General features: G+C 69.8%; 52 protein-coding genes (2 of these 52 only partly in view). 27 read left to right on the forward strand and 25 right to left on the reverse strand.

The features are described 5' to 3' along the window. Positions 1-683, forward strand: the 3' portion of a protein-coding gene (locus tag OHA61_RS07085; protein WP_406307297.1) for a chitosanase. It extends 139 nt beyond the left edge of the window; only the last 683 of its 822 coding nucleotides appear in the window; its start codon lies off the left edge, out of view; it ends in the stop codon at positions 681-683. Between the two features lie 196 nt (positions 684-879). Beyond that, positions 880-1737 carry a chitosanase gene (locus OHA61_RS07090; protein ID WP_406302278.1) on the forward strand — a complete coding sequence of 286 codons (858 nt, stop codon included), beginning with the start codon at positions 880-882 and terminating at the stop codon, positions 1735-1737. Between the two features lie 68 nt (positions 1738-1805). Here the strand turns inward: OHA61_RS07090 and OHA61_RS07095 are convergent, their stop codons facing one another. From OHA61_RS07095 to OHA61_RS07125, 7 genes are all read right to left on the reverse strand, one after another. Further along, positions 1806-3254: a nucleobase:cation symporter-2 family protein gene (locus OHA61_RS07095; RefSeq protein WP_406302279.1), complete on the reverse strand. Its 1449-nt coding sequence runs from the start codon at positions 3252-3254 to the stop codon at positions 1806-1808. Positions 3255-3486: 232 nt separating this feature from the next. Beyond that, positions 3487-4863, reverse strand: a complete 1377-nt coding sequence (locus tag OHA61_RS07100) for an 8-oxoguanine deaminase (protein ID WP_406302280.1) — start codon at positions 4861-4863, stop codon at positions 3487-3489. Between the two features lie 146 nt (positions 4864-5009). Then, complete coding sequence (gene pucL / locus OHA61_RS07105; RefSeq protein WP_324979775.1) at positions 5010-5933, reverse strand: factor-independent urate hydroxylase; 924 nt, start codon at positions 5931-5933, stop codon at positions 5010-5012. Positions 5934-5938: 5 nt separating this feature from the next. After that, positions 5939-6328 (reverse strand): hydroxyisourate hydrolase, encoded by a 390-nt coding sequence (gene uraH / locus OHA61_RS07110; RefSeq protein ID WP_406302281.1) that lies wholly within the window; start codon positions 6326-6328, stop codon positions 5939-5941. Continuing rightward, a complete protein-coding gene (gene uraD, locus OHA61_RS07115; protein ID WP_406302282.1) occupies positions 6325-6867 on the reverse strand; it encodes a 2-oxo-4-hydroxy-4-carboxy-5-ureidoimidazoline decarboxylase in 543 nt (180 codons plus the stop codon). The genes uraH and uraD overlap by 4 nt, the downstream gene beginning before the upstream one ends. Positions 6868-7636: 769 nt before the next feature. Further along, positions 7637-8020 (reverse strand): helix-turn-helix domain-containing protein, encoded by a 384-nt coding sequence (locus OHA61_RS07120; RefSeq protein ID WP_361909475.1) that lies wholly within the window; start codon positions 8018-8020, stop codon positions 7637-7639. Further along, the gene (locus OHA61_RS07125; protein WP_324979903.1) at positions 8017-8265 is read right to left on the reverse strand and encodes a hypothetical protein; all 249 of its coding nucleotides are present in this window, start codon (positions 8263-8265) and stop codon (positions 8017-8019) included. The genes OHA61_RS07120 and OHA61_RS07125 overlap by 4 nt, the downstream gene beginning before the upstream one ends. A gap of 170 nt (positions 8266-8435) precedes the next feature. On the opposite strand from OHA61_RS07125, the gene OHA61_RS07130 reads away from it, so the two are divergent. Continuing rightward, complete coding sequence (locus tag OHA61_RS07130) at positions 8436-9488, forward strand: lytic transglycosylase domain-containing protein (RefSeq protein ID WP_406302283.1); 1053 nt, start codon at positions 8436-8438, stop codon at positions 9486-9488. A gap of 57 nt (positions 9489-9545) precedes the next feature. Continuing rightward, positions 9546-10613: an RNA polymerase sigma factor gene (locus OHA61_RS07135; protein WP_406302284.1), complete on the forward strand. Its 1068-nt coding sequence runs from the start codon at positions 9546-9548 to the stop codon at positions 10611-10613. 18 nt (positions 10614-10631) lie between these two features. Here OHA61_RS07135 and OHA61_RS07140 read toward each other — a convergent pair whose 3' ends face one another. From OHA61_RS07140 to OHA61_RS07165, 6 genes are read right to left on the reverse strand one after another with little or no spacing between them, the layout of a single operon-like run. Continuing rightward, on the reverse strand, positions 10632-11780 hold the full coding sequence (locus OHA61_RS07140) for a vWA domain-containing protein (protein WP_406302285.1): 1149 nt from the start codon (positions 11778-11780) through the stop codon (positions 10632-10634). Next, positions 11773-12681 (reverse strand): AAA family ATPase, encoded by a 909-nt coding sequence (locus OHA61_RS07145; protein WP_406302286.1) that lies wholly within the window; start codon positions 12679-12681, stop codon positions 11773-11775. The genes OHA61_RS07140 and OHA61_RS07145 overlap by 8 nt, the downstream gene beginning before the upstream one ends. Continuing rightward, positions 12674-13600: an XdhC family protein gene (locus tag OHA61_RS07150; RefSeq protein WP_406302287.1), complete on the reverse strand. Its 927-nt coding sequence runs from the start codon at positions 13598-13600 to the stop codon at positions 12674-12676. The genes OHA61_RS07145 and OHA61_RS07150 overlap by 8 nt, the downstream gene beginning before the upstream one ends. A gap of 10 nt (positions 13601-13610) precedes the next feature. After that, positions 13611-15983 (reverse strand): aerobic carbon-monoxide dehydrogenase large subunit, encoded by a 2373-nt coding sequence (locus tag OHA61_RS07155; protein WP_406302288.1) that lies wholly within the window; start codon positions 15981-15983, stop codon positions 13611-13613. Next, positions 15980-16501, reverse strand: a complete 522-nt coding sequence (locus tag OHA61_RS07160; RefSeq protein WP_406302289.1) for a (2Fe-2S)-binding protein — start codon at positions 16499-16501, stop codon at positions 15980-15982. Before OHA61_RS07160 ends, OHA61_RS07155 begins: the two co-directional genes overlap by 4 nt. A 1-nt stretch (position 16502) precedes the next feature. Then, positions 16503-17375 carry an FAD binding domain-containing protein gene (locus OHA61_RS07165; protein ID WP_406302290.1) on the reverse strand — a complete coding sequence of 291 codons (873 nt, stop codon included), beginning with the start codon at positions 17373-17375 and terminating at the stop codon, positions 16503-16505. A gap of 111 nt (positions 17376-17486) precedes the next feature. Between OHA61_RS07165 and OHA61_RS07170 the strand changes: the two genes are divergently transcribed. From OHA61_RS07170 to OHA61_RS07240, 15 genes are all read left to right on the forward strand, one after another. After that, positions 17487-18446 (forward strand): LysR family transcriptional regulator, encoded by a 960-nt coding sequence (locus tag OHA61_RS07170; RefSeq protein WP_361909450.1) that lies wholly within the window; start codon positions 17487-17489, stop codon positions 18444-18446. Between the two features lie 166 nt (positions 18447-18612). After that, a complete protein-coding gene (locus OHA61_RS07175) occupies positions 18613-19572 on the forward strand; it encodes an ABC transporter ATP-binding protein (protein WP_266482690.1) in 960 nt (319 codons plus the stop codon). Then, positions 19569-20339 (forward strand): ABC transporter permease, encoded by a 771-nt coding sequence (locus OHA61_RS07180; RefSeq protein WP_328667147.1) that lies wholly within the window; start codon positions 19569-19571, stop codon positions 20337-20339. Before OHA61_RS07175 ends, OHA61_RS07180 begins: the two co-directional genes overlap by 4 nt. A 2-nt stretch (positions 20340-20341) precedes the next feature. Continuing rightward, positions 20342-21145, forward strand: a complete 804-nt coding sequence (locus OHA61_RS07185) for an MlaE family ABC transporter permease (protein ID WP_389374012.1) — start codon at positions 20342-20344, stop codon at positions 21143-21145. A 5-nt stretch (positions 21146-21150) separates the two neighbouring features. Further along, a complete protein-coding gene (locus OHA61_RS07190; protein WP_406302291.1) occupies positions 21151-22395 on the forward strand; it encodes an MCE family protein in 1245 nt (414 codons plus the stop codon). Further along, positions 22392-23426 (forward strand): MCE family protein, encoded by a 1035-nt coding sequence (locus OHA61_RS07195; protein ID WP_406302292.1) that lies wholly within the window; start codon positions 22392-22394, stop codon positions 23424-23426. Before OHA61_RS07190 ends, OHA61_RS07195 begins: the two co-directional genes overlap by 4 nt. Further along, on the forward strand, positions 23423-24403 hold the full coding sequence (locus OHA61_RS07200) for an MCE family protein (protein ID WP_406302293.1): 981 nt from the start codon (positions 23423-23425) through the stop codon (positions 24401-24403). Before OHA61_RS07195 ends, OHA61_RS07200 begins: the two co-directional genes overlap by 4 nt. Continuing rightward, positions 24400-25554: an MCE family protein gene (locus OHA61_RS07205; RefSeq protein WP_406302294.1), complete on the forward strand. Its 1155-nt coding sequence runs from the start codon at positions 24400-24402 to the stop codon at positions 25552-25554. Before OHA61_RS07200 ends, OHA61_RS07205 begins: the two co-directional genes overlap by 4 nt. Continuing rightward, entirely contained in the window at positions 25551-26825 is a 1275-nt protein-coding gene (locus OHA61_RS07210; protein ID WP_406302295.1) for an MCE family protein, read from the forward strand. The genes OHA61_RS07205 and OHA61_RS07210 overlap by 4 nt, the downstream gene beginning before the upstream one ends. Next, positions 26822-28093, forward strand: coding sequence for an MCE family protein (locus tag OHA61_RS07215; protein WP_406302296.1), 1272 nt, complete (start codon positions 26822-26824; stop codon positions 28091-28093). The genes OHA61_RS07210 and OHA61_RS07215 overlap by 4 nt, the downstream gene beginning before the upstream one ends. Next, positions 28066-28641: a hypothetical protein gene (locus OHA61_RS07220; protein ID WP_406302297.1), complete on the forward strand. Its 576-nt coding sequence runs from the start codon at positions 28066-28068 to the stop codon at positions 28639-28641. The genes OHA61_RS07215 and OHA61_RS07220 overlap by 28 nt, the downstream gene beginning before the upstream one ends. 49 nt (positions 28642-28690) lie before the next feature. Continuing rightward, complete coding sequence (locus OHA61_RS07225) at positions 28691-29479, forward strand: hypothetical protein (protein WP_406302298.1); 789 nt, start codon at positions 28691-28693, stop codon at positions 29477-29479. A gap of 195 nt (positions 29480-29674) precedes the next feature. Beyond that, entirely contained in the window at positions 29675-30514 is an 840-nt protein-coding gene (locus tag OHA61_RS07230; protein ID WP_406302299.1) for a TIM barrel protein, read from the forward strand. 38 nt (positions 30515-30552) lie between these two features. Beyond that, entirely contained in the window at positions 30553-31440 is an 888-nt protein-coding gene (locus tag OHA61_RS07235; protein ID WP_406302300.1) for a 2-hydroxy-3-oxopropionate reductase, read from the forward strand. 191 nt (positions 31441-31631) lie between these two features. Beyond that, positions 31632-33098 (forward strand): catalase, encoded by a 1467-nt coding sequence (locus OHA61_RS07240; protein WP_406302301.1) that lies wholly within the window; start codon positions 31632-31634, stop codon positions 33096-33098. 428 nt (positions 33099-33526) lie between these two features. On the opposite strand, the gene OHA61_RS07245 is transcribed toward OHA61_RS07240, so the two are convergent. From OHA61_RS07245 to OHA61_RS07280, 8 genes are all read right to left on the reverse strand, one after another. Further along, positions 33527-35914 carry a nitrate- and nitrite sensing domain-containing protein gene (locus OHA61_RS07245; RefSeq protein ID WP_406302302.1) on the reverse strand — a complete coding sequence of 796 codons (2388 nt, stop codon included), beginning with the start codon at positions 35912-35914 and terminating at the stop codon, positions 33527-33529. A 406-nt stretch (positions 35915-36320) separates the two neighbouring features. Then, a complete protein-coding gene (gene dhaL / locus OHA61_RS07250) occupies positions 36321-36989 on the reverse strand; it encodes a dihydroxyacetone kinase subunit DhaL (protein WP_406302303.1) in 669 nt (222 codons plus the stop codon). Positions 36990-37035: 46 nt separating this feature from the next. After that, a complete protein-coding gene (dhaK, locus tag OHA61_RS07255) occupies positions 37036-38028 on the reverse strand; it encodes a dihydroxyacetone kinase subunit DhaK (RefSeq protein WP_406302304.1) in 993 nt (330 codons plus the stop codon). Positions 38029-38194: 166 nt separating this feature from the next. Beyond that, the gene (locus tag OHA61_RS07260) at positions 38195-39877 is read right to left on the reverse strand and encodes a putative PEP-binding protein (RefSeq protein WP_406302305.1); all 1683 of its coding nucleotides are present in this window, start codon (positions 39875-39877) and stop codon (positions 38195-38197) included. Further along, complete coding sequence (gene dhaL, locus OHA61_RS07265; RefSeq protein WP_406302306.1) at positions 39874-40515, reverse strand: dihydroxyacetone kinase subunit DhaL; 642 nt, start codon at positions 40513-40515, stop codon at positions 39874-39876. Before dhaL (OHA61_RS07265) ends, OHA61_RS07260 begins: the two co-directional genes overlap by 4 nt. 165 nt (positions 40516-40680) lie before the next feature. After that, positions 40681-41679, reverse strand: a complete 999-nt coding sequence (dhaK, locus tag OHA61_RS07270) for a dihydroxyacetone kinase subunit DhaK (protein ID WP_406302307.1) — start codon at positions 41677-41679, stop codon at positions 40681-40683. Then, positions 41676-42452 carry an MIP/aquaporin family protein gene (locus OHA61_RS07275; RefSeq protein ID WP_406302308.1) on the reverse strand — a complete coding sequence of 259 codons (777 nt, stop codon included), beginning with the start codon at positions 42450-42452 and terminating at the stop codon, positions 41676-41678. The genes dhaK (OHA61_RS07270) and OHA61_RS07275 overlap by 4 nt, the downstream gene beginning before the upstream one ends. Before the next feature lie 379 nt (positions 42453-42831). After that, positions 42832-43608: an IclR family transcriptional regulator gene (locus OHA61_RS07280; RefSeq protein WP_406302309.1), complete on the reverse strand. Its 777-nt coding sequence runs from the start codon at positions 43606-43608 to the stop codon at positions 42832-42834. A gap of 60 nt (positions 43609-43668) precedes the next feature. Here OHA61_RS07280 and dhaM point away from each other — a divergent pair, with 60 nt between their 5' ends. The 3 genes from dhaM (at position 43669) to OHA61_RS07295 (ending at position 44909) form a co-directional block, all read left to right on the forward strand. Continuing rightward, on the forward strand, positions 43669-44061 hold the full coding sequence (gene dhaM, locus OHA61_RS07285) for a dihydroxyacetone kinase phosphoryl donor subunit DhaM (RefSeq protein WP_406302310.1): 393 nt from the start codon (positions 43669-43671) through the stop codon (positions 44059-44061). After that, a complete protein-coding gene (locus OHA61_RS07290) occupies positions 44045-44344 on the forward strand; it encodes an HPr family phosphocarrier protein (protein WP_406302311.1) in 300 nt (99 codons plus the stop codon). Before dhaM ends, OHA61_RS07290 begins: the two co-directional genes overlap by 17 nt. 91 nt (positions 44345-44435) lie before the next feature. Then, positions 44436-44909 carry an ATP-binding protein gene (locus OHA61_RS07295; protein WP_406302312.1) on the forward strand — a complete coding sequence of 158 codons (474 nt, stop codon included), beginning with the start codon at positions 44436-44438 and terminating at the stop codon, positions 44907-44909. 281 nt (positions 44910-45190) lie between these two features. On the opposite strand, the gene gcl is transcribed toward OHA61_RS07295, so the two are convergent. Next, positions 45191-46969 (reverse strand): glyoxylate carboligase, encoded by a 1779-nt coding sequence (gcl, locus tag OHA61_RS07300; protein ID WP_406307298.1) that lies wholly within the window; start codon positions 46967-46969, stop codon positions 45191-45193. 216 nt (positions 46970-47185) lie between these two features. Here gcl and OHA61_RS07305 point away from each other — a divergent pair, with 216 nt between their 5' ends. Next, positions 47186-47911 carry a hypothetical protein gene (locus OHA61_RS07305; protein ID WP_406302313.1) on the forward strand — a complete coding sequence of 242 codons (726 nt, stop codon included), beginning with the start codon at positions 47186-47188 and terminating at the stop codon, positions 47909-47911. 307 nt (positions 47912-48218) lie between these two features. Here the strand turns inward: OHA61_RS07305 and OHA61_RS07310 are convergent, their stop codons facing one another. After that, the gene (locus OHA61_RS07310; RefSeq protein WP_406302314.1) at positions 48219-49835 is read right to left on the reverse strand and encodes an AMP-binding protein; all 1617 of its coding nucleotides are present in this window, start codon (positions 49833-49835) and stop codon (positions 48219-48221) included. Then, positions 49832-51520: an AMP-binding protein gene (locus OHA61_RS07315; RefSeq protein ID WP_406302315.1), complete on the reverse strand. Its 1689-nt coding sequence runs from the start codon at positions 51518-51520 to the stop codon at positions 49832-49834. The genes OHA61_RS07310 and OHA61_RS07315 overlap by 4 nt, the downstream gene beginning before the upstream one ends. A 123-nt stretch (positions 51521-51643) precedes the next feature. Between OHA61_RS07315 and OHA61_RS07320 the strand changes: the two genes are divergently transcribed. Both OHA61_RS07320 and OHA61_RS07325 read left to right on the forward strand, forming a co-directional pair. Beyond that, complete coding sequence (locus tag OHA61_RS07320) at positions 51644-52471, forward strand: response regulator transcription factor (protein WP_406302316.1); 828 nt, start codon at positions 51644-51646, stop codon at positions 52469-52471. Between the two features lie 80 nt (positions 52472-52551). Then, entirely contained in the window at positions 52552-53196 is a 645-nt protein-coding gene (locus OHA61_RS07325) for a LysE family translocator (protein WP_406302317.1), read from the forward strand. A gap of 44 nt (positions 53197-53240) precedes the next feature. Here the strand turns inward: OHA61_RS07325 and OHA61_RS07330 are convergent, their stop codons facing one another. After that, positions 53241-54362: a winged helix DNA-binding domain-containing protein gene (locus OHA61_RS07330; RefSeq protein WP_406302318.1), complete on the reverse strand. Its 1122-nt coding sequence runs from the start codon at positions 54360-54362 to the stop codon at positions 53241-53243. 162 nt (positions 54363-54524) lie between these two features. On the opposite strand from OHA61_RS07330, the gene OHA61_RS07335 reads away from it, so the two are divergent. Further along, on the forward strand, positions 54525-55664 hold the full coding sequence (locus tag OHA61_RS07335; RefSeq protein WP_406302319.1) for a magnesium and cobalt transport protein CorA: 1140 nt from the start codon (positions 54525-54527) through the stop codon (positions 55662-55664). Positions 55665-55932: 268 nt separating this feature from the next. Beyond that, on the forward strand, positions 55933-56530 hold the 5' end (the start) of the coding sequence (locus OHA61_RS07340; RefSeq protein WP_406302320.1) for a hypothetical protein. Its footprint extends 1106 nt past the window's final position; only the first 598 of its 1704 coding nucleotides appear in the window; it begins with the start codon at positions 55933-55935; its stop codon lies beyond the right edge, outside the window.

A 56530-nucleotide genomic window follows, 5' to 3' on the forward strand; every position in this document is an offset into this window, starting at 1 on the left:
CCAGCGCGGAGAACTCCTCGCTGGACTGGAAGGCCCAGTACAAGTACATCGAGGACATCGACGACGGCCGCGGCTACACCGCCGGAATCATCGGCTTCTGCTCCGGCACGGGCGACATGCTCGCCGTCGTCGAGCGCTATACGAAGGTCAGGCCCGGCAACGTCCTTGCGCCGTTCCTGCCTGCGCTGCGCTCGGTCAAGGGCAGCGACTCCCACGAGGGCCTCGGGCAGCCCTTCGCCGACGCATGGGCGCGCGCCGCCGTCTCGGACCCGGCGTTCCGTGCCGCGCAGGACGCCGAGCGGGACCGGCTGTACTTCTCGCCCGCGGTGCACCAGGCGGAGCTCGACGGGCTGGGCGCGCTGGGGCAGTTCATCTACTTCGACGCCTATGTGATGCACGGGTCGGGCGACAGCGAGGGGTCGGTCGGCTTCCGCACCATGCGCGAGCAGGCCGTGCGGACCGCGAAGCCGCCAGCGAGCGGCGGCGACGAGAAGGCGTACCTGAACGCCTTCCTGGACGCGCGCGTCGAGGCGATCGGGCGCGAGCCCTCGCACACGGACACCAGCCGCATCGAGACGGCCCAGCGCGTCTTCGTCGACAAGAACAACTTCGGCCTCGACACGCCGCTGGCGTGGAAGGTCTACGGCGACAGCTACCGGATCGACCGCGTCGAAGCGGAGTAGGAATACGACTCGCCGTGGGGGACGGTCGCGACGATCACCATCCCGCGGCAGGACATCGACGGCGTCCTCGACCAGGCTCCCGGGCCTTGCTTCGGCCCAACTTCCGTACGGCGAAAGGGGTGTACGACAGTTCCGCACTCTGATAGGAAAGCTTCCTAACAGAACACCGGAACGACGAACTCCCTATGGAGGCAAGGTGCCCACCCCCCACGTACGCGCCCCACGTCCGCTCAGGTTCCTCCCCCGTATCGCGCTCGGCGTGGCACTTCTCGCCGTGCCGGCCACCGCCGTCGCGGCCACGTCCGACGACCACACCGAGGTGTCAGCGGCCCCCGCCCCGGCCGCCATCGGCCTCGACGACCCGGCGAAGAAGGAGATCGCCATGCAGATCGTCTCCAGCGCGGAGAACTCCTCGCTGGACTGGAAGGCCCAGTACAAGTACATCGAGGACATCGACGACGGCCGCGGCTACACCGCCGGAATCATCGGCTTCTGCTCCGGCACCGGCGACATGCTGGATCTGGTCGAGCTCTACACCGACCGCAAGCCCGGGAACGTACTGGCCAAGTACCTGCCCGCGCTGCGCGAAGTCGACGGCAGCGACTCGCACGAAGGACTCGACCCGAACTTCACCAAGGACTGGAAGAAGGCTGCCCAGGACTCGGAGTTCAAGAAGGCCCAGAACGACGAGCGCGACCGGGTCTACTTCAACCCCTCGGTCAAGCGCGGCAAGCAGGACGGCATCGGCGTCCTCGGCCAGTTCATCTACTACGACGCCATCGTGATGCACGGCGACGGCGGCGACTCCACCAGCTTCAGCAGTATCCGCAAGAGGGCCCTCGCCAAGGCCAAGCCGCCGGCCCAGGGCGGCGACGAGAAGACGTATCTGAATGCCTTCCTCGACGCCCGGGTCTGGGCGATGAAGCAGGAGGAGGCGCACGAGGACACCAGCCGGGTCGACACGGCCCAGCGCGTCTTCGTCAGGAAGAACAACTTCAACCTCAACACGCCGCTCGACTGGAAGGTGTACGGAGAGAGCTTCCACATCGACTGACGCATCGAGTGCGTACGGCAAGGCAGGAGGGCCGGGTGTCCACGCGGACACCCGGCCCTCCGTCCGCGTCAGTGGACCGCGACCGCCTCGTGGCCGGTCGGCGTGGTCACCGAGCTCTGCGAACTCCTCTTCCTCCCCAGGTGGTTGAAGGCGAGGTTGAGGACGATCGCCACGATGCACCCGGTGGAGATTCCCGAGTCGAGGACGACGAGCGCGTCCTTGGGGAAGGCGTGGTAGAACTCCGGCGCCGCGATCGGGATCAGTCCGACGCCGACGGAGGCCGCGACGATCAGCGCGTTCTCGCCCTTCTCCAGGGCGGCCGAGGACAGTGTCTGGATGCCGCTGGCGGCGACCGAGCCGAAGAGCACGATGCCCGCGCCGCCGAGGACCGGCAGCGGGACCAGCGCGATCACCGATGCGGCAACCGGGCACAGCCCCAGCAGGATCAGGATGCCGCCGCCCGCCGCTACGACGAACCGGCTGCGGACCTTCGTCATCGCGACCAGGCCGATGTTCTGCGCGAAGGCACTGCACATGAAGCCGTTGAACAGGGGGCTGATCGCGCTGCCGAGGGTGTCGGCGCGCAGACCGCCCTCGATGGTCCGCTCGTCCGCCGGCCGGTCGACGATCTTGCCGAGGGCGAGCATGTCCGCGGTGGACTCGGTCATGCAGACGAGCATCACGATGCACATCGAGACGATCGCGGCGATCTCGAACTGCGGGGCGCCGAAGTGGAACGGCGTCGGGAAGCCGACCACGTCGGCGTTCTTGATGGCGTCGAAGCTGGTCATCCGCATCGGGACGGCGACGAGCGTGCCGACGACAAGACCGAGCAGGATGGCGATCTGCTGCAGGAACCCGCGCAGGAATTTGCGCAGGGCGAGCACGATGACCAGGGTGAGCGCTGCCATCCCGATGTTCTTCATCGAACCGTAGTCGGACGCTGCGGAGTTGCCGCCCTGGGACCAGCGGAAGGCGACCGGCAGCAGCGAGAGGCCGATCAGGGTGATGACGGTGCCCGTGACGACGGGCGGGAAGAAACGTACGAGCTTCGAGAAGTACGGAGTGAGGACGAAGCCAAGCAGGCTGGCGACGATGATCGCGCCGAAGATGACGGTGATGCCGTCGGCTCCCCGGTCCTTGCCGATGGCGATCATCGGCGTCACACCGGCGAAGGAGACTCCATTGACGAACGGGAGCCTGGCGCCGACCTTCCAGAAGCCGAGGGTCTGAAGGAGGGTGGCTATACCGGCCGTGAAGAGGCTCGCCCCCATGAGGAAGGCGGTCTCCTTGGTGCTTAGGCCCACGGCGGGCCCGACGATCATGGGTGGGGCCACCACGCCCGCATACATCGCGGCCACATGCTGCAGTCCGCTGGTGAACATTCTCAGAGGGGGCAGGGTCTCATCGACCGGATGCTTTCCCTCCCGTGCTGCGACTGCATCTTCTTCAACTGACTCTTCTGCGACTACTTCTTCTGCGACTGCATCTTTCGGAAACCTGGGCTGTGCGGCCACGGGTGATTCCTCCGGTCGGTGGCGCGTCTGGCGGTGACGCGGGTGCAGGGAGGTGGTGCGAATGGTGCAGCGGTGAGCCCGGTGCTTCCGGGGTGTGAAGACACGAGTCACCGTCCCGGGTGGTGCGGCACCGATACGCGGTGCCGCACCACCCGGTCACGGCTGCCATGGACCCCGCTCGGGTCCACGGCCTCCGGTCGAGGGCCGTCCCCCTCGACCGGACTTCTTCTGGTCAGTCCTGCGCGGCGATGCGCGCGAGGCGCTGTGCCTCGTCCCGCGCGGAGCGGGCGATGGCGTCCTCGTCCACCGTGGTCAGGTGGTTGTCCTCGACGACGGTCTTGCCGTTGACGAGGGAGAGCGTCACCGGGGCGGCCGCGCCGAAGACGAGCGCGATCACCGGGTCGGCGATGGAGGAGTGGGCGAGCGTGTCCAGCTTCCACAGCACCAGGTCGGCGAGCTTGCCGGCCTCGATGGAGCCGATCGCATCGGCGCGGCCGAGGACCTGGGCGCCGCCGTACGTACCGAGGCGCAGGGCCTGGCGGGCGTTCAGCGCGGCCTCGCGGTGGGGGCCGAGCCGGTTGATGAGGAGCGCGTTGCGCAGCTCGGTGTGCAGTTCGCCCGACTCGTTGGACGCGGTGCCGTCGACGCCGAGGCCGACCGGGACGCCCGCCTTCAGCATGTCGGGGACGCGGGCGATGCCCGCGGCGAGGCGTGCGTTGGAGGACGGGCAGTGTGCGACACCCGTGCCGGTACGGGCGAAGGCGGCGATGTCGGAGTCGTTCATGTGGACGCAGTGGGCCATCCACACGTCCGTGCCGAGCCAGCCGGTCGACTCGAAGTAGTCGGTCGGGCCCATCCCGAAGAGCTCCTTGCAGAACTCCTCCTCCTCGACCGTCTCCGAGCCGTGCGTGTGCAGCCGTACGCCCTTGCGGCGGGCCAGCTCGGCGCCCTGGCGCATCAGTTCGGTGGAGACGGAGAAGGGGGAGCAGGGCGCGACGGCGATCTGCGTCATCGCGTCGAAGGAGGCGTCGTGGTGCTTGTCGATGGTCTCCTCGGTGGCGGCGAGCGCGCCGTCGAGGGTCTCGACGGCGAAGTCGGGCGGCAGTCCGCCGTCCGAGGTGCCGCGGTCCATGGAGCCGCGGGCGAGGGTGAAGCGGACACCCATCTCGCTCGCCGCGCCGATGATCGCGCCGGAGAGGTCGCCGGCGCCCTGTGGGTAGACGTAGTGGTGGTCCATGGCGGTGGTGACACCGCCGCGGGCCATCATCGCGAGGGAGCCCTGGGCCGCCGCGCGCGCCATCGGCTCGTCGATCCGCGCCCAGGTCGGGTACAGGGCGACCAGCCAGTTGAACAGGTTGTGGTCGGTGGCCAGACCCCGGGTGATCCACTGGTAGAAGTGGTGGTGCGTGTTGATCAGGCCGGGGGTGATGAGATGGCCGGTGCCGTCGATGCGGCGGACCACGTTCTCCAGGCCTTCGGGGGCCTTGCCCGCTCCCACGGACTCGATCCGGTTGTCCGCGACGACGACATAACCCGAGGCGTACTCGGTGTCGTTCGCGTCCACGGTCGCGATGGCACAGTTCTCGATGACGATGCGCGAAGCCGCCATGGCGGGTCCTCGTTCTTCCCATTGGTGGAACGGACCCGGGGGTCGAGCGGGGTGACGACCGGATCCGCGGTGCTGTTGTTGCGCAGATGCCCCCGCTCTCCCCCCTGTACCTGACGCCGGCGCACGCGTCGGGGGCTGAGCAGGTGCTACAGGTTGGTCATGTCGAGGGGAATCTGCGGCTCGACTCCGTCCCGCAGGACCGTGGCCTCGATCAGACCGTAGGGGCGGTCCGCCGCGAAGTAGACCTCGTTGTCGTTCTTGAGCCCGAACGGCTGGAGGTCCACCAGGAAGTGGTGCTTGTTCGGCAGCGAGAAGCGGATCTCGTCGATCTCGCTGCGGCTGTTGATGATCCGCGAACCCATTTGGTACAGGGTCTGCTGGAGCGAGAGGGAGTACGTCTCCGCGAAGGCCTGGAGCATGTGCTTCCTGGCCTGCTCGTAGGACTTCTCCCAGTTGGGCATGCGCTCCTCGTCCGAGGACCAGTTGTAGCGCCACCTGGCGGACACCTGGGTCGCGAGGATGCGGTCGTGCGCCTCCTTCAGCGTCGTGTACTTGTCCTTGACGTAGCCCCAGAACTCGGAGTTCGTCGAGTTCATCACGACGAGGTCCTTCAGACCGGAGATGACCTGCCACTTCTCACCGTCGAAGGTGATCTGGGTGACGCGGGTCTCCTGGCCCTTGCGGACGAAGGAGTGCTTGACCTCGTCGGCTCCGATGAACTTGGAGTTGTTGTCCGAGGTCTCGATGCGCTCCCAGGCGTACTCCTCGATACGGATGCGCGCCTGGTGGATCGGCTCCTGACTGGTCACGAAGTGACGGGCCAGGTGGATGCCGAACTGCTCGGCCGACTCGATGCCGTGCTCCTTGGCGAACGCGTACACCGTGTTCTTGGTGGTGTCGGTCGGCAGGACGTTGGCGTTGGAGCCGGAGTAGTGGACGTCGTCCATGTCGCCGGAGAGGGCGACGGAGACGTTCAGGTCCTTGATGTGGTGCGTGTCGCCGTCCCGCGTGATCTTGACGACGCGGTTCTCTGCTTTGCCGTACTGGTTCTGGCCGAGAATCGTGGGCATGTCTGCTAGCTCCCTCGGTAAACGGAGTAGCCGAACGGGTTGAGCAGCAGCGGTACGTGATAGTGCTCGCCCGGCGTGACGGCGAAAGTGATCGTCACCTCGGGGAAGAACGCACCGCTGTCCCTTACGCGGGGGGCGTCCTGCTGCGCCTCGGCTTGCTTCTTGGAGAAGTACTCCTCGACCTCGAAGTCGAGACGTACATGGGTGGTGCCCTCCGGCAGCGCCGGCAGGTCCTTGCAGCGCCCGTCCTCATCGGTCGCGGATCCGCCGAGCGCCACCCACCCCGCGTCCCGGCCGCTGCGGGCCGCGAGCGAGATGGCGACGCCCTCGGCGGGGCGTCCGACGCTGGTGTCCAGGATGTGAGTGGACACCGAGGCGGTGGTTTCCGTGCTCATGCGCTCTCTTCCTCTACGAGACGGCTCAGCCGGATACGGTTGATCTTGCCCAGTTCGGTGCGGACGATTTCCCGCTCCTGCTCGGGCGAGTTCCCGATCCGCTCACGGACCGCGTCGCGCATCTGCTCACCGGTCCGGCCGGTGGCACAGATCAGAAAGACGTGCCCGAACGTGTCCTGGTAGGACAGGTTCAGTTCGAGCATTTCGGCCTTGAGCTCCTCGGAGGCCCCGGACATCCCGCTCTGCTCGCGGGAGGAGGTCGGGTCCCCGGGCTTCGGGCGGCCGATCGGCGGGTGCCCCGCCATCGCCTCGGCCAGATCCTCGGCGGACAGTTCGGCCATGGCGGCGTCACTGACGTCGAAGAGGGCCTCCACGGTGGCGTACGGACGCTGGGCGAGCAGCTTGCTCGCCCATGCCGAACTGGCGCACACCTCGTGCAGTGCGGCCAGGGCCGCGCTGTCCTGTGAGGCGTTGAACCGGGCGAGGCCCGCTGGGGGTTCGGGGGCCGCCCCCGACAAGGGGTGTGTGCCTGAAGTCACGGGAGCCTCCGTGGCTGCTTTTCGCTGGTTCGTTGGACGGGCTGCGAGTAGCTAACGCCCTCCGGCAACACGACGTCAACACTTTGTTGAAAACTCGGCAACGCGCAAGCCGCCGTCCGGGCATCCAGAAGGTCCACGGTGGCACAGAACCGCGGGGCGGGCAGGATTGGCATGTCCAGGTCACAGCGAGGCGCCGGATGCCGCGCCGGGCGCCGTGCGGACGGACATTAATAAATGCCGCTCAATGGACCATAAATAGGAACTACCCCTAACGGCCCACATCGCACAGCCCTCACGTAACTTGGCATAGACCAAGACGTTATGTGGATGTCATCGCAAACCGGCGCCCAGAAGACGCCGAGCAGGCGGCCGATGCCCGCCCCTGCCACCCCCGTAAAGGCAATTCGCCTCTCAGCATGCCCTCACATGGGAGAGAACTGTTGTGAAAGACATCCTGCTGTGGACCGCTCTGATCTTCGGTGCGGCGTGCACCGTACTGGCGGCCATGTCTCCGCCTCCGGCCGGCCGGATGTGGCGCACGGACCTGCAAGAGCTGGAACGCCGCCGACGTCTCAGGGCGGTTCTCGCAGCGCAGACCACGTTCCCTGTGCAACCACTGCCCTCGCCGCCGCCGGCCGAGAACATTCCGTCGCCGGACCAGGGGAATGAAGCTCCGTCATGGAGTGCGTGCAAATGCCTTGAATGGAAGCCGGAAGAGATGCACGCGAATTTGTAGGGCGGTCGGCTCCCGGGGGAAACCAACGGCCGCCTACGGACTCTCCGTCCGCGTCTTTGTTTCCCGGTTCAGGTAGTTGTAGACGGTGAATCGGCTGACGCCGAGCGCACCGGCCACCGTCTCCACACCGTGCCGTACCGAGAACGCGCCGCGCGCCTCCAGGGTTCGCACGACCAGCTGCTTGGTCTTGCGGTCCAGCTCGGACAGCGGCATGCCGTGCCGGCGCTCCATGGCTGCCAGGATGTGGTCGAGAGAGTCCGCGAGCTGCGGGAGCCGTACGGCGAGGACCTCCTCGCCCTCCCAGCTGAGTACGACATCGTCCTCGCGGGCGTCAGCAGGTGCGAGCAGCTCGCCCCCCATGGCGTCCACGAGCGGCTTGACGGCCTGTGCGAGTGCGTGGTCGGCGGGCTCGGTCATGCCTCGCCCTCCACCACGTTGACCTGCAGCGAGACCCGGGTGGCCCCGGCGGCCAGGGCCTTGCGCAGCAGCATGTCGACCGCGCCCAGCACCTCGTCGGCGCCGCCCTCGGCCGTATTGCCGAAGGGGCCCACATCCACCTTGTCCAGATCCGCGCTCTGGACGACCTCGCGGACGGCCAGCGCGTGCGCCGGCGGCTCGTCCAGGTCGAACGGCTCGGTCGTGAACTCCACTCTCAGTCGCACCATGCCCCCACGTTAGCGGCGCCCTTCGGCGCAGTCGTCGGCCTCCCGGCCCGGAAACAGCTCCGGAAAAGCTCCGGAAAAGGTACGACACGTCGCGACGGACGGACGCCGCTGCCGCGTAGAGCACATGAACGGGGCGCAGAGCAGCGGCACTGGGAGGGGTCTGCATCATGACTGGGCGCAAGCGCAGAGGTGTCCACGCGAGCGTGGTCGTCACGGCGGCCATGGCGGCACTGACCGCATCACAGGCACCGGGAACGGCGGCGCACGCACCGGCCCCGGCGAGGGTTCGCCCAGCCCCGCACGGGCCGAGCGTCTCCGGAGACGCCCCGTACCGCACCGAGCTTCCGCCCCTGCGGGCACGCGGCGCGGCACACGACGCCGAGAGCGGCACACCCGACGGCGGGGCGCTGCCCGCCACCGTCCTGGCCGCCTACCGGCAGGCCGAGGACCAGCTCGCGGACAGCAGGCCGGGGTGCCGTCTGCGCTGGCAGCTCCTCGCCGCGATCGGGCAGGTCGAGTCGGGGCAGGCGGGCGGCGGCCGGGTGCGGGCGGACGGCACGACGCTCACACCGATCCTCGGCCCGCGGCTGGACGGCAAGGGGTTCGCCGTCATCAGGGACACCGACGGCGGGCTGTACGACGGGGACGCCGCGTACGACCGTGCCGTCGGCCCGATGCAGTTCATCCCGGCGACCTGGGATGTCTGGGGCGCCGACGGCAATGGCGACGGACACAGGGATCCGGGCAACATCTACGACGCGGCGCTCGCGGCGGGGCGCTACCTGTGCGCGGGGGGCCGTGATCTTTCCCGGGCGGCGGACCTGGACCGAGCGATTCTCGGCTACAACCGCTCCGGTGCGTATCTGCGCACGGTCAGGGCGTGGTTCGCGTACTACCTCGAAGGCCACCGGGTCGTGCCGGACCAGGGTGACGGACCGGCGGTCCGCCCGAAGCCCAAGGCGCCCAGGAAACCGCGGCCAGCTGCGTCCCCCGCAGCTCCCGCACACCCGGCAGGCGCGTCCCCCGTGCCCAACTCCTCGCCCACGCCCGCCCCTTCACCCTCGCCGACGCAGAGCGGTGGGGCCGCCGCGGAGCCCTCGTTGCCGCTGCCGACCGTCCCGGATCCTCTCGGCGTGGTGCCCGGGCTCGGCGGGCTGACCAGCAACGGAACGGAATCGATGCGCGCCTCCCCCTCCACAAGCCCGGATACCGGGCGGTAATCTCCCCCGCGCCGGGCCTACGCACCTGCCCGGCCGGGTGAGCGCGAAGGGGCCCTCATGGCGACGGACACAGACGCGGCCGACGACCGGTGGCAGCGCGCCTGGAGCCACCGCGAGCAGCTGCTCAAGGTGGCCCGGCGCAGGTCCATGAGTCCGGAGGACGCCGAGGACGCCGTACACGAGGCGATGCTGCGCGCCGCCGAGCACCCGGAACTGGACGACGAGCGGCTCGGCGCCTGGCTGACGACGGTGACGATGCGGCTGTGCGTGGACCGCTACCGGCAGGTCAACCGGGAGAGCGAGGTGCGCAGCCAGCCGACGCTCCTGACACCGGTCCCGGTGCCGGTCGAGGAGGCGGTGTGCGACCGCGCGGAGGCCCGGTGGCTCGCCGTACGCAGCGGTGAGCTGCCCGCCCGCCAGGCCGAGGCCCTGTGGCTGAAGTCCGAGGATCTGGATGTGGGCCAGGTCGCCGTGAAGATGGGGCTGAGCTACCGGACGGTCGAGTCGCTGCTGGCGCGGGCCCGCAGGACCCTGCGCCATTCGCTGGCCGCCACGCTGGGCGGAGCCCTGTGGCTGATCGGGTACGGCCGCCCGCGCGGCGGGCATGCGCAGGCGGTGGCGGTGGCCTCGACGGCGGCGACGCTCGCGTTCGCGGGTCTGATCCTGCTGCCGCACGTCCAGGAGAGCGACGGGCCCAGCTCGCCGCGTCCTGCCTCCCCCGCGGTGTCACAGGCGGGGGAAGCGCGGGAGTCGGGCGGGGGACCTGCGCCGACCGCGCCCGCTCCCACCGCCTCGCCACAGGCCGATGCAAGCACCGGGCGGCCTTCCGGCGGCCCCTTGCTCACGTCCCTGCCCGGGGTTTCGCTGCCCCCTCTGCCTCCGCTGACGCTGACCGCTCCGGCCGTACCGGATGTCCCTGGTGTGCCGGAGGTGCCGGAGATTCCCGTACCCGGCCTGTCCGTTCTGCCGTCGGTGTCCGTGCCGTCCGCCTCCGTGCCGTCCGTGCCGTCGACGTCCCTGCCTCCGGCATCCCCGCCGTCGGCGTCGCTGCCCACGCGGGACCTTCCCACCGGGGACCTTCCCGTGGACATGTCGGACGCCGCATCGCCCGTCGCACACCCGTAGCAGGGACCAGCGGGCGAGTCATCGGCGGTGGCGCGGCGCGGACAGTGCGGCGGTGAAGTCGTCCAGGGCCGCGAGGTTGTGGGCGCTGACGACGGCGTCGCAGTAGGGCAGTGCCGCAGCCATGCCGGCCACGAGCGGACGGTAGCGCGGGCTTGCCGTGCGCGGGTTGACCCATACGACGCGGTAGGCGACCCGGGACAGCCGCGCCATGTGGGTGGCGAGGTCGTCGGGCGCGCCGGTGTCCCAGCCGTCGGAGATGATGGCGACCACGGCACCGTGCGCCATGCCGCGCCTGCCGAACCGCTCGTTGAACTCCGCCAGGCACTGCGCTATCCGGGTGCCCCCGGACCAGTCCGGGGCCGCCCGTCCGGCCCGTGTCAGGGCGTCGTCCGGCCCTGCCCGCCGCAGGGCGGGCGTGAGGCGTGTGAGCCGGGTGGCGAAGGTGAAGACCTCCGCGCGGGCTGCGCGGGCGGCACAGTAGAGCAGTTGCAGCATCGCGCGGGCATAGGGCTCCATCGATCCGGAGATGTCGCAGAGCACGATGAGGTCGCGGGGGCGGGCGCGGGGCTCGAAGCGGCGCAGCTGCAGCGGGTATCCGCCGGTGCGCCGACTGACGGAGAGGGTGCGGCGCACGTCGATGCGCCCACCGTGGTGCGCGGTGCGGCGCCGGCGGGACGGCCGGGTCGGGGTGCGAAGCACAAGGGTGCGCATCACCTCGGAGAGCCGCGCCAGTTCCTCGGCGGACAGGTCCGCGAAGTCGCGGTTGGCGAGACGGTCGAGCGGACTGGCGACGAAGGGTACGGGAGCCTCCCGCGGCTGCGCGTCGGCCTCCGGGCCGCGTCCGTCCGCGGTGGCCCTCCGCGCGCCGGGCGCGCGGCCGGGAACGGTGTCCGGGAGCGATCTGGCGGGATCGCCTGGCTGCCCGCGCTGTGCTCCCCGGTCGGCCGGGCCGCCGAAGACCTCGCGGAAGACCGCGTCGAACGGCTCGATCTGCTCGCGGTCGGACACCAGGGTGGCGAGCGCGCAGTGCCGCAGCTCGCGTGTCGTCGACGGTGCCAGCAGGGTGAGCGCCCGAGCGAAGCTCCGGGTGCGGTCGGGGCCCACCGCGATCCCTGCGCTGTGCAGGGCGGCGGTGAACGAGGCTGCCAGTTCCGGCAGGTCAGGCATCGGAGCCTGCCTCCGCCTCGACCAGCTCCGCCAGTCCGGCCCGCCGCACGGCCTCCAGGTCCTCGGCGTACTTGAGTACCGCCCCCAGGGTGCGGTCGGCGGCGTCGGCATCGAGAACGGAGAGCCCCAGCGCATGCAGCGCGCCCGCCCAGTCGATCGCCTCGGCGATGCCGGGTGGCTTCGTGAGCTCCTGCCGGGCACGCAGGCGCGCCACCCCGCGCGCCACGCGCGAGGCCAGCCACTCGGACGACTCCGGCACTCGTCTGCGGATGATCGCGGCTACTCGCGCGGTGTCCGGGTAGTCGATCCAGTGGTAGAGGCAGCGGCGTTTGAGCGCGTCGTGCAGATCCCGGGTGCGGTTGGAGGTCAGTACGGCCACCGGCGGCACCACAGCCGTGCGGGTGCCCAGTTCGGGGATCGTGACCGCGGCATCGGCGAGCAGCTCCAGCAGGAACGCCTCGAATTCGTCGTCGGCGCGGTCCAGTTCGTCGATGAGCAGCACCGCAGGCCGCGGTCCCGGATGGCAGATCGCGGCGAGCAGCGGCCGCGGCAGCAGGTAGTCCTCGGCGAACAGGTCGGCGTCCCGCAGTGGCTCCCCGCGGGACTCGGCCAGCCGGATGGCCAGTAGTTGCCGTGGATAGTTCCACTCGTACAGGGCCTCGGCCGAGGACAGTCCCTCGTAACACTGAAGCCGGATCAACGGGGTGTCGAGCACGGCGGCGAGCGCGCGGGCCGCCTCGGTCTTGCCGACGCCGGGCTCGCCCTCCAGCAGGATCGGCTGCCGCATGCGCACGGCCAGCAGCAGCGCGGTGGCCAGGGCGTCGTCGGCCAGGTAGCCGACGGCGTCCAGACGCGAGCGCAGGGCGGGGACATCGGGGACGAGGGGGTCGAGGTCAGGCATGCGCGTAACGGGAGGGGTCGTCGGCGAAGGCGTGCCGGCACCCCGGCCCGCAGAAGTAGACCCTGCTGCCGGCCCGGTCCAGTGAGGGGGTGGCGGGCGTGATCGCCACAGTCATGCCGCACACGGGATCCACGCCCTCGGCCACGGATTGAGGCGCTGCGGAGTCGGCTCCGGGGCGCACCGCTCGGGGCGCCTGCGCCCGCAGTGCGACGATCTCGGCGTAGACCGAGAGCGCGATTTCCCCCGGGGTCCGCGCGCCGATGTCCAGGCCGGCCGGGGTGTGGACACACGCGCGTTGGTCCGCGGTGAGATCCAGCCCGGCGAGCACCGCCGCGCCGCGCTTCGGACTGGCCACCAGCCCGATGTACGGGATCCCGGCGCGTGCGGCCTCGGTCAGCACGGTCTCCTCGTCGCGGCCGTGCGCGGCCATGACGACGACATCCAGATCGGGCGGCAGCGGCTCCCCGGGCGAGGCCGGCCGGGTGTCGAGGCCGAGCGCACGACCGACGTCGAGCAGAGCGCGGGCGATGGGGGCGTGTCCGTAGACGTACGCCAGTGTCGGGGGGAGGTTGGCCTCCAGGAAGATGTCGAGCGTCCCGCCCGACAGGCAGGGATTGGCCACCGTGACCAGGCCTTCGCCCGGCTCCGGCGCGCCTTCGGTCCCGGTGTCCGCGCCGGGCGTGATCCTCAGCAGCAGCGACTCGCCGGTCTCCAGCACCCGCAGGCCCTGCAGTTGCACCGTCGTTTCGGCACATGTGCCGCCCACGAAGCCCTCGACGGTGCCGTCGGGCAGCACCAGCGCGCTGTCCCCGGGCTTGGCGCTCGTGGGCCGTTCCGCGTGGACGACGGTGGCCAGGACGAACGGAGTCCGGCCGTGCCGGAGCACGTCCGCGCGGGTCAGCAGTTCGGTGTTCGTCATCGCGGTGGCCTCATGTGATCGCCAGGTCGGTGCGCAGCGGCCGGCCCTGGGCGGCCCGCCACACCGCGGCGGGCGTCAGCGGCATGTCGACATGGCGTACGCCGAGCGGCTTCAGCGCGTCGACCACGGCGTTGACCACCGCGGGGGGCGAGCCCACCGTGGCGGACTCGCCGACGCCCTTGGCTCCGATGGGGTGGTGCGGGGAGGGGGTGACGGTCTCGCCGAGCTCCCAGGACGGGCACTCGACCGAGGTGGGCAGGAGATAGTCCATGAAGGACCCGCCGAGGCAGTTGCCGTCCTCGTCGAAGGCGATCACCTGCATCAGCGCCATGCCGACGCCGTCGGCGAGTCCGCCGTGCACCTGACCCTCGACGATCATGGGGTTGATCCGGTTGCCGCAGTCGTCCACGGCGATGAACCGGCGGACCTTCACCTGGCCGGTGTCCACGTCCACGTCGGTGACGCAGATGTATGCGCCGAAGGGGAAGGTGAGGTTCGGCGGGTTGTAGACGCAGGTCGCGTCCAACTGGCCCTCGACACCCTCGGGCAGCTCCAGGTTGGAGTGCGCCGCGAGGGCGATCTCGGCCATGGTCTTTCCCTGGTCGGGGTCTCCCGTGACGAACCAGCGGCCCTTCTCCCACTCCAGGTCGTCCGGGTTCACTTCGAGCATCGCCGAAGCGACGATCTTCGCCCGCTCGCGCACCTTGCGGGAGACCATCGCCGCCGCCGCTCCGGACACCGGTGTCGAGCGGGAGCCGTAGGTGCCGAGCCCGAACGGGGTCTGGTCGGTGTCGCCGTGCACCACCTCGACGTCCTCGGGCGGGATACCCAGTTCCTCGGCGACGATCTGGGCGAAGGTCGTCTCGTGGCCCTGGCCCTGGGACTGCACGGAGATCCGCAGCACCGCCTTGCCGGTCGGGTGAACGCGCAGTTCGGCACCGTCGGCCATGCCCAGCCCGAGGATGTCCATGTGCTTGCGCGGGCCGGCACCGACGGCCTCGGTGAAGAAGCTGACCCCGATGCCCATCAGCTCGCCGCGCTCGCGCTTCTCGGCCTGCTCCCTGCGCAGGTCCTCGTAGTGCGCCATGTCCATCGCCAGCCGCAGGGCCCGCGGGTAGTCGCCGGAGTCGTACTCCCACCCGGTCTGCGTCCGGTACGGGAACTGCCCTGGTCGCAGCAGGTTACGCATCCGCAGCTCGGCCGGGTCCTCGCCGAGCTCGGCCGCGAGCAGGTCGACCATCCGCTCGACCAGGTACACAGCCTCGGTGACGCGGAACGAGCAGGCGTAGGCGACACCGCCGGGCGCCTTGTTGGTGTAGACGCCCGTCACGGTGCAGTCCGCGGCGGCCAGGTCGTACGAGCCGGTGAAGACGCCGAAGAAGCCGGCAGGGAACTTGGACGGTTGCGCGGTTGCGTTGAAGGCGCCGTGGTCGGCGATCACATGGACCCGCAGGGCCTGGATCTTCCCGTCCTTCGTCGCCGCGATCTCCCCGTGCATGTGGTAGTCGCGGGCGAACGAGGTACTCATCAGGTTCTCCGAGCGGTCCTCCACCCATTTGACCGGCTTGCCGGTGACGATCGAACCGACGACCGCGCACACGTAACCGGGGTAGATGCCGACCTTGTTGCCGAAGCCGCCGCCGATGTCCGGGGAGATGATCCGGATCTTGTGTTCCGGGATGCCGGCCACCATGGCGTAGAGCGTGCGGTGGGCGTGCGGGGCCTGGGTGGTGGACCACACCGTCAGCTTTCCGGTGATCGCGTCCATGTCCGCCACGGTGCCGCAGGTCTCCAGCGGCGCCGGGTGCGTCCGCGGGTACAGCATGTCCTGCTTCACCACGACGTCTGCGGCTGCGAAGACCTCGTCTGTGCGCTCCTTGTCGCCCGCCGACCAGTCGAAGATGTGGTTGTCGGTCTGCTGTTCCTTGTCGTCACGGATCACCGGCGCGCCCGAGTCGAGCGCCCGGCGGGCGTCGACGACCGGCGGCAGCGGTTCGTATTCCACGTCGATCAGTTCAAGGGCGTCCCGGGCGGCGTAGCCGTCCTCGGCGACGACGAAGGCGACCTCCTGGCCCTGGAAGCGCACCTTGTCGGTGGCCAGCACCGCCTGAGTGTCGTGCGAGAGCGTGGGCATCCAGGCCAGCCCGAGACCGGCCAGGGTCTCCCCGGTGATCACTGCCTTGACCTTCGGGTGCGCCTCGGCGGCGCTGGTGTCGACGGACACGATCCGGGCGTGCGCCAGTGGGCTGCGCAGGATCGCGCCGTGCAGCATCCTGGGGAGCTTGACGTCGTCGACGTAGGTCCCGTGGCCACGGACGAACCGCGCGTCCTCCTTGCGGGGCATCCGCCCGAAGCCGACCGGCCGTTCCTCGGTGGTCGTCATGTCCGCACCTCCTCACGGCCGGGTGCCGGCTCGGTTTCCGCGTCGGCGGTCCGCGCCGCGCCGCCGTGCTCGGCGGCCCACCGGATGGAGCGCACGATGTTCTCGTAACCGGTGCAGCGGCACATTTGTCCGGAGATGGCCTTTCGGATGTCCTCCTCGGACGGATCCGCGTTGTGGTCGAGCAGCCAGCGGGCGGTCATCATCATCCCCGGCGTGCAGAAGCCGCACTGCAGCCCGTGGCAGGCGACGAATCCCTGCTGCACCGGGTCGAGTTCGGCCCCGTGCGCCAGGCCCTCCACGGTCGCCACCTCATGGCCGTCGGCCATCACCGCGAGCACGGTGCAGGACTTCACCGGCGTCCCGTCCAACCAGACGGCGCACACCCCGCAGTTGGAGGTGTCGCAGCCCCAGTGGGTGCCGGTGAGCCCGAGTTCGTCGCGCAGGAAGTGCACGAGCAGCAGCCTGGGCTCCACGTCCCTCGTGTGCTGCTCGCCGTTCACGGTCACGGTGATCCGCATGTCACGCCTCCTGCCCCTGGGCGCGGGCGGCGGCGGTACGCAGCGCCCGTGCGGTGAGCTCCCCGGCCAGATGCCGCTTGTAGTCGACCGGGCCGCGCTGGTCGGCTGTCGGCCTGCACTCCTGCGAGGCGATCCGGCCCGCCTCGGCGAAGGCCTCCTCGTCCGGCCGTCCGCCGCGAAGGAAGTCCTCGGCCCCCTCGGCCACGAACCGTGGGGCACCCACTGCGGTCAGCCCGATCCCGGCCTCGGTGATGACCCCGTCGGAGATCTCCAGCACCGCTCCCGCGGCGACGACCGCCCAGTCGCCGACCCTGCGCTCGACCTTGCGGTAGGCGCTGGCATGCGAACGGATGGGCACTCGGATCTCCACCAGAAGCTCCGCTTCGCCCAGCACGGTCTCGTAAGGACCGAGGAAGAACTCCCTGATCCCGATGGTGCGCCTGCCGCCGGGGCCTTGGGCGACAAGGGTCGCCCGCAGTGCCGAGAACGCCGCGGACAGGTCCTCCGACGGATCGGCCTGGCACAGCGATCCGCCCACGGTGCCGCGGTTGCGTACGAGCGGATCGGCGATGACCCGTTCCGCGTCCCGCAGGATGGGGAAGTGCTCGCCGACGACCGGCGATGCGAGCAGTTCCGCGTGGCGGACCATCGCTCCGACGGACAGTTCGTGCCCGTCCACCCGGATCAACGCCAGCTCGTCGAGGCCGTTGATATCGATCAGGGCTTCGGGCTGGGCCAGCCGCAGCTTCATCATCGGCAGCAGGCTGTGTCCGCCCGCCACCACCCGGGCCTCGGGTCCGTACCGTGTGAGCAGCTCGATCGCCTGCTCAAGGCTGGTGGCGCTCTCGTACTGGAACGCGGCTGGAACCTGCATCGAGCCCTCCTGGAACGCTGTGCCCCCGTGCAGTGATGCTGCGCTTTTCCTCACCGGCCCTGCAATGCGTCGATAAGCATTCACTTATCCCCTTAAACGCGGGAAAATCGGATGGTGACCGTCACACAGCTCAGCACGTTCGTGCTGGTTGCCCGGCTCGGTTCAGTGGGCGCCGCCGCGCGGACTCTGGGCGTGAGCGAGTCTGCGGTGTCGCAGGCGCTCACCGCGCTGCGCACCCACTTCGGTGATCCGCTCATCCGGCGCACCGGTGGCGGTGGGATGCGTCTGACGCCCGCGGGGGCGCGGCTGCTGCCGGTCGCGTCGCGGATGGTCGCGCTGAGCGCGGATGCCGAGGCGGCAGTGCGGGCGGCGCGGGGCGCGCCCGACGAGCTGCGGGTCGTCGCCACGAGCACGCTGGCCGAGTTCGTACTCCCCTCACTCGTGGAAGCCTTCGACGGCCGCTCGGGGCGCAGGACCGAGACCTCGTTCGGGGTGGCCGCGGGCAACGAGGTACGCGTGCTGGTGGAGAACCGGCTGGCCGACGTCGCGCTCGGGCCGTATCTCGGCGCCGTCAGCGGGGGCGAACTGCTCAGCGAGCCGCTGTTCCGCACCCAGCTGGTCGTGGTGACCGGCGCGAGGTCGCCGCGGCCGCCGGGTCCGCCGCCGCAGTGGTCGTGGCTGGTCGATTCCTCCGGAACCGATCCGGACGCGGACTCCGGGCGGCTGCTGCGCCGGCTCGGTGTGGCCGAGGGGCACGTGTGGGTGTTCCCCAACCAGGCCGCGACCTGGGCGGCCGCCGCCGAGGGCGCGGGGGTGGCACCAGCTCTGGCCCATCTGGTCTCGCCCCGTATCCGGCGTGACGAGCTGCGCATACTGGAGACCCCGGCCACGCCGTCGGACGCGACGTGGCACGCCACCGTCCTGCGGCCCGAGCACCGTTCCCCGGCCACCGACGCGTTCCTGTACTTCCTGCACACTCCCGCAGCGACCCGCATCATGCGCGCGCCCGGCGCGGGCGTCCCGCCCTCCCGGTTCCGGCCGCCGGTGTACGTCACGCTCTGGGGCGGGTGAGAGAGCAGCCCTGCCCGCCGGGACACCCGCCGCCAAGATCGAGGGCGACCTGACGGTGTCCTGGTGGAAACCTCCCGGAAAAATTCTTCGGCCCGCAGCGACGGACCGGCCGCCCCTCCCCGTAGAGCAGATGTCGGAGCTGCTCCACGGCTGAAGGGTGAACCGGATGGGTGTCGAGATCTGTGTGGAAGGACTGACCAAGTCCTTCGGTCACCAGGTCATCTGGCAGGACGTTTCGCTGACGCTTCCCGCCGGCGAGGTCTCGGTGATGCTCGGCCCTTCGGGCACGGGCAAGTCGGTGTTCCTCAAGACGCTCGTGGGGCTGCTCAGGCCCGAACGCGGGTCGATCCGGATCGCGGGAACCGACATCACCGCCCTGCGCGAACACGACCTGTACGAGGTGCGGAAGCTGTTCGGCGTGCTGTTCCAGGACGGCGCGCTGTTCGGGTCCATGAACCTCTACGACAACATCGCCTTCCCGCTGCGTGAGCACACCCGCAAGCCGGAGAGCGCGATCAGACGGATCGTGCTCGAGAAGATGGACATGGTCGGCCTGATCGGCGCCGAGGAGAAGCTGCCCGGCGAGATATCCGGCGGTATGCGCAAACGGGCCGGACTGGCCCGGGCGCTGGTGCTCGATCCGGAGATCATCCTCTTCGACGAGCCGGACTCGGGGCTCGACCCGGTCCGGGTGGCCTATCTCAACCAGCTGATCGTCGACCTCAACGCGCAGATCGACGCGACCTTTCTGATCGTCACCCACGACATCGCCTCCGCGCGGCAGGTCCCGGACAACATCGGTCTGCTCTTCCGCCGCGAACTGGTGATGTTCGGCCCCCGCGAGAAGCTGCTGACCAGCGAGGAGCCGGTGGTACGGCAGTTCCTGAACGGCCGGATGCAAGGTCCGATCGGCATGGCCGAGGAGAAGGACGCGGCCCAGGTCGAGCAGGAGCTGGCACAGCTCGGCGATGCCGCCGACCCCGTACCGCAAGGCCTACCCGAGCTGACGCCGCGCCTTCTGCCCACCGCGGGGATCACCCGTCCGCCGCGCTGGGAGGCGATCGCCGAACGCGAGGCACTGCGACAGATGCGTGCCGCGGTGCGCGGAAGGGGGGCCGACGTATGAGCCTGTCGCCCACCGGAGCCCTCAGGCACACGGGCAACCTCTTCGCGATGGGGCTCGACGTCCTGCGGACGATACCCAAACGCCCCTTCCAGGCGCGGGAGTTCATCCAGCAGGCCTGGTTCATCGCCAGTGTCACGATCCTACCGACCGCGCTGGTGTCCATTCCCTTCGGCGCCGTGATCGCGCTGCAGATCGGCAGCCTGACCCGGCAGCTGGGGGCGCAGTCCTTCGCCGGTGCCGCGTCCGTCCTTGCAGTGCTGCGCGAGGCCTCGCCGATCGTGACCGCGCTGCTGATCGCCGGGGCGGGAGGCACCGCGATCTGCGCGGACCTCGGGGCGCGGAAGATCCGCGAGGAGATCGACGCGATGCAGGTGCTGGGCATCGACCCCATCCACCGGCTCGTCGTGCCGCGGGTGCTGGCGACGATGCTGGTGGCGGTGCTGCTCAACGGACTGGTCTCGGTCGTCGGCGTGGCCGGCGGCTACTTCTTCAACGTGATCCTGCAGAACGGCACGCCCGGCGCCTATCTCGCCTCCTTCACCACCCTCGCCCAGCTCTCCGACCTGTGGGCGGCCGAGCTGAAGGCCCTGGTGTTCGGCGCCATCGCCGCGATCGTCGCCTCGTACAAGGGGCTCACCGCCAAGGGCGGCCCGAAGGGTGTCGGCGACGCCGTCAACCAGTCAGTCGTGATCACTTTCATGCTGCTGTTCGTCACCAACTTCGTGATGACGGCCGCCTACTTCCAGATCGTGCCGCAGAGGGGATGACGATGGCGCTCACGCAATGGCTCGATGAACTGGGCACCCAACTGACCTTCTACGGGCGCTCGCTGGCATGGACCGGCCGGACCCTGCGCCGCTACAAGAAGGAGACCCTGCGGCTGCTCGCGGAGGTCAGCTTCGGCCGCGGTGCGCTGGCAGTCGTCGGCGGCACGGTCGGTGTCATCGCCTTCCTGTCCTTCTTCACCGGTACCGAGGTCGGCCTGCAGGGCTACGCGGCCCTCAATCAGCTGGGCACGTCGAACTTCGTGGCGTTCCTCTCGGCGTACTTCAACACCCGTGAGATCGCACCGCTGGTGGCGGGTCTGGCCCTCTCCGCGACGGTCGGCGCCGGATTCACCGCGCAGCTCGGCGCGATGCGGATCAGCGAGGAGACCGACGCGCTGGAGGTGATGGGCGTTCCCTCGCTGCCTTTCCTGGTGACCACCCGGATGATCGCCGGCTTTGTCGCCGTGATCCCGCTGTATGTGATCGGGCTGCTGTCCTCGTACTTCGCCGCGCGCACCATCACGACCGGCTACTACGGGCAGTCGACCGGCACCTACGACCACTACTTCCAGCAGTATCTGCCGCCGGTCGACGTGCTGTGGTCCTTCGGCAAGGTGATCGTCTTCGCCGTCGTGATCATCCTGGTGCACTGCTACTACGGCTACTACGCGAGCGGCGGCCCGGCGGGCGTGGGCGTGGCGGTCGGCCGTGCGGTGCGCACCTCCATCGTCGCCGTCAACATCCTCGACTTCTTCCTCAGTCTGGCGATCTGGGGCGCCAACACGACCGTGCGGATTGCGGGGTAGGGCCGGTGCGGAGCGTGAGACTGAAGTTGTACGGCGTCGCCTTCATCGTGGTGATGGGGCTGTTGCTGTCGTTGTCCGTGGCCGTGTACCAGCAGGTGTTCACCCCGGTCGTACGCATCACGCTGGAGGCCGACACACTGGGGAACCAGCTGGATCCGCGTGCCGATGTCAAACTGCGCGGATTGCTGGTCGGCGAGGTGCGCGCGGTGCGGGCCGACGGCAGCAAGGCGACCGTCGACATCGCGCTCAAGCCGGAGCACGTCGCCCGGATCCCGGCCGATGTGCACGCCCGGCTGCTGCCCAAGACGCTGTTCGGCGAGAAGTTCGTCGAGCTGGTGCCGCCGCGCGGGTCCGGCGTCCGGCCCATCCGCGCCGGTGATGTCATCACCCAGGACCGCACCACGGTCGGCATCGAAGTGCAGCAGTTGCTGAACGACCTGCTGCCGCTGCTGCGCACCGTACGGCCCGCGGAGCTCAACGCGACCCTGTCCGCGTTCGCCACCGCCCTGGAAGGGCGCGGCGACCGTATCGGCGCCAATCTGACCCGCGTCGAGGGATACCTGCGCGAGCTGAATCCCCATATGCCCTCCATCAAGGAGGACATCGCGCGCTTCGCCGATGTGGCCGAGGTGTACGGCGACGCGGCACCCGATCTGATGCGGATCCTGCGCAACTCCGTCACCACCAGCCGCACGCTCGTCGAGCAGAAGGACCGGCTGGCCGAGGCCCTGAAGGCGACCACCATGGTCGCGGGCACCGCGGAGGAGTTCTTCGACGACAACGGCGACCGGCTGATCACGCTCGGCCGGGTCTCCCGGCCCACCCTGGCGCTGTTCGCCCGCTACTCCCCCGAATATCCCTGCCTCCTCGACGGCCTGGTGCGCCAGGAGGCGGCATCCGAAAAGGCGTTCGCCGGCGGGGAGATGCGCATCACGCTCGAATTCGTCCGCCCCAGGCCCGCGTACCGACCCGGTGAGGAACCGCGCTATGCAGAGCGCTCAGGACCCGACTGCAGAGGTCTGCCCAGCCCCCGTGTCCCGGCACCGGATGTCCATCTCGACGACGGTACGAAGCGGACGGGCGCTGGCGGGCCGCCCGGCGGAGCCGGGGTGTCGGCCACCGCGGCCGAGCAGCGGGCCGTCGGCTCGCTCGTGGCCCCCGTCCTCGGGGTGCCGGCCGACCGGGTGCCCGCGGTCACGACGCTCCTGTTCGGACCGATGGCCCGCGGAACGGCGGTGAGTGTCGCATGAGGAGGGCACATGCCACCGCGGCCATGGCGCCGCTGGTCAAGTTCAGTGTGTTCGCGGTGGTGACGGTGCTGGCGACCGCGCTGCTCGCGGCGACCATCGTCAATATCTCGTTTACGAAGGAGGACACCTACCGGGCGGTGTTCAGCGATGTCACCAGTCTGGAGGAGGGCGACGACATCAGGGTCGCCGGAGTGCGTGTCGGTGAGGTCCGGGACATCGCGATCAAGGACCGCACGCTCGCCGAGGTGACGTTCACCGTCGCCCATGACCGGCCGCTGCTCGCGAGCACCGGCGCGGTCATCCGCTACCGGAGTCTGGTGGGCTCGCGCTATGTCGCGCTGACCGAAGGCGCGGGTGATGGCACGCGGCTTGAGCCGGGCGGGGTGATCCCGCTGTCCCGGACGAAGCCCGCGCTCGATCTCAACGCGCTGCTCGGCGGGTTCAAGCCGCTGTTCGCGGCGCTGAGCCCAGGCGACGTCAACCAGCTCGCCACCGAGATCATCAAAACCCTGCAGGGCGAGGGCGGGACGGTGGGCAGCCTGCTCGCGCACACCGCGTCGCTCACCACGACGATCGCCGACCGCGACAAGCTGATCGGCTCCGTGATCGACAACCTCAACACGGTGCTCGGAACCCTGGACAAGCGCGATGCCCGCTTCTCCGGGCTGCTCAAGCAGCTGCAGCGGCTGATCTCCGGACTGTCCGCCGACCGCAAGCCGATCGGCGCCTCGCTGGCGGGCATCGACGGGCTGACCGAGGCCACCTCGGGTCTGCTCCAGGACGCCCGGCCGGCGCTGCGCGACGACATCGCCGGGCTGAGAGAGCTCACCGGCACGCTCAACAAGAACGAGAAGACCGTGGAGGGCGTGCTGAAACGGCTGCCGAACAAGCTCAACAAGCTGACGGGGACCGCCTCGTACGGCTCCTGGTTCAACTTCTACCTCTGTGACTTCGACGGCCGGATCGTGCTGCCGAAGACCAGAGAGGTCATCACCCCCGAGCTCCATGTCGCCCGGGCGAGGTGCTCATGATCCCGTTCCGCGAGAGAAATCCTTCTGTGATCGGAGCCGTGGGCGTCACCACGCTCGCGCTGCTCGCCCTGGCCGCGTTCAACGCCGACAGCCTGCCGCTGATCGGCGACGGCGAGACGTACAGCGCTGCCTTCTCCGAGGCGGGCGGCCTCAAGCCCGGCGACGAGGTGCGGATCGCGGGGGTCAAGGTGGGCAAGGTCGACGAGGTCGACCTGGACGGTGACCATGTGAAGGTCACCTTCCGGATCAAGGGCGAGCCGGAGTTCGGCACCCGGACCGGGGCCGCCATCAGGGTCAAGACGATCCTGGGCGCGAAATACCTCGCGCTGCAGCCGAAGGGATCGGGGCAGCTGCGGCCCGGCAGCGAGATCCCGGTCAACCGGACAACTCCTGCCTACGACGTCGTGGCGGCGTTCAGCGATCTGACGACCACCACGGAGAAGGTGGACACCGCCCGGCTGGCGAAGGCGCTCGACACCATCTCCACCACCTTCGAGGATTCGCCCGCCGAGGTACGGGCGTCCATCAAGGGTCTGTCGAAGATCTCCCGGACGGTGGCCTCCCGCGACCAATCGCTGCGGGAACTCCTCGATCACGCAAACGGGGTCACCGGCGTGCTGAAGGACCGCTCCGACGAGTTCGCCGTACTGGTCAAGGACGGCGACAAGCTCTTCAAGGAGATCGCCGCGCGGCGGGCGGCGATCCACTCGCTGCTCAAGAGCTCGGCCGCACTCGGCGTCCAGCTCTCGGGCCTGGTGGCGGACAACCGCAAGCAGATCGGCCCGGCGCTGGGCGGCCTGGGCACGGTGGTCGCCATGCTCGAACGCAACCAGGCGAGCCTCGACCGCAGCATCAAGCTGCTGGCGCCCTATGTGCGCGTCTTCACCAACACCCTCGGCAACGGGCGGTGGTTCGACAGCTATATCCAGAACATGGTCGCCACTCCGGTGGTTCCGCGGACGGGAGGCTCGCGATGAACGCCCGGCTCGTATGGAAAGGACGCCTCACCCGGCGCGTGGCCCTGGTCCTGGCGTTCGCGCTCGTCGCGGGCACGACGGCACTCGTCCTGTGGCCGCGCTCGTCCCCGGTCCATGTCACCGCGTACTTCCCGCGCACCGTCGGCATCCACCCCGGCTCGGACGTGCGTGTCCTCGGCGTCCGCGTCGGCGAGGTCGGGAAGATCACGCCGGAGGGCGGCCGGGTGCGGGTGGAGCTGGAGTACGAGCCCGGTCGCAGGATCCCCGCGAACGCGCAGGCGGCGATCATCAACTCCTCGGTCGTCAGCGACCGTTACGTACAGCTGCTGCCCGTCTACCGCGGCGGACCCGCGATGAAGGACGGCGCGGTCATTCCGCTGAGCCGCACGGCCGTGCCGGTCGAGCTGGACCGGGTCTTCGACAGCCTGCACACGACAGCCGAGGCGCTCGGCCCCAAGGGCGCCAACGCGGACGGTTCGCTGTCCCGGCTGCTCGGGGTGAGCGCGGACAACCTCGAAGGGCAGGGCGCGGGGCTCCACCAGACGGTCGAGGACCTGTCGCTGGCGGTCACCACCCTGTCCGACGGAAGGCAGGACCTGTTCGGCACCGTACGCAGTCTGCAGGTGTTCACCGCGGCGCTGGCCGCCGACGACAAGAACGTGCGGTCGTTCAACGACAGCCTCGCCCAGGTGGCCGACCAGCTCGCAGGCGAACGCAAGGACCTGGCGGCTGCGCTGCGGAATCTGGGAGCGGCGCTCGGCGATGTGTCCGCGTTCGTACGCGGCAACAAGAAGGCGCTGACCGCCGATGTGAAGGGACTGAGCAAGGTCACCCGAGTGCTGGTCACCCAGCGTGCCGCCCTGGCGGAACTGCTGGAGGTCGCGCCGGCCGGGCTGTCCAATCTGCAGAACGCCTACAACCCCTCGTCCGGCACCCTCGACACCCGTAACAACCTGAACCAGTCCCAGGATCCGGCCGCGCTGCTGTGCTCGCTGCTGCGCACCACGGGGGACGCGGGCGGCAAGAACCCGGACTGCAAGGAACTCCGGCAGCTCTTCGACACGCTGCCCCAACTGCCCACCGCCGCACCGGTGTCGGGCACCGGACCGGTCGACCGGACGCTCGGCGGAATCCTGGAGGCCGGTGCATGAGGTTCAGCAGAGTGCTGCGCGGGGGCAGGGCCGCGGCCCTGTGGACGGCGATGGGCTCCATCGTGCTCACCGGATGCGAGTTCAACGGCCTGTACGACGTGGGGCTGCCCGGCGGCGCGGCCGACGACGGCAACGCCTACCGGGTCACGGTCGAGTTCCGGGACGTACTCGACCTGGTGCCGCAGTCGGCCGTGAAGGTCAACAACGTCACGGTGGGCGCGGTCGAGAAGGTGGAACTGGCCGGCTGGCACGCCCGGGTGCGGCTGCGGGTCGACGGCAAGGTCAAGCTGCCGGCCAACGCGATCGCCGAGCTGCGCCAGACCAGCATGCTCGGCGAGAAGTACGTGGCGCTGTCCGCCCCGGTGGACAGCACCCCCGCGGGCAGGCTCGCCGACGGCGACCGGATCCCGCTGTCGCGCAGTGGGCGCAACCCGGAGATCGAGGAGGTTCTGTCCGCGCTCTCCGCGCTGCTCAACGGCGGCGGGGTGGCCCAGCTGAAGACGGTCACCACAGAGCTGAACAAGGCCCTGGAGGGCCGGGAGAACCGGGTGAAGTCCCTGCTGAGCGAACTGGACACCTTCATCGGCGGCCTCGACGGGCAGCGCAAGGAGATCGTCCGCGCACTCGAAGGCATCGACCGGCTGTCCGCCCGTCTTGCGCGGGAGAAGAAGACCATCGCCACGGCGGTCGACACCATGCCGGGCGCCCTGAAGGTGCTGGCCGACCAGCGCCGCAATCTGACCGCGATGCTCACCTCGCTCTCCAGGCTCGGCACGGCGGGCACCAAGGTGGTCAATGCCTCGCGGGCCGATCTGGTCGCCAATCTGCGCAGTCTGCGGCCGATCCTGGCGCAGTTGAACAAGGCGGGCAGTGATCTGCCGAACGCGCTGGAGCTGCTGACGACGTATCCGTTCCCGCGCAATGTGACGGGCGCGATCAAGGGCGACTACGTCAATCTCAGGATCACCGCGGATCTCGATCTCGCGAGCATCTACGGCAATCTCGCCGAGGAGCCCGAGAAGCCGGGCGCACCGGGCAAGCCCGGGCTGCCGGACCTGCCCGAGCTGCCCGGCGTACCGCTGCCCACCTCGCTGCCGAAGGTCCCGGGCGCGCCGACGACACCTGCTTCCCCGCCGGTCGACACGGATCCGCTGTGCCCGCCGGTGTGCACCGGCAGTTACGCCGCCTACGGGGGCGGGGACGCCGAACGCTTCCCGGCCGGGGTCTCCCCCGCCCTCGCCGAGCTCATGCTGAAGGGGATGCAGCCGTGATCACTCGTACGGTCAAGGCCCAGTTGCTCGCCTTCGCCACGGTCACCGCCGTCGGGGTGTCGTACGTCGGCGCCCAGTACACGGGCCTGGCGGACATGCTTCTCGACCGCGGTTACACCGTGCGCGCCGAGTTCACCGAGTCAGGAGGCGTCTTCCCGGGGGCGGAGGTCACCTATCGCGGGGTGCCGGTCGGCCGCGTCGGTGAGCTGCGGCTTGCGGGCGCCGACGGGGTGCAGGTGACGCTGGACATCGAGGACGGGGTGCGGATACCGGCCGACACGCTGGCGGTGGTGGCGAACCGTTCGGCGGTCGGCGAGCAGTACGTCGACCTGCAGCCGCGGGACAGCGACGGCCCCTATCTGCGGGACGGCAGTGTGATCGGCCGCGGTGACACCCGGGTGCCGCTGCCCACGACGGATGTCGTGCTGAGCCTGGACCGGCTGGTCAACTCCGTGGGCAAGGAGGATCTGCGGATCACGGTCGACGAGCTCGGCAAGGCCTTCGCCGGAACCGGCCCGCATCTGAGCCGACTTGTCGACTCGGGCAACAGTCTTGTGGAGTCGGCGTCCGAGTCGCTGCCGCAGACCGTCTCGTTGATCGAGGACTCGCGCACGGTTCTCAGGACGCAGGTCGACAAGGGCTCGGCGATCAAGTCCTTCTCGCACGACCTGGCGGCCCTGACCGCCGAGCTGAAATCGAGCGACGGGGATCTGCGCAAGCTGATCGGCTCGGCCGCGCCGGCCGCCCAGGAGCTGAACTCGCTGCTCAAGGCGAACGAGACCCATCTGCCCGTACTGCTGGGAAATCTGATCAGCGGGGGCCAGATCACCGTGGCCCGGCTGCCCGGCGTCGAACAGGCCCTGGTGACCTTCCCGGTGGTCGTCGCGGGCAGCTCCACCGTGATCCCGGGCGACGGCACCACCCACTTCGGGCTGGTCGCCGGAGCAGACGACCCGCCGCCGTGCCGCCAGGGATACGGCACTCAGCGGCGCGACCCGGCGGACACCACCGAGCGCCCCGCGAACACGGGCGCGCACTGCACGGCCCCGCGCGGCAGCGCCACCTCGGTCCGCGGCGCGCAGAACGTGCCCGGCGCCACGGCTTCGGCAGGGGCCGGCCGGGCGGCGTATGTCACCCCCTACGACCCCGAGACCGGCATCGTCGCCGGTCCGGACGGAACCCTCGTCGAGATCGGCTCGACGGGCGGCGAACAGAGCGTGCTCGGAAAGGACTCGTGGCAATGGCTGCTCGTCGGACCTATGGCATGAACGCGGGCATCCTCGCGCGCCTGACGCGCTCGCTGCGTCTGCTCGGCACCAGAACGGCGGCCCGGGCCAGGCAGGGCAGAGCGACGGCGGCGGCGCTCGTGGTGGCGACGGTGGTGACCACGGCGCTGAGCGGCTGGCTCTGCGTCCAGGTGTACGAGCAGCGCGCCGAGGCGCAGCGGCACCAGGAGATCCTGGCCGCCGCCCGGCAGTCCGCGCTGAACTTCACCTCGCTGGACTACCGGCACTACGCGCAGGACAGCGAGAACGTGCTGAAGGGCGCCACCGGTGACTTCAAGGAGCAGTTCTCCGCGCAGACGAACGAACTGACGAAGCTGGTCGCGGCCAACAAGTCGGTGTCCCAGGGGCAGGTGCTCGAAGCGGGCATCACACGTTCCGACGAGCGCACGGCCCGCGTCCTGGTCGTCGCCGACAGCAAGGTGACCAACACCGCCGCGCCGGGGGGCCAGGCCCGCACCTATCGGCTGCAGCTCGATCTCGTACTGGAGCACGGCCGCTGGCTGACGTCCGACGTCGAGTTCGTCGGCTGACGTCATGCCCGGGCACACCCCCGTACCACCTGCAGTGAGGAGCAAGGCAGTGAGGAGCAACACCGTGGCGAACCCGAACGGCCGGGGACCCGGCGCCGCATCCCCCGGCCGTCGCTCGATGGCGGCCGCCGCCCGCGCCGCGGCCAGGCGTACGGAACGGGTCGCGACCCGCGGTCCCGATCAGACGCGTCCGCAGCCGGGGGAAGGTGCGCCGGCACCGGACAAGCTGTCTCTGGAGGCACCGGACGACGCGAGCCAGGGACGGAAGGCGGTCGAACAGCAGGCCGGGCCCGTCCTGGTCGCCGACGAACCGGTGGCCGCTGCCGCACGCGGGCGGCGGCGTGGCAGGTTCTGCGCCGTGCTGGCCGTGCTGGTGGCGGCGCTGCTGGCCGCGGTCGCCGTGCTCGGCTGGGAGTACGGGGACGGCCGGCGGACCGAGGGGGCGCGGGAGCAGGCGCTCGCCGCGGCGCGGCAAGCGGCGCCCGTGGTGCTGTCGTACGACTACCGGCGGCTCGACAAGGACTTCGCCGCGGCGCGCGGCCATCTGACCGGTTCGTTCCGTGACGAGTACGGGAGGACGACGGCGCGGGTGGTGGCGCCGACCGCGGCGAAGTACCACGGGGTGGTCAGGGCGACGGTGGTGAAGCCGCCGGGCGGCGGCGTACCGGCGGCCTCGGTGGTGTCGGCCTCGCCGGACAGGGCCGTCGTGCTGCTCTTCGTCAACCAGGTGACCACGAGCACGCAGGTGACGGGGCCGCGCGTCGACCTGAACCGGGTGCGGATGACTCTGGCCCGTACGTCGGCAGGCTGGAAGGTGAGTGCGGTGGACGCGCTCTAGCCCTTTCGCCCGCAGAAAGCCCGCGCCTTCCGAGCCGGGGACAGGAGCCTGAACAGGCCCTCTGTCCCCCGCTCGGGGGGCGCTTTTTCGTTGCCCGTTTTCGTTGCCCGCTCTTGACAGCCCTCCCCCATCCCAGGCAATCTTCCGTTAAGCAGAAACTGACTTCCGCAATACGGAAGGAGCGCAGAACCTTTCATGGGATACATGGACCAGCGCTTCGATGTGAACCTCTCGATCCTCTTCACGGAACTCCCGCTCCTGGAGCGCCCCGCGGCAGCAGCCGCGGCGGGCTTCACCGCGGTCGAGCTGTGGTGGCCCTGGATCGAGACCCCCACCCCGCCCCAGGCCGAGCTCGACGCCCTCAAGAAGGCGCTCGACGACGCGGGCACCCAGCTGGTGGGCCTGAACTTCTACGCCGGGCAGCTGCCGGGCCCCGACCGCGGCGCGCTCTCCGTGCCCGGTGAGGAGTCCGGCCGCTTCCGCGCCAACATCGAGGTGGCCGCGGACTTCGCCGCCTCCGTGGGCTGCAGGGCGCTCAACGCGCTGTACGGCAACCGCGTGGAGGGCGTCGACCCGGCCGTCCAGGACGAACTCGCCCTGGAGAACCTGGTACTCGCCGCCCGCGCGGCCGACAGGATCGGCGCGATCCTGCTGATCGAAACCCTCAACAAGCCAGAGTCCCCGCTCTACCCGCTGGTGAGCGCCCCGGCCGCGATCGAGGTCGTCGACAAGGTGAACGCGGCGACGGGACTCGGCAACGCCAAGTTCCTCCTCGACATCTACCACCTGTCGATGAACGGCGAGGACGTCAGCCAGGTCATCGCGGCCTGCGCCGGCAAGACCGGCCACGTCCAGATCGCGGACAACCCGGGCCGCGGCGCGCCGGGCACCGGCTCACTGCCGCTGGAGCAGCTTCTCGACGAGCTGACGAAGGCCGGGTACGACGGCTGGGTCGGGCTGGAGTACAAGGCCGGCGACCGCCCGAGCGCCGAGTCCTTCGACTGGCTCCCCGCAGAGGCCCGTGCGGCCCGCTGAACTCCCTGACGTACCAAAGTTTTTAGGAAGGCACCCTCATGAGCACCCCCAAGATCGCATGGATCGGCCTCGGCATCATGGGCTCCCCCATGTCCGAGAACCTGCTGAAGGCGGGCTACCAGGTCACCGGCTTCACCCTGGAGCAGGACAAGCTGGACCGCCTCACCGCCGCCGGCGGCACCGCCGCGTCCTCGATCGCCGAGGCCGTCAAGGACGCCGACGTCGTCATCACGATGGTGCCCGCCTCCCCGCAGGTCGAGGCCATCTCGTACGGCGAGAGCGGCATCCTCGAGAACGCCAGGCAGGGCGCCCTCCTGATCGACATGTCCTCCATCACCCCCCAGACCTCCGTGGACCTCGCCAAGGCCGCGGCCGAGAAGGGCATCCGCGTACTGGACGCCCCGGTCTCCGGCGGCGAGGCGGGCGCGATCGAGGCCGTACTGTCGATCATGGTCGGCGGTGAGCAGGACGACTTCGACAGCGCGCTGCCGATCCTTCAGGCGCTGGGCAAGACCATCGTCCTGTGCGGCCCGCACGGCTCCGGCCAGACGGTGAAGGCCGCCAACCAGCTGATCGTCGCGGTCAACATCCAGGCCTGCGCCGAGGCCGTCGTCTTCCTCGAGAAGTCCGGCGTGAACCTCCAGGCCGCCCTGGACGTACTGAACGGCGGCCTGGCCGGCTCCACGGTCCTGACCCGCAAGAAGGACAACTTCCTGAACCGGGACTTCAAGCCCGGCTTCCGGATCGACCTGCACCACAAGGACATGGGCATCGTCACCGACGCCGCCCGCAACGTCGGCGCCGCGCTGCCCGTCGGCGCGGTCGTCGCCCAGCTGGTCGCCTCCCTGCGCGCGCAGGGCGACGGCGGCCTCGACCACTCCGCCCTGCTGCGCGCCGTCGAGCGCCTCTCCGGGCAGCAGGTCTGAGTCCCGGCCCGCACCGGGCCCCTTGATTTCCGGGCGGCGTCGGCGCTGACACCTGTCCTGTCGCGCCCAGGCGCCGACGCCGTCCGGAACACCACACTTCGCTTTCAACAAACTGTTGACGTGACGTTCGAGGCGAATTTACGCTCCTCGCACCGCCAGCAGCTCCAGCACGGAAGGTCAATCCCGCCACCATGACGCAGCGTGTGCTTACGACCGAGTCAGGCGCCCCGGTCGCCGACAACCAGAACTCCGCCACCGCAGGTGTCGGTGGCCCCATCCTCCTGCAGGACCAGCACCTGCTCGAGAAGCTCGCCCGCTTCAACCGGGAGCGCATACCGGAGCGCGTGGTGCACGCCCGCGGCAGCGGCGCGTACGGCTACTTCGAGGTGACCGACGACGTCACCGGCTTCACCAAGGCGGACTTCCTCTCCAAGGTCGGCAGGCGCACCGAGACCTTCATCCGCTTTTCGACCGTCGCCGACTCGCTGGGTGGCGCGGACGCGGTCCGCGACCCGCGCGGCTTCGCGCTGAAGTTCTACACCGAAGAGGGCAATTACGACCTCGTCGGCAACAACACCCCGGTGTTCTTCATCAAGGACCCGATCAAGTTCCCCGACTTCATCCACTCGCAGAAGCGCGACCCCTTCACGGGCAAGCAGGAGCCGGACAACGTCTGGGACTTCTGGGCGCACGCCCCCGAGGCGACGCACCAGGTGACCTGGCTGATGGGCGACCGCGGCATCCCCGCCTCGTACCGCCACATGAACGGCTACGGCTCGCACACCTACCAGTGGACGAACGAGGCCGGCGAGGCCTTCTTCGTGAAGTACCACTTCAAGACCAACCAGGGCATCCGCTGCCTCTCCTCGGAGCAGGGGGCCGAGCAGGCCGGCAAGGACGCCAACAGCCACCAGACGGACCTGCTTCAGGCCATCGAGCGCGGCGTGAACCCCTCGTGGACGCTGTACGTCCAGGTCATGCCGGCGGCCGAGGCGGCGGACTACCGCTTCAACCCCTTCGACCTCACCAAGGTGTGGCCGCACGGCGACTACCCGCTGCAGCGCGTGGGCCGTCTGGTCCTCGACCGCAACCCCGACAACGTCTTCGCCGAGGTCGAGCAGGCCGCGTTCTCGCCGAACAACTTCGTGCCGGGCATCGGCCCTTCGCCGGACAAGATGCTCCAGGGCCGGCTGTTCGCCTACGCGGACGCACACCGCTACCGTCTGGGCGTCAACCACACCCAGCTGCCGGTGAACGCGCCGAAGGCTGTTCCTGGGGGGTCCCCCGACAACTACGGCCGCGACGGCTTCATGGCCATGCGCAACGGCTCGCGCCACGACAAGAACTACGAGCCCAACTCCTACGCCGGTCCCGCGCAGACGGACTCCGCGCTGTCGGCCCCGCTGGCCATCCACGGCTGGACGGGCACGCACGCCGCGCCGCTGCACACCAAGGACGACGACTTCTTCCAGGCGGGCGAGCTGTACCGCCTGATGTCCGCGGAGGAGAAGTCCCGTCTGGTGGCCAACATCGCGGGCGGCCTCTCGCAGGTCACCCGTGACGACGTCATCGAGAAGAACCTCGCCCACTTCCACGCCGCGGACGCCGACTACGGCAAGCGCGTCGAGGAGGCCGTCCGCGCCCTGCGCGAGGACTAAGAACGAACAAGCTGCGCCCGGCTCCTGACGGGAGGTCACGAGCCGGGCGCCGCCTGTGCCGCGGACCCGGATGAGGGGTGGTCATGCGGTACGGGCAGGCCGAGGGCCGCGGCGGTAGTGCGATGCCAGTGCGGTGGTCAAGGCACCGGAGTTACGCTTCTTGACCTGAAGGAAGCGAACCCTCGGTCCCAATCGCCGCCGCCGCGGCCCTCTCCCTGAGGCAGTCGGCCACACAGTCTCCGCCCGGCGACACGAATGTCCTGTCGCGCCAGCCTCGCGTCGTCGGGCGGGTACCAACTTCACAGCCGGAGCGCCGAGTTGCGGACGGTCCCGCAGCTCGGCGCTCTCCTTCGTGCGGCTGGCTGATCGTTTCAGAATGAGCGATATCCGCCCAAGGGTCGCGCGGCGACCGCGACGGCAACGCCTCCTCAGCGGGGGCGGTGCGAGGCGCCTTCGGTCGGCGTGTCGGGCGGGGCTGGTGGAGCAGGCATGGCCGGCTGAGGCGGTCCGGTGAGCTCGGTGGGGGCCGGTATCGACGGGGCGGCGTGCCGCCGCCGGGACTGCTCCGACTCGGCGGCCTCGGAGTTGGGCAACCCGTTCTCGTTGTCGGCACTGTCACTGGACATGGACGTGTCCAGGACGCGGTGCCGCGTTGCGGTCCCTGTTCCGGCATGCGGGGCCTCGGGGTACGCCCTCTCCCTTCGGCGGTGGGGTCCCGACCCAGCCTCGTCCGGACTCCGTTCCGGGGGATCCCCATGGCGCGGAGAGGGTGGCGGTAGCCCTTTCTCCTTGCCGGCCGAGCGGGCGCCGTGACGGCGTGTCCGGTACGCGCGTTTGGCCAACGCGCTGTCGTTGAGTTGCTCGGTCGCGTCGTAGTTGCGCCAGCCCGTGAGGCGCCCTTCCGAGTTGTACCTGGCTGACAGTCCGGGAGGATCCATGTGATCTCCGTGTTCCCGGACCAACTTCTGGGGCAGCATGACCACTGCTGTGATGCCGCAGTGGGATGACCTGCGGAGCTGGACGCGGATGCCGTGGCGGCCGGAGAGCTGGCCGATGACGAACATACCCATGCGCCGCGCCACCGACACGTCGACGACTGGCGGGTTCAGGAGCCTCTCGTTAGCCTCCTCAAGGTCCTTTGCGGTCATGCCGATGCCGCTGTCCTGGATTTCGACCCTCGCGCCGCCGCCGGACAGCAGCTGGCTCGTGACGAGTACCTCGGTGTCCGGCGAGGAGAACGTGGCCGCGTTCTCCAGCAGCTCCGCGATGAGGTGAACGATGTCGTTCACTGCCCGGCCGTCGACGTCCGCGGTTACCAGTCCGCGTAGCTGGACACGCTGGTACTGCTCGACCTCACTGGTGGCTGCCCGGAGGACATCCACAAGCCGGACTGGGGCGCTCCAGCGGCGGCCCGCCTCCTCGCCCGCGAGGACGAGTAGGTTCTCCCCATTGCGGCGCATGCGGGTGGCCAGGTGGTCGAGCTTGAAGAGGCTGGCGAGCAGGTCGGGGTCCTGCTCGCCGTTCTCCAGATGATCGATCAGCTCCAGCTGCCGTTCCACAAGGCTCTGGCTGCGCTGCGAGAGGTTGACGAACATCGCGTTGATGCGACCTCGCAGCTGCGCTTGCTCGAACGCCAGCCGTACGGAGTCGCGATGGACGTCGTCGAACGCGTGGGCGACACCGCCGATCTCGTCGGCCGAGTTGATGCCCGTGGGCTCGAACTTGATGGCCTCCAGTTGCGCGTCGCTGGAGCCCCGCAGCAGCCGGACCACTTCAGGCAGGCGGCGTTCGGTGATATCGAGCGCGGAGTCGCGCAGGCTGTGCAGCGGGCCAACAATCGACTGCACGACGACGTGCGTCACACCGAACGTGAGCAGGAGGATCAACAGCACGACCAGCGAGGTGATGAACACTGAGCGCTCGGCCTGGTGCCGCTCGCGCGAGCTCTCGTCTTCGACAGATCCGACGAGCCGCTTCTCGACCAGACGCATCAGCTCGAGCTTGCTCGTCATGGTGTCGAACCACTCGCCGACGTCAAGGCGGAGGCGGCTGGTGCCCTGCCGGGCGAGCACCTGCTTCTGGAGCATCTCAACCTTGTTGACGTCCTTTCCGGTGACGGTGCGCTCGTAGAACTGACGCTGGGCCGGCGGCGCACCCGACCGGAACTCGCCGATCAACTCCTGTTGCTGCCGGCTGGCGAGGGTCAGGCCCTGGGCTTCGTTCGAATCGAAGTGCCCCTGGGTCAGCACCCCGCCGAGCAGCGCGCGTTGCCGGGAGGCTGCCTCCGTGGCCTGTGCGAAGGTCACGAGCGCACCGGCCCTCACGGCAAGGGTCTGGCGGGCGATGTCCGGCGTGAGAACGTCAAGGGCGTCGGTGAGCTCGGCGATCAACGCCGTGTATGCGTTGACCACGGACAGCAAGCGCATTTTCGAGTGGTCTACCGTGTGGCGCAGTGACGCCACGTTCCCGCCAGAGGCGTCGAGCACCCCGAGCCGGGTGGCCAGGACGGGGTTCGTCCCGCGGTGGACCTGGGCGGCCTCGGCACGGACCCGGGCGAGCGCCGCGTCGACCTGGGAGCGCTGAGTGTTCAGCCGGCTCATGTCGCCCGTACGCCCGGCAGCGACGTAGAGCGCGGTGAGATCGCGTTCATCCTCAAGCTCCTGCAAGAGCCCCGTGCCCTTGTCGACGGTACGAACGAGCTGATGGACGTTGTCGATGTCCTGTGCGTGCTGTACTGCCGAACCGATCCGCAAACCACCGAGTACGAGCGCGGTGATGATCGGGATGAGCACCACGGCCAGCAGTTGGGTGCGCACACTCCAACTGCTCGGGGCGAATGCCGCCTGATTGCTGCCCCGGCGCAGGCGACGCCCTGCACCTGCACGCGCGGGGCCCGGCTCGGTATCGCCGGGCTCGGTACTGCCGTTGTCGGAACCGTTGCCTCTGGCCTGGGGCGTCTGCACCGGTTCCGTGCCGTGGCGATGCACCGCGGGTTGTGTTTGCACTTGCCTTCGCACCTTCTTCCCGCCAATGAACGTGCGCGATTCAGGGGCGCGTGCGCGCATCGCGGACGCTGCTCTCATCGCGCGAGTGCGCTTGTCGTGACATCGCTGAATGAGGCCATGGCCTCGTGCGTCCCCTGGCAGGTGCCTGGGGCAGCGAACTACGCGCCGGCCGTGCCGGGAGCCACCTCGGTGCCGGCCCACCGGCTGGATGCCACCCTCATGACGCTGCCCCAGTGCCTGGCCGCTCGCTCCTCCGCCCGCTCGCCGCGGTGACAGTCGCGAGGGCGGACAGAATGAGCACGGTCGACGCCGCGCCGGGGTCCTCGTGACCGATGGTGCGGGCGCCGAGATAGCTCGCGCGGCCCTTCCGGGCCTGCATGCCGACGGTCTGCTTCAGGCCCCGCACGGCGGCGTCGAACGCCGCCCGGGTGGCGTTGGCCAGGTCGCCGCCGGTGTCGATGACGGCCTGGTAGGCGGTTACGGCCGGGCTGAGGGCGTCGATCATCGTCTTGTCGCCCTCGAGCGCCGCGCCGATCCGCTGGATGCCGGTGAGGGCAGCCGCCAACGCCGCCCCGAGTTGTGCCGCAGACACGTCGGGATCCTCGCCCAGGGTCCCCGCGGCCTGCCGGAACCCGGTGCCGTACAGCGGTCCCGAGGCGCCGCCGGTCTTGCTGATCAGTGCCCGGCCGACGGTGGCGAGCACCGCACCGGGGGTGGACGGGTTGGTTTCGTCCAGCATCGCCACCGCCGCCTGCAGGCCACGGCGCATGTTGATGCCGTGGTCGGCATCGCCGATAGCGGAGTCGAGGCGGGTCAGATGGTCGGTGTTGTCGACCACCAATCGGGCCGCCTCGTGGATCCAGGCCCGGAACATGCTCGCGTCCATGGTCGTCCTTCTCCCTCGTGGTGTCCGTAGCGGTGTCCGAGGACGCTCAGCGTCCCCAGCGCAGCGCGGGGGTCTCGACGGGGACATCCCACAGATAGGTGAGCTGCGACGTGAGCCGGCACACCGTGATCGTGCAGCCGGCCATCTCCAGGCTGGTGATGTAGTTGCCGACCAGGTTGCGGGTGATCCACACGCCATGGCCGGCGAGCCACTCTGCGACCGCGGCATACACCACGTACAGCTCGATCAGTGGGGTGCCACCCAGGCCGTTGACCATCACGAGCACTTCGCCCGAGAGCGGCATGTCGGCGTGGATGGCGTCCAACGCGACACCGACGATCTCCTTGGCGGAGACGAGCCTGCCGCGGGCGCGACCGGGCTCGCCGTGGATGCCGACGCCCAGCTCGATCTCGTCGTCGCCCAGCTCGAAGCCGGGCTTGCCCGACGCGGGCACCGTGCACGGCGTGAGCGCCACCCCGAACGAACGGGACCGGTCGTTGACCTCCCGGCCCAAAGCCGCGGCCGCAGCCAGGTCCGCGCCAAGCTCGGCAGCCGCACCGACGATCTTCTCCACGAACACGGTCGCCCCGGTACCCCGTCGGCCGGCCGTCCACGTACTGTTCTCCACGGCGACATCGTCATTGACCACGACGCCCTCCACCCACGCGCCGTCGTCGGCGGCCAAGTCGGCGGCCATCTGGAAGTTCAGCACGTCGCCGGTGTAGTTCTTCACGATGTGCAGCACCCCCGCCCCGCCGTCAACGGCCCGTGTGGCGGCGAGTATCTGGTCCGGCACGGGAGATGTGAACACCTCACCGGGACAGGCCGCATCCAGCATCCCGTACCCGACGAACCCACCGTGCAGCGGCTCGTGCCCGGACCCGCCACCTGACACCAGGCCGACCTTCCCAGCGGTCGGGCCGCCCGCGCGGATGATGTAGCGGTCGGACGTGTTGACCGTCAGTGAGGGGTGCGCGGCGGCCACGCCGACGAGAGCATCGGCGAGCACCTCATCGGGCGAGTTGATGAGCTTCTTCACGGTTCAGGCCCCTTCTCGACTGGATAGGAACATCAGCAGAAATCCCTTGAATGGGATGGATCAGCGGGACTTGTCAGGGCGTCACCTTGCGCTTCACGCAAATCCTGGTGGGCCGGTTCGGTCGGACCTGCCTACGCTCGACTGATCGCGCCATGTGCGCCTCGGGTCAGGGCAGCGACGGCAGGCAGCACTGCTCGACGAGTCGCCAGACCTCTTCGGCGGTTTCGCGGGTGAGAGCGATGGCCGCCAGGGAGGCGCAGGTGTCATGGCGCAGGCGGCGGATGCGGGCGCGTACTTCGTCGAGGACGGCGGGTGCGACGGAGAGGATGTCGCACCCGAGGCCGATGAGGAGGGGGGTGACGAGGGGGTCGGCCGCGGCGTCGCCACAGACGGAGACCTGGCGGTGGTGGCGGTGGGCTGCGGTGACGACCTGGGCGATGGCGTGGAGTACTGCGGGGTGCGCGGCCATGGCCGGGGAGGCAGCGGGGTCGCGCCGGTCCAGGCCCAGGATCTGGCAGGTGAGGTCATTGCTGCCGATGGAGAGGAAGGCGGCCTCGCGGGCGAGGTCGTCGGCTGCGGCGACGGCTTCGGGAAGCTCCACCATGATTCCCAGCGGCGGGGTCGGGACACTTGCTTCGTCGGCTGCGGCCTGGAGAAGGCGTCGGCAGGCGCGGAGTTCGTCGATGTTCGCGACCATCGGGATCATGATGCGCAGATCGGTTTCTGCTCCCGCGCCGAGCAGGCTGCGGAACTGATCGGCGAAGGCGTCCGGTTGGGCCAGCATGAGCGGCAGACCGCGGCCGATCCGCGCGCCCTGGAGGCGAGACAGGAACGGCGGCAGTTTGTCGTCGGCGAAGTCCAGGGTGCGGGCGGTGACGGTCTGTCCAGCCAGTGTGCGCAGGACGGGGACGAGGGTGGTTGCGTGCTGGTTGCGGGTGGGCCAGGCGGGGTGGTTGAGGAAGGGCAGCTCGGTGCGGAGCAGGCCGACACCCTGGGCGTTGGCCGCGAGGGCTGCGCGGGCGTCGGCCGGGGTCGCCACGTTGGCCCGCAGCACCATGGGGTGGTGGTCGAGTGTGTGGGCGGGCAGGTGGCGCTCTTCGGCGAGCGCGAACCTGCGGGTGCGTGCTGCGTCCATGGCGTGGAGCGCGGTTGCGCGTTCGTTGTCGTCGGGGTGGGCGACCGCGGTGGCCAGGTCGGCGTCGAGCAGGATCTCCCGCCCGTCCGGCAGGTCGAGCAGCTGGGGGTCGACGGCCAGGAGGAGGGGGATGCCCTGTGAGCGGGCGACGATCGCGGCGTGGGAGTTCGGGCCGCCGGTGACGGAGATGGCTGCGGTGACCGTCAGGCCGGGCTCCAGCAGGTCTGCCGCGCCGATCTCGTGGGCGACCAGGACGAGGGGCTGGTCGGGTGCGGGGCCGGTGTCGCCGTGCAGGTGGGCCAGGACGCGGCGGCCGACCTGCCGTACGTCTGCCGCGCGTTCGGCCAGGGTTGGATCGTCCAGGGCGGCGATGGTCCGGGCGTAGGTGTCGATGGCCTGCCGGACGGCGACGGGTACCGGCTGGCCGTCGTTCGCTCGTTTGATGGCGTGTTCGCACAGATCGTGGTCCTGCGCGATGTAGCCGTTGACCTCCATGATGTCGGCCTCTTCGTCCTTGCCCTGTTCACGCAGCGAGGTGGACAGGTCGAGCAGGCGGGCGGCGACGGCGTCGAAGGCGTCGGTGATCTGCTGTGCGGCGTCGCCACTGGTGCGCTGGGGGAGCACGGCTCGGGTGAGCGGGCGGTCAGTGCGGTGGAGGAACCCCAGGGCTATGCCGGGTGCGGCGGTGTTCCCGGCGTAGGTGTGGCGGATCATCGAGTAGCCACCACTTCAGCGAGTGCGCGAAAGATGAGGGCGGTGGAGGTGGCGCCGGGGTCCTGGTGGCCGATGCTGCGGGCGCCGAGGTAGGAGGCCCGGCCCTTGCGTGCCTGCATGGGGGTGGTCGCGCGCATGCCCTCCTCGGCAGCGTCGGCGGCGGCCAGGGCCGCGGCGGCGAAGTCGGCTCCGGCGCCGGCGTGTTGCTGGAAGGCGGCCAGGGCGGGAGCGTATGCGTCGATCATTGTCTTGTCGCCGGGTGCGGCCGCGCCGAGCTTCTGGACGCTCTCCAGGCCGGCGGCGAGTGCCGTGGCGAACTGCTGCGTGTCGGCGGTGGGTGCGTCAAGGGCCTTGCCCATGGCGCGGAAGGCGCCGCCGTAGAGCGGGCCGGAGGCGCCCCCGACGCTGGAGATGAGTGTGGTGCCCGTCTTGACCAGCACGGCCCCGACGGTGTCCGGCTTGTAGTCGGCCAGGGCCGTGGTGACGGCGGAGAAGCCGCGTTTCATGTTGACGCCGTGGTCGGCGTCGCCGATGGCCGAGTCGAGCTGGGTGAGGTGGTCCTTGTGCATGTCGACGGCGGCGGCGATGGCCTGCACCCACGTGCGGGCGAGGTCGGTGTCCACGGAGTCTCCATTCATGGTTGGTATGTGGCGGGTTCACGGTTGGGTGAGCCGGGGGCGGATGCGGGTTGACGGTTGGGTGAGCCGGGGGCGGGGGCGGATGCGGGGGCCGTCGGGTGATCTGGCGCAGGAAGGCTCCCGCCCGGCCCCTCGCGTATCGCGCGGCCCCGCCCCCGGCTCGGTTCAGGCGCCCCAGTGCAGGGCTGGGGTGTTCACGGGTGCGTCCCACAGGGACAGCATGTCGGCGTCGGCCTTGCAGACGGTGATGGAAACACCGGCCATGTCCAGGCTGGTCACGTAGTTGCCGACAAGACTGCGGGCGATGACCACGCCCTTGTCCGCGAGAGCGGTGGCGACGTCGTTGAAGACGACATACAGCTCGATGAGCGGTGTGCCGCCGAGGCCGTTGACCATGACGATGGTCTGGTCCCCCGCGGTGAGCGGCTGGTCGGCGAGGATGGCGTCGAGGGCGGTGGCCACGATCTCCTTGGCCGGGCGGAGCTTCTCTCTGCTGCGTCCGGGTTCGCCGTGGATGCCGACGCCGACTTCGATTTCGTCCTCGGGCAGGTCGAACCCGGGCTTGCCGGAGGCGGGTGTGGTGCATGCGGTCAGGGCAACGGCGAAGGACCTGGAGGCGGCGTTGACCCGCTTGCCCATCTCCGCCACCGCGGCGAGGTCGGCGCCCTTCTCGGCGAGGGCGCCGGCGATCTTCTCGACGAAGACGGTGGCTCCGGTGCCGCGGCGCCCGGCGGTCCAGGTGGAGTCCTGGACCGCGACATCGTCGTCGACCAGCACGGTCTCGACCGTTATGCCTTCCTCGGCAGCCAGTTCGGCGGCCATCTGGAAGTTGAGGACGTCACCCGTGTAGTTCTTCACGATGAACAGCACGCCCGCACCGCCGTCGACGGCCTGGGCCGCGGTCAGCATCTGGCCGGGCACGGGCGAGGTGAACACCTCCCCGGGACAGGCGGCGTCCAGCATGCCCAGGCCCACGAAGCCACCGTGCAGGGGCTCGTGCCCGGAACCGCCGCCGGAAATGAGGGCGACCTTGCCCGTGCTGGTGCCGCCCGCGCGGGCGATCACCTTGTTCTCCGCGTCGACTTTCAGTTCGGGGTGGGCGGCGGCGATGCCGGCCAGGGCCTCGTCCAGCACCGCCTCGGGGGCGTTGATGAGCTTCTTCATGACAGGGCTCCTTCGGCAGTGGAGGGCTGGGCGGCCCGGTTCTCGGCTGCGGTTGCGGCGGCTGCCTTGCGGTGGGCGTTGAGAGCGGTGTAAAGGACGCCGGCGGCAACCGCACCGATCACCTCGGCGGCCAGGTAGACGGGCAGCTGGTCCCAATGGACCGTGCCGTCGAAAAGCTCGCCGGTGATCATCGGGCCGAGCGTCCTGGCCGGGTTGATGGACGCGGCGGTGGCGGGCGCCACCGGAATGATGATCGCGAAGACGCCGAGGCCGATGGCCAGGCCCGCGAAGCCGCCGGCCGCGCGCCGGTCGATGGCCCCGAAGACGACGAAGGCGAGGATGAACGTGCCGACTGCTTCGGCGAAGAAGGCCTGCCCGGCGCCGACACCGGTGCCGTAGGCGGCGATACCGAGGCCGACGTCGACGGCCTTCTTCCCCAGCACTCCGACGATCGCAAGCGCGCCCAGCACCGCCCCGGCCACCTGCGCCGCGATGTAACCAGGGACGTCCCGCCAGGGCATCTTCTTCGTGGCGGCGAGCGCAAGGGTGATGGCCGGGTTGATCTGGCAGCCGGAGATATGGCCGATCGCATAGACCATGGCGATGACGGCGGTGGCGAAGGCCAGCGAGATCATTCCCAGCTGCGCCATGGTGAAGGGGGCGTCGCCGCCGACGATGAGCGTTGCGGGGACCGAACCGACGCCGATGAACACCAGCACCGCGGTGCCCAGCATCTCGGCCACAAGCTTCTGTGAGTAAGAGTTTTCTTCCATTGATGGCGCCCAGTGCCGAGCGGCAGCGTGGGCGTCTCACCTCCTCCGCGTGAGCGGGCTGTGAAGGGAGGGGGCCGCCAGGTGGTCAGGGTCGGGCAACCTGGCGGCCGGCTCAGGGGAACCGAATATCCAGCGGAATCCGGTAAGGCGTTCACTATTGATGAACGTTGTTCCGGAAGTTAAGCCCGCGTTTCACGCCTGTCAAGAGGCTCGGCGACTATCGGGCACCGCGGACACGAAGAAGGCCCCACGGCGACGCGCCGAGGGGCCTGGACGGAGGGGCAGGTGGCGGAACGGCGGACGTCGCCGCCGAGCTGCGGGTGGATGCGGAGTGTGCAGGTCAGGTGCCCGCGAGGCTGGTGGGTGCGGGGCGGGCCGGTCAGGGGCCGGCGATGCGGGCGGCCCCTCGAGGGGCGCCGAGGTCGCGGGAGAGATTGCGGGCGGTCTCGCGGACCGCGACCGCGAGCTCTTGTCGCGCCGGCTCGGCCAGCAGCCGCTCGACGGGGCCGACAATGCCGATGGCCCCGACCACCTCGCCGGAGCGGTCGAAGACGGGGGATGCGATGCCCGCGTCCCCGATGGCCGACTCCTGGTCCTCGATCGCGTAGCCCGTCCGGAGAATCTCCTTCAGCTGGCCGGCCAGCTCCTCCGGGTCGGTGATGCTGGCGCCGGTGAGCACCGCCGGGTCGCCCGCGAGCAGCCGCTCGCGCTCGGAGGCCGGGGTGAAGGCCACGATGGCCTTGCCCAGGGCGCAGGTGCTCCACGGGATGCTGGCTCCCACCTCGAGGATCTGCACGGCGCCCTCCGGCCGGAAAGCGTGGTGCACCACCAGGACATGGTCGCCGGTGAGCACGGCCACCCACACCGCCTCGTTCGCCCGGGTGGCCAGCTGGTCCGCCCAGGTCAGCGAGCGGGTCCGCAGCTCCTGGGTGTCCAAGTAGGCGTTGCCCAGCTGCACCAGGTCCGGGCCGAGCTGATACTTCGAGCTGTCCCGGTCCTGCACCACCAGCCCCTCGGCCTCCAGCGTGCGCAGCAGCGCGTGGACGGTCGGCTTGGCCACGCCCAGGCGGTCGGCCAGCTCGGTCACACCCAGCCGGGGCCCGGTGGACGCGAGCTCCCGCAAGATCTGCACCGCGCGCTGCACCGCTTGAACCATCGAAAAATTCTCCTTGTTCAGTATTGATGAACAGCGTTCCGAGATATAGCGTGGTTGTTCATGAGCAACCTTGTCGGCATCGTACTCGTGTCCCACAGCGCCGAGCTCGCCGCAGGCCTTCGCCTGCTGGTGCAGCAGATCGGCTCCGACCACGTTCCCCTCGCTAGCGCCGGAGGAACCGACGACGGCCGGATCGGCACCAGCTACGACCTCGTTCTCGCAGCGATCCGGAACGCCGACCGCGGAGCCGGCGTAGTCGTAATCCCCGACCTCGGCAGCTCGATCCTCACCGCCCGCACTGTCCTGGAAGACCATCCCCGCACCGACGTAACGATCGTCGACGCGCCGTTCGTCGAAGGAGCCGTCGCAGCCGTCGTCACCGCCGCATCCGGCGCTGATCTCAAGACCGTCGCCGACGCCGCCAAGGAGGCTCGCAATGTCCTCAAGTTCTGACGCCATCACCACAACCGCCACGACCACGGCGAATCACGAAATCGCCGTCGTCCTGCCCGCCAACCTGCACGCCCGCCCCGCAGGCCAACTCGCCCGCGCCGCAGCCGAGTACACCAGCGCAATACAGCTGGAGCACGGCGGCCGCACCGTCAACCCCACCGGCGTCCTCGCCGTGATGGGCCTGGGTGCCACCGCCGGAAGCACCGTGACCGTCCGCGCCGAAGGCCCCGACGCAGACCAGGCCGTCACGGCGTTGGCCGACATCCTCGCCACCGCCGAATAACCCGGCCACGCGCCACCGCACCGAACGAGCCGCCGCTTCCGATACGAGAAGCCGAGACAAGTGGAGGTGGTCGAAGATGACCACTCCGGCCATGACCACGTCTGACACCAGCGTGGCACCGCACCCGCGGACCGAGCACATCCTCCCGCTGCCACACATCCCTGAGACCGTCTCCGCCGTGCGCCACGGCGCACGCACGGTCCTCACCCGCTGGGCCCTGCCCGCGGAGACAGCAGACGATGCCATCCTGGTGATCTCGGAACTGATCACCAACGCGATCGCTCACGCACTGCCCCCAGCAGTGTTGCGGCTGTCGATGCCCGAGATCGGCGGCCGGCACGCCCTCCGTATCGAGGTCACAGACGCTGGGCCGCTACCCCGACCGCGCCGATCACCCGAGAATCCGCCCCCTGCGGAACATGAGGAACACGGACGCGGTACCGGCATCGTGGCTGCCCTTTCCATGCGGCACGGCATTTCCCGCCACCTCCACAGGATGACCCGATGGGCGGAGCTCCACGTGGCGTCCGGCCACACTGGCAGTGCTGCCACTGCAAGCCCTTGAGGAACGTCTCGGCGGGGCACCGGGGCGGCCGGACCCGCGAAGAAGAACATGGCGATGACCATGATCACGGTAGCCGCGATCGGCCGACGGCGGGCCGGCTTCCGCCCCTTCGTCGGGCGCGAGGGATCCGGCCCAACTCGTCCTGGGCTTCGGCAATCTCGGCGAGCGCACTGTCCGCGAGGGCATCGCGGCCGTCGCCGGCATCCTGCGCGCCACAGCACAAAGCGGCACCCGGCCCGGAGTGATTCCGGGACGGGGGCCGTTCGTGGCCGCGTGGGTGCTCAGACCTTGAGCGTCCTGATGGACGTGGGCGCGTGGCTGGGCTCCGTCGCCAGCTCCTCGAACTCGGTGACATCGCTGATGTCGGCCGTCTTGCTCATCGAGATGTTGGTGACGCGCTCCAGGATCGCCTCGACGACGACCGGCACCCGGAATTCTGCGGCCAGCTTCTTGGCCTCCTCGAACGCGGGCAGCAGCTGGTCGGGCTCGGTGACCCGGATGGCCTTGCAGCCCAGGCCCTCGACGACCTTGACGTGGTCGACGCCGTAGACACCCAGCTCGGGGGCGTTGATGTTCTCGAACTCCAGGTTGACCTGGAAGTTGATGTCCAGGCCGATCTGCGCCTGCCGGATCAGGCCCAGGTAGGCGTTGTTCACCAGGACATGGACGTACGGGATCCTGTGCTGCGCGCCGACCGCCAGCTCCTCGATCATGAACTGGAAGTCGTAGTCGCCGGACAGCGCGACGACCGGAGACTCCGGGTCCGCGGTGGCGACACCGAGCGCGGCCGGGATGGTCCAGCCGAGCGGGCCCGCCTGGCCGCAGTTGATCCAGTGGCGCGGCTTGTAGACGTGCAGCATCTGCGCGCCGGCGATCTGGGACAGGCCGATGGTGGTGACGTAACGCGTCTCCGGGCCGAAGGCCTTGTTCATCTCCTCGTACACGCGCTGCGGCTTCATCGGCACGTTGTCGAAGTGCGTGCGGCGCAGCAGGGTGGCCTTGCGCTCCTGGGTGGAGGCGACCCAGTCGGAACGGTCGGGCAGCCTGCCGGCGGCCTTGAGCTCCTTGGCCACCTCGACGAAGAGCTGCAGCGCGGCCTTGGCGTCGGACGCGATGCCGTAGTCGGGGGCGAAGATCTTGCCGATCTGGGTGGGCTCGATGTCGACGTGGACGAACTTCCGGCCCTTGGTGTAGACGTCGAGCTTGTAGCCGGTGTGGCGGTTGGCCCAGCGGTTGCCGATGCCCAGGACGAAGTCGGACTCCAGGAAGGTCGCGTTGCCGTAGCGGTGCGAGGTCTGCAGACCGACCATGCCCGCGTTCAGCTCGTGGTCGTCGGGGATGGTGCCCCAGCCCATCAGGGTCGGGATGACCGGCGTACTGGTGAGCTCGGCGAACTCCACGAGCAGATCGGAGGCGTCCGCGTTGATGATGCCGCCGCCGGCGACGATCAGCGGGCGCTCGGACTCCAGCAGGAGCCGGATCGCCTTCTCGGCCTGGGCACGGGTCGCTGCGGGCCGGTAGACGGGCAGCGGCTCGTACGTCTCGGGGTCGAACTCGATCTCGGTGAGCTGGACGTCGATGGGCAGGTCGATGAGGACCGGGCCCGGGCGGCCCGAGCGCATCAGGTGAAAGGCCTGCTGGAAGACGCCGGGGACCTGCGCGGCCTCCAGGACGGTGGTCGCGGCCTTGGTGACCGGCCCCGCGATCGAGGCGATGTCGACGGCCTGGAAGTCCTCTTTGTGGATCACGGAGGTCGGCGCCTGGCCGGTGATGCACAGGATCGGGATGGAGTCGCCGATGGCCGAGTACAGGCCGGTGATCATGTCGGTGCCCGCAGGGCCCGACGTGCCGATGCAGACCCCGATGTTGCCGGGGTTGGCGCGGGTGTAGCCCTCCGCCATGTGGGAGGCGCCTTCGACGTGGCGGGCGAGCGTGTGGTCGATGCCGCCGCCGGTCTGGAGGGCCTTGTAGAAGGGGTTGATCGCCGCGCCCGGCACACCGAACGCGTGCGTGACGCCTTCGCGCTTGAGGATCTCAACTGCCGCTCGGGCAGCGGTCATACGAGGCATGGGTGCTCCTGCTTCGGCCGGTCGGACTCGGGCTCTTTCGCGTCACTCCAGAGCCTCTATTCCGTAATACGGAAGTTTAGTTCTGCTATACGGAAGCAATCTATGGCGCGTACAGAACGGCGTCAAGGGATGGCCGAAGTCCCGCCCGAAGGCATCCCGCTTGGTGGACGATGGACGGCAGTGCGAACGGAAAAAGGGGGGAGCGCGATGGCCGATACGGTGCCGGTCCGCTGTCCGTCCTGCCGCCGCGACCACGTGTTCGCGTCGCCGGTCTACCCCTGCGCCTGCGGCGCCCCGCTCGCGCCGCCGCTGCTGCACGCCCCGCCGGAACCGATCACGCACCGCACCTGGACGGACGACTGGGTCACCGTGCGCTGCCTCGCCTGCGGCCGCCAGGGCCACTGGCCGCAGCCCGAACTCGGCTGCCCCTGCGGCACGGTGCTGCGCATCCCGGTCCGCCCGGTGAGCGCCCCCGGCCCCGGCGCGCCGGACCCGATGCCCTTCGCCGCGCGCCCGTCGCACACCCCGCTGCCGCGCACGGCGACCGTGCCGCGCCCCTCGTTCCGGCCGGTCACGATCCGTACCGCGCGCGACGCGGTGACCGCGGCGGGGCTCTATCTGAAGTGGCTCGGGTTCCAGGACGTCGTCCAGCCGGAGGTACGGCCCGCGTCCGGAATCGACCTGCGCGGCCCCGGCCTGATCGCCCAGGTCGACCCCTCCACCCGCCCGGCCACCCTGCGCGACGTCGAGTGCCTGTGGCTGAACGGGCTGATCGTCTCCGCAGCCGGCGTCTTCTTCTCCCTCGCGGGATACGCGGACGACGCGAGGTCACGGGCGGACGACCTCGGCGTCCCGCTCTTCGTCATGGACCTGACGGGGAGCCCGCAGCCGGTGAACGCGGCGGCGGACGAGCTGATAGCGACGGGGGCGTGAGCCTTGCGGGGGCGCCTGCGGCGGGCCCTGTCCCCCACCCCGCCCCTTCCCGTAACCGGGGGCGCTGCCCCCCGGACCCCCGCGCCTCAAGCGCCGGCGGGGCTGAATTTCGCGCCCGGGACCACGCCTCAAACGCTGGCGAGGCTGGATGTGCGGCCGAGCCGCACATCCAGCCCGTCCGGCGATTGAGGACATGCGGCCGAAGGTCGCATACGGGGTCTGGGGCTTGGCCCAGTTCGGGAAGGGGCGGGTAGGGGAACAAGCCCCGCGCAGCGGCACCGCACCCGCACCCACGGCACCGCCCCGCCTACCCCTCCCCCGCCACCCCGTACCGCCGCCTCAGCTCCACCTTCCGCACCTTCCCGCTCACCGTCATCGGAAAGTCCGCAAGGATCTCCAGCCGACGCGGAATCTTGTAGTGCGCCAACTGCTCCCTGCAGTACGCCGCGATGTCCTCCAGCGTCGGCGGATCCCCCGCATCCCGCGGAATCACGCAGGCCAGGATCTCCTCCCCGTAGCGCTCGTCGGGGACCCCGACCACCTGGACGTCCGCGATCTTGGGGTGGGTGTAGAGGAACTCCTCGATCTCGCGCGGATAGACGTTCTCACCGCCCCGGATGATCATGTCCTTGATGCGGCCGACGATCTGGACGTACCCGTCCTCACGCATCACCGCCAGATCACCCGTATGCATCCACCGGCCCGCGTCGATCGCCTCGGCGGTCTTCTCCGGCTCGTCCCAGTAGCCGAGCATCACGCTGTAGCCGCGGGTGCACAGCTCGCCCGCCTCGCCGCGCGGCAGTGTCACCCCGCCGACGGGGTCGACGACCTTGACCTCGACGTGCGGCAGCACACTGCCGACCGTGCCGGTGCGGCGTTCCAGGTCGTCGTCCCGGCGGGTCTGCGTGGAGACGGGCGAGGTCTCCGTCATTCCGTAGCAGATCGAGACCTCGGCCATGTTCATCTCGGCGACGACCCGCTTCATGACCTCCACCGGGCAGGGCGAGCCCGCCATGATGCCGGTGCGCAGCGTGGACAGGTCGTACGAGGCGAAGTCGGCGAGATTGAGCTCGGCGATGAACATCGTCGGTACGCCGTACAGCGAGGTGCAGCGTTCCTCGGCGACCGCGCGCAGCGTGGCCGCCGCGTCGAAGGACGGGGCCGGGATGACCATGCAGGCGCCGTGCGAGGTCGCCGCGAGGTTGCCCATCACCATGCCGAAGCAGTGGTAGAAGGGCACGGGGATGCAGATCCGGTCCTGCTCGGTGTAGGCGATCATCTCGCCCACGAAATAGCCGTTGTTGAGAATGTTGTGGTGCGAGAGGGTCGCACCCTTGGGGAAACCGGTGGTGCCGGAGGTGTACTGGATGTTGACCGGGTCGTCGCAGGACAACTCCGCCTCGCGGGCAGCCAGTTGCTCGTCCGTGACGGCAGGCGCCGCGTCCAGGAGTACGTCCCAGGAGCCGTGCTCGATGTAGTGGACGGACCGCAGGTCGGGACAGTTGGCCCGCACCTGGTCCACCAGCGCCCGGTAGTCGCTGGTCTTGTGCCGCTGTGAGGCGCACAGCACCGAGATCCCGGCCTGTTTCAGCACGTATTCGAGTTCGTGCGCCCGGTACGCCGGGTTGATGTTGACCATGATCGCGCCGATCCGGGCGGTCGCGTACTGCACGAGCACCCACTCGGCGCAGTTGACCGCCCAGATCCCGACCCGGTCCCCCTTGGCGACGCCGATCCCGAGGAAGCCCCGCGCCAACTGGTCCACCGCGGCGCCGAATTCGGCGTAGGTCCAGCGAGCGTCCATACCGAGATCGACCAGCGCCTCGCGGTCCGGCCACGCCGCGATCGCCCGGTCGAGATTGCGGCCGATGGTGTCGCCGAGCAACGCGGTGGTACCGGTGCCGTGCGCGTAGGAGAGGTTCACCGCAGGTCTCCCTCGACGTACTCGGCGGTCGAGCCCTCCGCCGTGCGCTCGCGCAGCTCGATGCGGCGGATCTTGCCCGAGACGGTCTTGGGCAGCACGCCGAACTCCAGCCGCCGGATGCGCTTGTACGGCGCGAGAACCGCGCGCGAGTGCTCGAAAAGCAGCTTCGCCGTGTCGGGTCCGGGCTCCCAGCCCTCCGCCAGCACGATGTACGCCTTCGGCACGGCGAGCCGTACAGGGTCGGGCGCGGGCACGACCGCCGCTTCGGCCACCGCCTCGTGCTCCAGGAGCGCGCTCTCCAGCTCGAACGGCGAGATCTTGTAGTCGGAGGCCTTGAAGACGTCGTCGGAGCGGCCGATGTAGGTGATGTAACCGTCGGCGTCGCGCGCCCCGATGTCGCCCGTGCGGTAGAAGCCCCCGGCCATCGCCTCGGCCGTACGCTCCGGATCCCCGTGATATCCGGTCATCAGACCGACCGGATCACCGGACAGATCCAGCGAGATCTCACCCTCCGCCGCGCCGGGCTCGCCCGACACGGGATCGAGGAGGACCACCTGGTAGCCGGGGCTCGGGCGGCCCATCGACCCGGCCTTGAGCAGCTGGCCGGGGCTGTTGGCGACCTGCACGGCCGTCTCCGTCTGCCCGAAGCCGTCCCGGATGGTCACGCCCCATTCGCGGCGCACGGTCTCGATGACCTCGGGATTGAGCGGCTCCCCGGCGGCGACGACCTCGCGCGGAGGCGTACGCAGCAGGCCGAGATCCTCCTGGATCAGCATCCGCCACACGGTCGGCGGGGCGCAGAAGCTGGTGACGCCCGCGCGGTCCATCTCCGCCATCAGCCGGGCCGCGTCGAAGCGCGTGTAGTTGTGGATGAAGACGGTCGCCTCGGCGTTCCAGGGCGCGAAGAGATTGGACCAGGCGTGCTTGGCCCAGCCGGGCGAGGAGATGTTCAGATGCACGTCGCCGGGCTTCAGCCCGATCCAGTACATCGTCGCCAAGTGGCCCACCGGGTACGACACATGGGTGTGCTCTACCAGCTTGGGGCGGGCGGTCGTGCCCGAGGTGAAGTAGAGCAGCAGCGGATCGTCCGCCCGCGTCACGCCGTCCGGCTCGAAGTGGCCCGGCGCGGAGAACGCCTCGTCGAAGTCGAGCCAGCCCGGCACATCGGCCGCGCCCCGGTCCGCCACGGCGATCCTGGTGTACTCCCCCGGCACCTCCGCGAACTTGGCGGTGTCCGCCACGCGCGCGATGACATGCCGGGCCCGTCCCCGGTCGATCCGGTCCCGCAGGTCCACCGGGCCGAGCAGCGGTGTCGCGGGGATGACGACCGCCCGCAACTTCATTGCCGCGAGGGCGATCATCCACAGTTCCTGCTGGTTGCCGAGCATCACGAGGATCCGGTCCCCGGCCCGCACGCCACGGTCCCGCAGCCAGTTGGCGACCTGGTCCGAGCGCACGGACATCTCGCCGAACGAGACGGTGATCTCGCGGCCGTCCTCCTCGACGATGTGCAGCGCGGTCCTGTTGTTGCCGTCGGCGATCTCGTCGAACCAGTCCAGTGCCCAGTTGAAGCGCTCGGGCCGAGGCCAGGAGAAACCCTCGTACGCAGCCGCGTAGTCCTCCCTGTGCCGCAGCAGGAAGTCCCGGGCCGCCCGGAAACTCTCCGTCGCGCTGCCTGACGTCATTCGTCCTCCTCATTGCGGGACCGGCTACCGACATCGTGTAATCAGTGACCCAGGTCTCACTACCCCCGAACGGGGGTGACACAGCACCCCTACGGGGGTGACCAGCACGCAGAAGGAGAGCAGGTGTCCGAGCCGGCCGATGCGGTGGAGATGCGAGCGGCGCTGGCGCGGCTGCGCCGGGCGACCGGACTGCCGGTCGCCTTCGGCGGGCTGCTGCACGATGCACGGCAGCTGCGGATCGCCGAGCTGAGCGGCACGGCGACGGGAGCGCTGCGCGGTCTCGTGATCAGTGCGGGCAACGGCCTCGGCGGCAAGTCGATCGCACTCTCGCGGCCGTGCGCGGTGACCGACCATCCCTCGGCGCGGCACATCAGCCACGAGTACGACGCGGCGGTCGCGGCGGAGGGGCTGCGCTCGGTGCTCGCGGTGCCCGTCGTCGTACGGCGCAAGGTGCGGGGTGTGCTGTACGGAGCGCTGCGCGAACCGAGGACGCTCGGCGAGCGGACCTTCGACGCGGCGGTGGCCGCGGCGCGCGATGTGGAGCAGGCGCTGGTCGTACGGGACGAGGTGCAGCAACTGCTGGTCGCGGCGCGGGAGCCGGTGGCGGGACCCGGGGCGTGGGAGGAGGTCCGCGAGGTGCACGGCGAACTGCGCGCGCTGGCACCGCGGATCGTCGACGAGGGGCTGCGGCGGGAGCTGCTGGCGGTCTGCGGCCGCCTGGCCACCGCGTCGGGCAACCCGCCGCGGCCGCACATGGTCGGGCTGGCGCCGCGGGAGCTGGATGTGCTGGCCTGCGTGGCCGCGGGCTCCACGAACGCGGCGGCGGGCGAGCGGCTGGGGCTGAAGCCGGAGACGGTGAAGGGATATCTGCGGGCGGCGATGCGGAAGCTGGGGGCGCACACGAGGCTGGAGGCGGTGGTGGCGGCGCGGCGGGCGGGCCTACTGCCGTAGCGGGCGGGCCTGCTGTCGTAGCTGAATCGGTCCGGGACGAGCCCTGGCAGCGCCGCCCGGCAATGAGGTTGAATGTGCAAATGGTGTCCACAGACCGCTTCCTCGCATTCGCCGCGATGTCGCTGCTGGTGATCGTGATCCCGGGGCCGAGCGTGCTCTTCGTGATCGGCCGGGCTCTGGCCCACGGCCGCCGCACGGCGGTGGCCACGGCCCTGGGCAATGTCTTCGGCTCGTACGTCCTGGTGGTGGCCGTCGCGCTGGGGATCGGCGCGCTCGTGGAGCGCTCAGCCGTGGTGTTCATGGCGGTGAAGCTGGCGGGCGCGGCCTATCTGGTCTTCCTCGGGGTGCAGGCGTTCCGGCACCGCAAGGACATGAAGGTCTCGGACATGCAGGCCCCGTCCGGACCGGCGCGCGGTGATCTCCGTACGGTCGTGGACGGCATCCTGGTGGGCGTCACCAACCCCAAGGGCATCGTCTTCTTCGCCGCCGTCCTTCCGCAATTCGTGGACCACGCCGCGGGGAACCTGCCCGGGCAGATGCTACTGCTCGGCCTGGTCCCGATCTCGATCGGCCTGGTCACCGACACCCTGTGGGGTCTGGGCGCGGCGGCGGCGCGCAGCTGGTTCGCCCGCTCGGAGCGCCGCCTGTCGATGGTGGGCGGCGCGGGCGGGTTCGCGATGATCGGCCTGGGTGTGACGGTGGCGGCGACGGGCAGCGCGGACTGAGTCGCGCCCCTTTGCGGCGCCGGCAGAGGTGTACGGAATGACCTCTACTCGCTGAAGACGCCGAACTCGATGTCGTGCGCGGTGGCCGGCGACAGGGTGGTGCGCATCCGCTCCGCCTCCTCGGCCACCGCCTCGCACTGCGCGCGGGTCAGCTTGCCGAAGGCCTGCACGATCACCTGCGCGCTGTCCTTGGTCTCGGTCAGCCGCCAGATCCCGGCGAGGTAGCCGTCGACGAGGAAGGTGCAGTGGGCCTGGTTGCCCTTCCAGGTCCGCTGCCGGTACTCCTCGGGCACGACGCGGGTGCGGTCGGCGTGCGAGAGCAGCAGATTGTCGAACTCCGGCAGCAGACGGGGCGGCGCTGGGGTGTCGGCGTCCGGCCGGGGTGCGTCCGGGAGGTCGAAGAGCTCGACGCCGTTCTCGTCCTGGAAGACGGCCAGCTGTGGCCGCAGCCGCTCGAAGGCCTCCCGCAGCCGGGTCAGTCCGGACCAGGTCTGCATGTCCCTGACCGATGCGGGCCCGAAAGCCGCCAGGTAGCGCAGGACGGTGGCGTCGGGCGCGGGCGCGGGCTCCGACGTCCGCCCGAACCAGTGCTCGGCGGTGGTGAGTGCGACCTGGCCGCTCCTGCCCCACAGGCCGCGCGGGGTGACCTGCACCAGCGGCAGCACACAGCGCGCGGCGACGGAGAGGGCGAACGGATCGGCGTCCGGCCACTGCGTCAGCAGCGCCTCGCGCAGCTCCTTCATGGTCCGGGGCTGCTCCTCGACCAGCTCCCGGCTGATGGCTCCGAGCCGGATCAGATCGACCCCGGCCAGGCCCGTACGGAACTGCTTGAGCTCGCGGTCGCGGGCGGCCTGGACCAGGGGCCGCAGGGTGAGGCAGTCCTCGGCGGAGTGCGTATGGATGGTCGAACGCATCGTCACCAGGCGCGCGACCTCGCGGGAGGCCATGAGCCCGGACAACTCCTCGGGGTCGAAGCCCTCCAGGCGGGCGGCGAGCGCGTAGTACGGAGGCTTCACATTCTGCGCCTGGAGGCCGACGAGGTGCTCGACTGCGCCCTTGACGGACATCGCGGGCCTGGGGGCGCGGCGCAGAAGGAGCTGGCGCTCCAGAGTGGCGCGGTTGAGGGCACGGTTGCCGAGTACGGGGTGGGTCGTCTTCGAGGCCATGCGCCACACGCTACTCAGGCTTGCGGACACCTTCTGTCCGCAATTTCGTTCCGCGGCCGGGCCCCGCCGTGCCGGGGCGATTCGACCCGGATATCCTGCTCCGAGGCCGCTCGGGCGCGGCTGACGCACGCGCCGTTTTCCGAGGTGGGAGGTGAGAGACCGATGCCGCTGTCCCCGAGGAAACACCAATGGCGCCGCCGCCCCCTCCTTCCCGCGAGTCCGCCCCCCGCCACTCCCGTGCCCGCGGAGCCGGTCGCTCCCGCCCCCGTACAGAAGGACCAGGGCAGCGTCGTCCAAGCCGCGCTCTACCGCGACGGCCGCCGCGTCGCGACGCCCGACTCCCTCGCCCAGACCTTCCGCCAGCTGCGCGAGTACCCCGACGGCATGGCGTGGATCGGGCTGCACCGCCCCACCGAGGCCGAAGTCCTCTCGCTCGCCGAGGAGTTCGACCTCCATGAACTGGCCGTCGAGGACGCGCTGGAGGCCCACCAGCGCCCCAAGCTCGAACGGTACGGCGAGACCCTCTTCGTGGTGCTGCGCGCTGCCCGCTATCTCGACGCCCAGGAAGAGGTCGAGTTCGGCGAGCTGCATGTCTTCGTCGGCAGGGACTTCCTCATCACGGTCCGCCACGGCGCGGCCCCCGACCTGTCCGCGGTCCGCCACCGCATGGAGAAGACCCCGGAACTGCTGGCGCTGGGCCCGGAGGCGGTGCTGTACGCGATCCTGGACGCGGTGGTCGACGGCTACGCCCCCGTCGTGGCGGGTGTGCAGAACGACATCGACGAGATCGAGACCGAGGTGTTCGGCGGCGACCCGGCGGTGTCGCGCCGTATCTACGAACTCTCCCGCGAAATGGTCGAGTTCCAGCGCGCCACCCGCCCCCTCGTCGGCATGCTGCACGCCCTGATGGCGGGCTTCGCGAAGTACGGCACGGACGAGGAGCTCCAGCGCTATCTCCGCGACGTCGCCGACCACGTGACCCACACGAGCGAGCGCGTGGACGGCTTCCGCCAAGCGCTGGCGGACATCCTCACGGTGAACGCGACGCTGGTGACGCAGCAGCAGAACGAAGAGATGCGGGCGATGGCGGAGGCGGGCATCGAGCAGAACGAAGAGATCAAGAAGATTTCGAGCTGGGCTGCAATTCTGTTTGCGCCTACACTCGTGGGAACCGTCTACGGCATGAACTTCGACAGCATGCCGGAGCTGCACTGGAGCTTCGGCTACCCCTTCGCCATTACCCTAATGGCGGTCGTATGCGTGAGTTTGTACGTCATCTTCAAACGCCGGGACTGGCTATAGGCTGCCACCTTGGCACCATCAACGTCACTTAGATTTGTGATTGCACATGTCTTGTCATGGCGCTCCATGTCCGCTGGGGAGTGCCTGGGGAGAATCAGCGCTCTGTGATCTCTTCTCCCTTCCGAACGGCAGCCGCTGGATCCGTCGCCCGTACGGAGCCGTTGAATCTATTGCGGCGTCAACACCCTGCCTTCACCACCGGCTAGTGTCGGCGCCTTCGGGTTCCAGTCGAGGGCCGCGGTCGTACCGCGACGGACACTGGCTCCAGTTGGACCGTCTCGTGTATCTCGGCGGACATCGTGATTGCGGTCATCATCTCCAGGACGTGCTGGGCCAGTTCACCCGTTGTCAGGTGGGCTTCGTCGCGCGGCCGTGCCGGGTGATCTCGATCATCGTGCGCGGTTCCGAGGCGAAGCTGAACGTGGAGGATGTTCTTGCTGACCGCGATGCCCAGTTGACGGGCCGGCCCCAACCAGCACTGGCCCGCCTGGAGCAACGGCGAACACCACGACAGCTGGATCAGCAACTGGGTCGGCTTCACCAACATGTTCACCGCTTACGGAACCGACCACCGCCGCGTGCGCAAGGTCGCGACGCACGGGGCCGTGTGCTGCGCCGCGCACCTCGCCCGGATCACGAGATGATCAAGCACCGTGACCTGCTCTTCGCAGCTTCCATGGCCTGTGAAACCCTCCGCTCGGCACCACGGTGTTACGGGGGTGTGTCTGATGCTGGGGTGGGCGGGGTGGGAATCAACGGCAAGCAGCCGACGGTCTGGGCGACGAGCGGGCGGGGGTCATCAGGAGGGCGTAGCTGGAAGGGCCGGAGCGGCGCACAGGGAACCGTCCGCGCGTGCGCGCATGGTG

Origin of the sequence: Streptomyces sp. NBC_00885 (assembly GCF_045207475.1) — a bacterium.
In the GTDB taxonomy this organism is placed as follows: domain Bacteria; phylum Actinomycetota; class Actinomycetes; order Streptomycetales; family Streptomycetaceae; genus Streptomyces.

What these genes read in the sequence shown, in the direction of transcription:
- OHA61_RS07100 (WP_406302280.1), bottom strand. Translation starts at nt 4,863, where the DNA reads ATGGCGGCTTCGCGCATCGTCATCGAGAACTGTGCCATCGCGACCGTG.
- pucL (WP_324979775.1), bottom strand. Translation starts at nt 5,933, where the DNA reads ATGCCCACGATTCTCGGCCAGAACCAGTACGGCAAAGCAGAGAACCGC.
- uraH (WP_406302281.1), bottom strand. Translation starts at nt 6,328, where the DNA reads ATGAGCACGGAAACCACCGCCTCGGTGTCCACTCACATCCTGGACACC.
- OHA61_RS07120 (WP_361909475.1), bottom strand. Translation starts at nt 8,020, where the DNA reads ATGACCGAGCCCGCCGACCACGCACTCGCACAGGCCGTCAAGCCGCTC.
- OHA61_RS07130 (WP_406302283.1), top strand. Translation starts at nt 8,436, where the DNA reads ATGACTGGGCGCAAGCGCAGAGGTGTCCACGCGAGCGTGGTCGTCACG.
- OHA61_RS07135 (WP_406302284.1), top strand. Translation starts at nt 9,546, where the DNA reads ATGGCGACGGACACAGACGCGGCCGACGACCGGTGGCAGCGCGCCTGG.
- OHA61_RS07140 (WP_406302285.1), bottom strand. Translation starts at nt 11,780, where the DNA reads ATGCCTGACCTGCCGGAACTGGCAGCCTCGTTCACCGCCGCCCTGCAC.
- OHA61_RS07145 (WP_406302286.1), bottom strand. Translation starts at nt 12,681, where the DNA reads ATGCCTGACCTCGACCCCCTCGTCCCCGATGTCCCCGCCCTGCGCTCG.
- OHA61_RS07150 (WP_406302287.1), bottom strand. Translation starts at nt 13,600, where the DNA reads ATGACGAACACCGAACTGCTGACCCGCGCGGACGTGCTCCGGCACGGC.
- OHA61_RS07155 (WP_406302288.1), bottom strand. Translation starts at nt 15,983, where the DNA reads ATGACGACCACCGAGGAACGGCCGGTCGGCTTCGGGCGGATGCCCCGC.
- OHA61_RS07160 (WP_406302289.1), bottom strand. Translation starts at nt 16,501, where the DNA reads ATGCGGATCACCGTGACCGTGAACGGCGAGCAGCACACGAGGGACGTG.
- OHA61_RS07165 (WP_406302290.1), bottom strand. Translation starts at nt 17,375, where the DNA reads ATGCAGGTTCCAGCCGCGTTCCAGTACGAGAGCGCCACCAGCCTTGAG.
- OHA61_RS07170 (WP_361909450.1), top strand. Translation starts at nt 17,487, where the DNA reads ATGGTGACCGTCACACAGCTCAGCACGTTCGTGCTGGTTGCCCGGCTC.
- OHA61_RS07175 (WP_266482690.1), top strand. Translation starts at nt 18,613, where the DNA reads ATGGGTGTCGAGATCTGTGTGGAAGGACTGACCAAGTCCTTCGGTCAC.
- OHA61_RS07180 (WP_328667147.1), top strand. Translation starts at nt 19,569, where the DNA reads ATGAGCCTGTCGCCCACCGGAGCCCTCAGGCACACGGGCAACCTCTTC.
- OHA61_RS07185 (WP_389374012.1), top strand. Translation starts at nt 20,342, where the DNA reads ATGGCGCTCACGCAATGGCTCGATGAACTGGGCACCCAACTGACCTTC.
- OHA61_RS07195 (WP_406302292.1), top strand. Translation starts at nt 22,392, where the DNA reads ATGAGGAGGGCACATGCCACCGCGGCCATGGCGCCGCTGGTCAAGTTC.
- OHA61_RS07200 (WP_406302293.1), top strand. Translation starts at nt 23,423, where the DNA reads ATGATCCCGTTCCGCGAGAGAAATCCTTCTGTGATCGGAGCCGTGGGC.
- OHA61_RS07205 (WP_406302294.1), top strand. Translation starts at nt 24,400, where the DNA reads ATGAACGCCCGGCTCGTATGGAAAGGACGCCTCACCCGGCGCGTGGCC.
- OHA61_RS07210 (WP_406302295.1), top strand. Translation starts at nt 25,551, where the DNA reads ATGAGGTTCAGCAGAGTGCTGCGCGGGGGCAGGGCCGCGGCCCTGTGG.
- OHA61_RS07220 (WP_406302297.1), top strand. Translation starts at nt 28,066, where the DNA reads ATGGCTGCTCGTCGGACCTATGGCATGAACGCGGGCATCCTCGCGCGC.
- OHA61_RS07230 (WP_406302299.1), top strand. Translation starts at nt 29,675, where the DNA reads ATGGGATACATGGACCAGCGCTTCGATGTGAACCTCTCGATCCTCTTC.
- OHA61_RS07235 (WP_406302300.1), top strand. Translation starts at nt 30,553, where the DNA reads ATGAGCACCCCCAAGATCGCATGGATCGGCCTCGGCATCATGGGCTCC.
- OHA61_RS07240 (WP_406302301.1), top strand. Translation starts at nt 31,632, where the DNA reads ATGACGCAGCGTGTGCTTACGACCGAGTCAGGCGCCCCGGTCGCCGAC.
- dhaL (WP_406302303.1), bottom strand. Translation starts at nt 36,989, where the DNA reads ATGGACGCGAGCATGTTCCGGGCCTGGATCCACGAGGCGGCCCGATTG.
- OHA61_RS07260 (WP_406302305.1), bottom strand. Translation starts at nt 39,877, where the DNA reads ATGATCCGCCACACCTACGCCGGGAACACCGCCGCACCCGGCATAGCC.
- dhaL (WP_406302306.1), bottom strand. Translation starts at nt 40,515, where the DNA reads ATGAATGGAGACTCCGTGGACACCGACCTCGCCCGCACGTGGGTGCAG.
- dhaK (WP_406302307.1), bottom strand. Translation starts at nt 41,679, where the DNA reads ATGAAGAAGCTCATCAACGCCCCCGAGGCGGTGCTGGACGAGGCCCTG.
- OHA61_RS07275 (WP_406302308.1), bottom strand. Translation starts at nt 42,452, where the DNA reads ATGGAAGAAAACTCTTACTCACAGAAGCTTGTGGCCGAGATGCTGGGC.
- OHA61_RS07280 (WP_406302309.1), bottom strand. Translation starts at nt 43,608, where the DNA reads ATGGTTCAAGCGGTGCAGCGCGCGGTGCAGATCTTGCGGGAGCTCGCG.
- dhaM (WP_406302310.1), top strand. Translation starts at nt 43,669, where the DNA reads ATGAGCAACCTTGTCGGCATCGTACTCGTGTCCCACAGCGCCGAGCTC.
- OHA61_RS07290 (WP_406302311.1), top strand. Translation starts at nt 44,045, where the DNA reads ATGTCCTCAAGTTCTGACGCCATCACCACAACCGCCACGACCACGGCG.
- OHA61_RS07295 (WP_406302312.1), top strand. Translation starts at nt 44,436, where the DNA reads ATGACCACGTCTGACACCAGCGTGGCACCGCACCCGCGGACCGAGCAC.
- gcl (WP_406307298.1), bottom strand. Translation starts at nt 46,969, where the DNA reads ATGACCGCTGCCCGAGCGGCAGTTGAGATCCTCAAGCGCGAAGGCGTC.
- OHA61_RS07305 (WP_406302313.1), top strand. Translation starts at nt 47,186, where the DNA reads ATGGCCGATACGGTGCCGGTCCGCTGTCCGTCCTGCCGCCGCGACCAC.
- OHA61_RS07315 (WP_406302315.1), bottom strand. Translation starts at nt 51,520, where the DNA reads ATGACGTCAGGCAGCGCGACGGAGAGTTTCCGGGCGGCCCGGGACTTC.
- OHA61_RS07325 (WP_406302317.1), top strand. Translation starts at nt 52,552, where the DNA reads ATGGTGTCCACAGACCGCTTCCTCGCATTCGCCGCGATGTCGCTGCTG.
- OHA61_RS07330 (WP_406302318.1), bottom strand. Translation starts at nt 54,362, where the DNA reads ATGGCCTCGAAGACGACCCACCCCGTACTCGGCAACCGTGCCCTCAAC.
- OHA61_RS07335 (WP_406302319.1), top strand. Translation starts at nt 54,525, where the DNA reads ATGCCGCTGTCCCCGAGGAAACACCAATGGCGCCGCCGCCCCCTCCTT.